At 75.8% G+C, this 51,190-nt stretch carries 51 protein-coding genes, 1 tRNA gene and 2 pseudogenes (1 of these 54 only partly in view); 11 read left to right on the top strand and 43 right to left on the bottom strand.

The features are described 5' to 3' along the window. Positions 1-244: 244 nt before the first annotated feature. The 5 genes from rlmB to ACI8AR_RS11945 are packed head-to-tail and all read right to left on the bottom strand — an operon-like array spanning position 245 to position 4,307. On the bottom strand, positions 245-1,219 hold the full coding sequence (rlmB, locus tag ACI8AR_RS11965) for a 23S rRNA (guanosine(2251)-2'-O)-methyltransferase RlmB (protein WP_457051226.1): 975 nt from the start codon (positions 1,217-1,219) through the stop codon (positions 245-247). Continuing rightward, entirely contained in the window at positions 1,201-2,604 is a 1,404-nt protein-coding gene (gene cysS, locus ACI8AR_RS11960) for a cysteine--tRNA ligase (protein ID WP_457051225.1), read from the bottom strand. The genes rlmB and cysS overlap by 19 nt, the downstream gene beginning before the upstream one ends. Before the next feature lie 25 nt (positions 2,605-2,629). Beyond that, entirely contained in the window at positions 2,630-3,133 is a 504-nt protein-coding gene (gene ispF / locus ACI8AR_RS11955; RefSeq protein WP_457051224.1) for a 2-C-methyl-D-erythritol 2,4-cyclodiphosphate synthase, read from the bottom strand. Beyond that, the gene (ispD, locus tag ACI8AR_RS11950; protein WP_457051223.1) at positions 3,130-3,792 is read right to left on the bottom strand and encodes a 2-C-methyl-D-erythritol 4-phosphate cytidylyltransferase; all 663 of its coding nucleotides are present in this window, start codon (positions 3,790-3,792) and stop codon (positions 3,130-3,132) included. The genes ispF and ispD overlap by 4 nt, the downstream gene beginning before the upstream one ends. 32 nt (positions 3,793-3,824) lie before the next feature. Further along, a complete protein-coding gene (locus ACI8AR_RS11945; RefSeq protein WP_073418385.1) occupies positions 3,825-4,307 on the bottom strand; it encodes a CarD family transcriptional regulator in 483 nt (160 codons plus the stop codon). A gap of 121 nt (positions 4,308-4,428) precedes the next feature. On the opposite strand from ACI8AR_RS11945, the pseudogene ACI8AR_RS11940 reads away from it, so the two are divergent. Then, positions 4,429-5,163, top strand: a pseudogene (locus tag ACI8AR_RS11940) (UbiA family prenyltransferase); the annotation flags it as partial. A gap of 225 nt (positions 5,164-5,388) precedes the next feature. On the opposite strand, the gene ACI8AR_RS11935 reads toward ACI8AR_RS11940, so the two are convergent. The 3 genes and pseudogenes from ACI8AR_RS11935 to ACI8AR_RS11925 all read right to left on the bottom strand — a co-directional run. Next, positions 5,389-6,357, bottom strand: coding sequence for a hypothetical protein (locus tag ACI8AR_RS11935; RefSeq protein WP_457051230.1), 969 nt, complete (start codon positions 6,355-6,357; stop codon positions 5,389-5,391). Beyond that, positions 6,354-6,974: an RNA polymerase sigma factor gene (locus tag ACI8AR_RS11930; RefSeq protein WP_457051222.1), complete on the bottom strand. Its 621-nt coding sequence runs from the start codon at positions 6,972-6,974 to the stop codon at positions 6,354-6,356. The genes ACI8AR_RS11935 and ACI8AR_RS11930 overlap by 4 nt, the downstream gene beginning before the upstream one ends. Before the next feature lie 389 nt (positions 6,975-7,363). Further along, positions 7,364-7,471: pseudogene (locus tag ACI8AR_RS11925) on the bottom strand (cryptochrome/photolyase family protein); the annotation flags it as partial. Positions 7,472-8,031: 560 nt separating this feature from the next. Between ACI8AR_RS11925 and ACI8AR_RS11920 the strand changes: the two are divergent. From ACI8AR_RS11920 to disA, 3 genes are all read left to right on the top strand, one after another. Further along, positions 8,032-8,712 (top strand): hypothetical protein, encoded by a 681-nt coding sequence (locus ACI8AR_RS11920; protein ID WP_457051221.1) that lies wholly within the window; start codon positions 8,032-8,034, stop codon positions 8,710-8,712. A 76-nt stretch (positions 8,713-8,788) separates the two neighbouring features. Next, positions 8,789-10,159, top strand: coding sequence for a DNA repair protein RadA (radA, locus tag ACI8AR_RS11915; RefSeq protein ID WP_456936749.1), 1,371 nt, complete (start codon positions 8,789-8,791; stop codon positions 10,157-10,159). Between the two features lie 87 nt (positions 10,160-10,246). Then, entirely contained in the window at positions 10,247-11,335 is a 1,089-nt protein-coding gene (gene disA / locus ACI8AR_RS11910) for a DNA integrity scanning diadenylate cyclase DisA (protein ID WP_387987151.1), read from the top strand. A 22-nt stretch (positions 11,336-11,357) separates the two neighbouring features. On the opposite strand, the gene ACI8AR_RS11905 is transcribed toward disA, so the two are convergent. Beyond that, positions 11,358-12,053, bottom strand: a complete 696-nt coding sequence (locus ACI8AR_RS11905; RefSeq protein ID WP_457051220.1) for a MucR family transcriptional regulator — start codon at positions 12,051-12,053, stop codon at positions 11,358-11,360. Positions 12,054-12,131: 78 nt separating this feature from the next. On the opposite strand from ACI8AR_RS11905, the gene ACI8AR_RS11900 reads away from it, so the two are divergent. Continuing rightward, complete coding sequence (locus ACI8AR_RS11900) at positions 12,132-13,007, top strand: A/G-specific adenine glycosylase (RefSeq protein WP_457051219.1); 876 nt, start codon at positions 12,132-12,134, stop codon at positions 13,005-13,007. A gap of 7 nt (positions 13,008-13,014) precedes the next feature. Here the strand turns inward: ACI8AR_RS11900 and ACI8AR_RS11895 are convergent, their stop codons facing one another. The 10 genes from ACI8AR_RS11895 to ACI8AR_RS11850 all read right to left on the bottom strand — a co-directional run bounded on the left by ACI8AR_RS11895 (position 13,015) and on the right by ACI8AR_RS11850 (position 23,848). Next, complete coding sequence (locus ACI8AR_RS11895) at positions 13,015-13,158, bottom strand: hypothetical protein (RefSeq protein WP_457051218.1); 144 nt, start codon at positions 13,156-13,158, stop codon at positions 13,015-13,017. 142 nt (positions 13,159-13,300) lie between these two features. Then, positions 13,301-15,841 (bottom strand): ATP-dependent Clp protease ATP-binding subunit, encoded by a 2,541-nt coding sequence (locus tag ACI8AR_RS11890; protein WP_457051217.1) that lies wholly within the window; start codon positions 15,839-15,841, stop codon positions 13,301-13,303. Between the two features lie 349 nt (positions 15,842-16,190). Next, entirely contained in the window at positions 16,191-16,544 is a 354-nt protein-coding gene (locus ACI8AR_RS11885; RefSeq protein ID WP_456930062.1) for a histone-like nucleoid-structuring protein Lsr2, read from the bottom strand. A 159-nt stretch (positions 16,545-16,703) separates the two neighbouring features. Continuing rightward, positions 16,704-18,206 carry a lysine--tRNA ligase gene (gene lysS, locus ACI8AR_RS11880; protein ID WP_457051216.1) on the bottom strand — a complete coding sequence of 501 codons (1,503 nt, stop codon included), beginning with the start codon at positions 18,204-18,206 and terminating at the stop codon, positions 16,704-16,706. A gap of 46 nt (positions 18,207-18,252) precedes the next feature. Continuing rightward, entirely contained in the window at positions 18,253-19,047 is a 795-nt protein-coding gene (locus tag ACI8AR_RS11875) for a type III pantothenate kinase (RefSeq protein WP_456936743.1), read from the bottom strand. A gap of 5 nt (positions 19,048-19,052) precedes the next feature. Continuing rightward, complete coding sequence (gene nadC / locus ACI8AR_RS11870; protein ID WP_457051215.1) at positions 19,053-19,961, bottom strand: carboxylating nicotinate-nucleotide diphosphorylase; 909 nt, start codon at positions 19,959-19,961, stop codon at positions 19,053-19,055. Next, complete coding sequence (locus ACI8AR_RS11865; RefSeq protein WP_457051214.1) at positions 19,955-21,634, bottom strand: L-aspartate oxidase; 1,680 nt, start codon at positions 21,632-21,634, stop codon at positions 19,955-19,957. Before ACI8AR_RS11865 ends, nadC begins: the two co-directional genes overlap by 7 nt. Next, positions 21,631-22,044, bottom strand: a complete 414-nt coding sequence (gene panD / locus ACI8AR_RS11860; protein WP_457051213.1) for an aspartate 1-decarboxylase — start codon at positions 22,042-22,044, stop codon at positions 21,631-21,633. Before panD ends, ACI8AR_RS11865 begins: the two co-directional genes overlap by 4 nt. A gap of 8 nt (positions 22,045-22,052) precedes the next feature. Further along, entirely contained in the window at positions 22,053-22,907 is an 855-nt protein-coding gene (gene panC, locus ACI8AR_RS11855; protein ID WP_457051212.1) for a pantoate--beta-alanine ligase, read from the bottom strand. After that, positions 22,904-23,848, bottom strand: coding sequence for a Rossmann-like and DUF2520 domain-containing protein (locus ACI8AR_RS11850; protein ID WP_457051211.1), 945 nt, complete (start codon positions 23,846-23,848; stop codon positions 22,904-22,906). The genes panC and ACI8AR_RS11850 overlap by 4 nt, the downstream gene beginning before the upstream one ends. A gap of 307 nt (positions 23,849-24,155) precedes the next feature. On the opposite strand from ACI8AR_RS11850, the gene ACI8AR_RS11845 reads away from it, so the two are divergent. After that, positions 24,156-24,902 carry an SDR family oxidoreductase gene (locus tag ACI8AR_RS11845; RefSeq protein ID WP_457051210.1) on the top strand — a complete coding sequence of 249 codons (747 nt, stop codon included), beginning with the start codon at positions 24,156-24,158 and terminating at the stop codon, positions 24,900-24,902. Positions 24,903-24,922: 20 nt separating this feature from the next. Here ACI8AR_RS11845 and ACI8AR_RS11840 read toward each other — a convergent pair whose 3' ends face one another. The 4 genes from ACI8AR_RS11840 to ACI8AR_RS11825 form a co-directional block, all read right to left on the bottom strand. Continuing rightward, positions 24,923-25,918 carry a DUF6779 domain-containing protein gene (locus tag ACI8AR_RS11840; RefSeq protein ID WP_457051209.1) on the bottom strand — a complete coding sequence of 332 codons (996 nt, stop codon included), beginning with the start codon at positions 25,916-25,918 and terminating at the stop codon, positions 24,923-24,925. Positions 25,919-26,001: 83 nt separating this feature from the next. Beyond that, positions 26,002-27,012 carry a glycine betaine ABC transporter substrate-binding protein gene (locus ACI8AR_RS11835; RefSeq protein ID WP_457051208.1) on the bottom strand — a complete coding sequence of 337 codons (1,011 nt, stop codon included), beginning with the start codon at positions 27,010-27,012 and terminating at the stop codon, positions 26,002-26,004. Between the two features lie 161 nt (positions 27,013-27,173). After that, positions 27,174-27,914 carry an ABC transporter permease gene (locus ACI8AR_RS11830; protein ID WP_457051207.1) on the bottom strand — a complete coding sequence of 247 codons (741 nt, stop codon included), beginning with the start codon at positions 27,912-27,914 and terminating at the stop codon, positions 27,174-27,176. After that, the gene (locus ACI8AR_RS11825) at positions 27,911-28,642 is read right to left on the bottom strand and encodes an ABC transporter permease (protein WP_457051206.1); all 732 of its coding nucleotides are present in this window, start codon (positions 28,640-28,642) and stop codon (positions 27,911-27,913) included. Before ACI8AR_RS11825 ends, ACI8AR_RS11830 begins: the two co-directional genes overlap by 4 nt. 3 nt (positions 28,643-28,645) lie before the next feature. On the opposite strand from ACI8AR_RS11825, the gene ACI8AR_RS11820 reads away from it, so the two are divergent. Next, on the top strand, positions 28,646-29,830 hold the full coding sequence (locus ACI8AR_RS11820) for an ABC transporter ATP-binding protein (RefSeq protein ID WP_457051205.1): 1,185 nt from the start codon (positions 28,646-28,648) through the stop codon (positions 29,828-29,830). A 4-nt stretch (positions 29,831-29,834) separates the two neighbouring features. Here ACI8AR_RS11820 and ACI8AR_RS11815 read toward each other — a convergent pair whose 3' ends face one another. The 10 genes from ACI8AR_RS11815 to dacB form a co-directional block, all read right to left on the bottom strand. After that, on the bottom strand, positions 29,835-30,362 hold the full coding sequence (locus tag ACI8AR_RS11815) for a DUF3180 domain-containing protein (RefSeq protein ID WP_457051204.1): 528 nt from the start codon (positions 30,360-30,362) through the stop codon (positions 29,835-29,837). Positions 30,363-30,367: 5 nt separating this feature from the next. Then, positions 30,368-30,871 carry a 2-amino-4-hydroxy-6-hydroxymethyldihydropteridine diphosphokinase gene (folK, locus tag ACI8AR_RS11810; protein ID WP_457051203.1) on the bottom strand — a complete coding sequence of 168 codons (504 nt, stop codon included), beginning with the start codon at positions 30,869-30,871 and terminating at the stop codon, positions 30,368-30,370. Further along, on the bottom strand, positions 30,868-31,248 hold the full coding sequence (gene folB / locus ACI8AR_RS11805; RefSeq protein WP_457051202.1) for a dihydroneopterin aldolase: 381 nt from the start codon (positions 31,246-31,248) through the stop codon (positions 30,868-30,870). Before folB ends, folK begins: the two co-directional genes overlap by 4 nt. Next, on the bottom strand, positions 31,241-32,104 hold the full coding sequence (folP, locus tag ACI8AR_RS11800) for a dihydropteroate synthase (protein WP_457051201.1): 864 nt from the start codon (positions 32,102-32,104) through the stop codon (positions 31,241-31,243). Before folP ends, folB begins: the two co-directional genes overlap by 8 nt. After that, entirely contained in the window at positions 32,101-32,718 is a 618-nt protein-coding gene (gene folE / locus ACI8AR_RS11795; protein WP_456930044.1) for a GTP cyclohydrolase I FolE, read from the bottom strand. The genes folP and folE overlap by 4 nt, the downstream gene beginning before the upstream one ends. Then, positions 32,715-34,751, bottom strand: a complete 2,037-nt coding sequence (gene ftsH / locus ACI8AR_RS11790) for an ATP-dependent zinc metalloprotease FtsH (RefSeq protein ID WP_457051200.1) — start codon at positions 34,749-34,751, stop codon at positions 32,715-32,717. Before ftsH ends, folE begins: the two co-directional genes overlap by 4 nt. 322 nt (positions 34,752-35,073) lie before the next feature. Next, entirely contained in the window at positions 35,074-35,661 is a 588-nt protein-coding gene (gene hpt, locus ACI8AR_RS11785) for a hypoxanthine phosphoribosyltransferase (RefSeq protein WP_456936727.1), read from the bottom strand. Then, positions 35,658-36,668 (bottom strand): tRNA lysidine(34) synthetase TilS, encoded by a 1,011-nt coding sequence (gene tilS / locus ACI8AR_RS11780; RefSeq protein ID WP_457051199.1) that lies wholly within the window; start codon positions 36,666-36,668, stop codon positions 35,658-35,660. The genes hpt and tilS overlap by 4 nt, the downstream gene beginning before the upstream one ends. Before the next feature lie 13 nt (positions 36,669-36,681). After that, on the bottom strand, positions 36,682-37,767 hold the full coding sequence (locus ACI8AR_RS11775; protein WP_457051198.1) for a zinc-dependent metalloprotease: 1,086 nt from the start codon (positions 37,765-37,767) through the stop codon (positions 36,682-36,684). A 39-nt stretch (positions 37,768-37,806) separates the two neighbouring features. Next, positions 37,807-39,228, bottom strand: a complete 1,422-nt coding sequence (dacB, locus tag ACI8AR_RS11770) for a D-alanyl-D-alanine carboxypeptidase/D-alanyl-D-alanine endopeptidase (RefSeq protein WP_457051197.1) — start codon at positions 39,226-39,228, stop codon at positions 37,807-37,809. Positions 39,229-39,296: 68 nt separating this feature from the next. Here dacB and ACI8AR_RS11765 point away from each other — a divergent pair, with 68 nt between their 5' ends. After that, a complete protein-coding gene (locus ACI8AR_RS11765; protein ID WP_387987239.1) occupies positions 39,297-39,788 on the top strand; it encodes an inorganic diphosphatase in 492 nt (163 codons plus the stop codon). Between the two features lie 93 nt (positions 39,789-39,881). On the opposite strand, the gene ACI8AR_RS11760 is transcribed toward ACI8AR_RS11765, so the two are convergent. The 8 genes from ACI8AR_RS11760 to tmk all read right to left on the bottom strand — a co-directional run bounded on the left by ACI8AR_RS11760 (position 39,882) and on the right by tmk (position 46,872). Further along, entirely contained in the window at positions 39,882-40,628 is a 747-nt protein-coding gene (locus ACI8AR_RS11760; protein ID WP_457051196.1) for an SAM-dependent methyltransferase, read from the bottom strand. Positions 40,629-40,655: 27 nt separating this feature from the next. Then, positions 40,656-41,303 carry a flagellar brake protein gene (locus ACI8AR_RS11755; RefSeq protein WP_457051195.1) on the bottom strand — a complete coding sequence of 216 codons (648 nt, stop codon included), beginning with the start codon at positions 41,301-41,303 and terminating at the stop codon, positions 40,656-40,658. A 182-nt stretch (positions 41,304-41,485) separates the two neighbouring features. Then, a complete protein-coding gene (locus ACI8AR_RS11750) occupies positions 41,486-43,873 on the bottom strand; it encodes an ATP-binding cassette domain-containing protein (RefSeq protein ID WP_457051194.1) in 2,388 nt (795 codons plus the stop codon). A gap of 133 nt (positions 43,874-44,006) precedes the next feature. Continuing rightward, positions 44,007-44,414 (bottom strand): VOC family protein, encoded by a 408-nt coding sequence (locus tag ACI8AR_RS11745; protein ID WP_457051193.1) that lies wholly within the window; start codon positions 44,412-44,414, stop codon positions 44,007-44,009. A 5-nt stretch (positions 44,415-44,419) separates the two neighbouring features. After that, on the bottom strand, positions 44,420-44,866 hold the full coding sequence (locus ACI8AR_RS11740; RefSeq protein ID WP_457051192.1) for a helix-turn-helix transcriptional regulator: 447 nt from the start codon (positions 44,864-44,866) through the stop codon (positions 44,420-44,422). 83 nt (positions 44,867-44,949) lie between these two features. Further along, positions 44,950-45,022 (bottom strand) — tRNA-Thr (locus ACI8AR_RS11735). Between the two features lie 57 nt (positions 45,023-45,079). After that, the gene (locus ACI8AR_RS11730; protein ID WP_457051191.1) at positions 45,080-46,252 is read right to left on the bottom strand and encodes a DNA polymerase III subunit delta'; all 1,173 of its coding nucleotides are present in this window, start codon (positions 46,250-46,252) and stop codon (positions 45,080-45,082) included. Beyond that, positions 46,249-46,872, bottom strand: coding sequence for a dTMP kinase (gene tmk, locus ACI8AR_RS11725; RefSeq protein WP_457051229.1), 624 nt, complete (start codon positions 46,870-46,872; stop codon positions 46,249-46,251). The genes ACI8AR_RS11730 and tmk overlap by 4 nt, the downstream gene beginning before the upstream one ends. A gap of 124 nt (positions 46,873-46,996) precedes the next feature. On the opposite strand from tmk, the gene ACI8AR_RS11720 reads away from it, so the two are divergent. Genes ACI8AR_RS11720 through ACI8AR_RS11710 form a run of 3 tightly spaced genes read left to right on the top strand, consistent with a single transcriptional unit; the run spans position 46,997 to position 48,584 of the window. Continuing rightward, positions 46,997-47,788, top strand: coding sequence for a trans-aconitate 2-methyltransferase (locus ACI8AR_RS11720; RefSeq protein WP_457051190.1), 792 nt, complete (start codon positions 46,997-46,999; stop codon positions 47,786-47,788). 53 nt (positions 47,789-47,841) lie between these two features. After that, a complete protein-coding gene (locus tag ACI8AR_RS11715; protein ID WP_457051189.1) occupies positions 47,842-48,273 on the top strand; it encodes a hypothetical protein in 432 nt (143 codons plus the stop codon). After that, positions 48,270-48,584, top strand: a complete 315-nt coding sequence (locus ACI8AR_RS11710) for a winged helix-turn-helix domain-containing protein (protein ID WP_456930029.1) — start codon at positions 48,270-48,272, stop codon at positions 48,582-48,584. Before ACI8AR_RS11715 ends, ACI8AR_RS11710 begins: the two co-directional genes overlap by 4 nt. Here ACI8AR_RS11710 and ACI8AR_RS11705 read toward each other — a convergent pair. Then, complete coding sequence (locus ACI8AR_RS11705) at positions 48,571-49,338, bottom strand: class I SAM-dependent methyltransferase (protein ID WP_457051188.1); 768 nt, start codon at positions 49,336-49,338, stop codon at positions 48,571-48,573. The two genes, ACI8AR_RS11710 and ACI8AR_RS11705, sit on opposite strands and share 14 nt — an antisense overlap. A gap of 2 nt (positions 49,339-49,340) precedes the next feature. Beyond that, on the bottom strand, positions 49,341-51,190 hold the 3' portion of the coding sequence (topA, locus tag ACI8AR_RS11700; protein ID WP_457051187.1) for a type I DNA topoisomerase. It continues 1,051 nt past the right edge of the window; 1,850 of the gene's 2,901 nt are visible here — the last part of the coding sequence; its start codon lies beyond the right edge, outside the window; its stop codon occupies positions 49,341-49,343.

Below are 51,190 nucleotides of genomic sequence, written 5' to 3'. Positions count from 1 at the left end.
CTCACGGCGTCAGGGGGGACGGCACCTGGCCGCGTGGCTGCGACCGACGAGCGGGGCCCGGAGGGTCCCCGAGGAGGGACGCGTCCGCCGGGGCTCACGGCGTCAGGGGGGACGGCACCTGGCCGCGTGGCTGCGACCGACGAGCGGGGCCCGGAGGGTCCCCGAGGAGGGACGCGTCCGCCGGGGCTCACGGCGTCAGGGGGGACGGCACCTGGCCGCGGTGCGGTCCGGTAGGACCGCCGTGTCATAGCCGGGCCTGGGCGGCGGCGTAGAGGGCGATGGAGGCCGCGACGCTCACGTTGAGCGACTCGGTGTCGCGGGCGATCGGGATGCGGACGACGACGTCGCAGCGCTCGCGCACCAGCCGGGACAGCCCCGCGCCCTCCGCGCCGACGACCAGCGCCACCGGGTCGGCGAGGCCGTCGTAGTCGGCGATGTCCACGTCGCCGTCGCCGGCCAGGCCGACCGTCTGCAGCCCGGCGTCCTGGTAGGAGGCGAGCGCGCGGGCCAGGTTGACCGCGCGGGCCACCGGCAGCCGGGCGGCGGCGCCGGCGCTGGTGCGCCACGCCGAGGCCGTCATCCCGACGGCGCGCCGCTGCGGCACGACGACGCCGTGGGCGTCGAAGGCGGCCGCCGAGCGGACCACCGCGCCGAGGTTTCGCGGATCGGTGACGCCGTCCATGGCCACGACCAGCGGCGGGCGGCCCGAGTCACGGGCGACGTCGAGCAGGTCGTCGGGGTGCGCGTACTCGTAGGGCGGGACCTGCAGTCCGATGCCCTGGTGCAGCGCGTTGTTCGACATCCGGTCGAACTCGGCCCTGCCCACCTCGAGCAGCGGCAGGCCGCGGTCGGCGGCCAGCTGCACCGCCTCGGTCACCCGCTCGTCGGAGCGGGCGGTGTCCCCGGTGACGACGTACAGCGCCGTGGCCGGGATCTGCGCGCGCAGCGCCTCGACGACGGGGTTGCGGCCGAGCAGCAGCTCCGGCGCCTCCTCGGCGCGCTGCCGGCTGCGGTCGCGCTCGGCGCGGCGGCGGGCGTCGGCCTGCGCCCGGCGCTGCGCCGGGTGACCGGTGCGCTTCTCGGCCGGCGGGGTCGCCCCGCGGCCGGCCAGCGCGCGGCGGTTCTTGCCGCCCGTGCCGGCGGTGGCGCCCTTCTTGCCCGCGCCGCTCGTGCGGCCGCGGCGCTGGCTGTTTCCGGCCATCAGCGGGTCAGCTCCCATCGGGGTCCCTGCGGGGTGTCCTCGACCTGCACGCCGAGGGCGGTGAGCTGGTCGCGCAGCGCGTCGGCCGCCGCGTAGTCCCTGCGCGCGCGGGCGGCCTGCCGCTGCTCCAGCGCCAGCCGGACCAGGCCGTCGGTGACCTCGGCCAGCCGGTCGCCGGTGCCCCCGCCGGCGGCCCAGTGCGGGTCGAGCGGGTCCAGCCCCAGCACCCCCAGCATGCCCCGGACGGCGCCGAGCGCGTCGGCCAGCGCGGCGTCGTCGCCCTCGGCCAGGGCGGTGTTGCCGGTGCGGACGACCTCGTGGACGACCGCGATCGCGGCCGGGGTGCCGAGGTCGTCGTCCATGGCCTCGCGGAACGCCGGCGGCAGGCTCGTCGGGGTGTCCCGGCCGACCCGCTCGGCGGCGCGGTGCACGAACGACTCGACCCGCCGGTAGGCGGCGCCCGCCTCGGCCAGCGCGGCGTCGGTGAACTCGACGGTGGACCGGTAGTGCGGCGCCACCAGGTAGTAGCGCAGCTCGACCGGCCGCACCCGGCGGACGACCTCGTCGACCAGCGCGGTGTTGCCCAGCGACTTGCTCATCTTCTCGCCGCCGAGGGTGACCCAGCCGTTGTGCATCCAGTACCGGGTGAACGGCAGGCCGGCGGCCATCGACTGGGCGCGCTCGTTCTCGTGGTGCGGGAAGCGCAGGTCCAGCCCGCCGCCGTGGATGTCGAACTCCGCGCCGAGGTAGCGCCCCGCCATCGCCGAGCACTCCAGGTGCCAGCCGGGCCGCCCGGCGCCCCAGGGGGTCGGCCAGCTCGCGGTCTCCGGCTCGCCGGGCTTGTGCGCCTTCCACAGCGCGAAGTCGCGGGGGTCGCGCTTGCGCTCGTCGGTGTCGGTGTCGGCCGCGGGCTGCAGGTCGCCCAGCGCCTGCCGGGTCAGCTCGCCGTAACGGGGGAAGCTGCGGACGTCGAAGTAGGCGTCGCCGTCGACGGTGTAGGCGTGCCCGCGCTCCACCAGCCGCTCGACCAGCGCCACCATGTCGGGAACGTGCCCGGTCGCGCGCGGCTCGTAGGTGGGCGGCAGGACGCCGAGGGCGTCGTAGGCGCGGGTGCAGGCCAGCTCGTTGGTGTACGCCCAGGCCCACCACGGGACGCCGTGCTCGGCGGCCTTGGCGAGGATCTTGTCGTCGATGTCGGTGACGTTGCGGACGTAGGTGACCTCGAGCCCGCTCCCGGTCAGCCAGCGGCGCAGCACGTCGAAGGCGACGGCGGCGCGCACGTGCCCGACGTGCGGCGGCCCCTGGACGGTGAGCCCGCAGACGTACACCGAGGCCTCGCCGGGACGCAGGGGCGTGAAGTCCCGGACCGCGCGCGCGGCCGTGTCGTACAGGCGGAGGCTCACTGCGCGAAGTCTACGGAGCGCGGCGTCAGCCCAGCGCGGAGTCCACGGACCCCGTCCGGACGACCATCGCCGTCGCCAGGGCGGCCCGGCCCTCGCCGCGGCCCACCAGCCCCAGCCCGTCGGTGGTGGTGGCGGTGACGCTCACCGGGGCGCCCAGCGCCGCGGACAGCGCCGCCTCGGCCTCGGCGCGGCGCGGGCCGAGCTTCGGCGTGGGCGCCACGAGCTGCACGGCGGCGTTGCCGACCCGCCAGCCGGCGGCGGCCAGGGTCTCCCGCACGTGCTCGAGGACGGCGACGCCGCGGGCGCCGGCCCAGCGCGGGTCGTCGGTGCCGAGCAGCCCGCCGATGTCGCCGAGGCCGGCCGCGGACAGCACCGCGTCGGTCAGGGCGTGCGCGACGACGTCCCCGTCGGAGTGCCCCGCGCAGCCGTCGGCGCCCGGCCACGGCAGCCCGGCCAGCCAGCACTCCCGGCCGGCCTCCACGGGGTGCACGTCGACGCCGAGGCCGACGCGGGGCAGGTCGTCGCTCACCGGGCGGCCTGCAGCGCGGCCAGGTGCAGGTCGTGCGGCACGGTCACCTTCGCGGCGCGCTCGTCGCCGGCCACCGTGCTGACCGGGACGCCGATCGCGCGGACGACGGCCGCGTCGTCGGTCAGCTCCTCGCCGGCCGGCAGGCCGTCGTAGGCCTCGACGAGCACGCGGCGGGAGAAGCCCTGCGGGGTCTGCACGCGGCGGAGCGTGGCGCGGTCGGGGGTCGCGGTGACGGTGCCGGCGGCGTCGACCACCACGGTGGTGTCCACGACCGGCAGCACCGGCACGACGGCGGGCGCGCCGGCGGCCAGCGCGTCGAGCACGCGGGCCACCACGCCCGGCGGGGTCAGCGGACGGGCGGCGTCGTGCACGAGGACGGCGTCGGCGCGGGGGCCGGCGGCCGCCAGCGCGGCGCGGACCGAGGCGGTGCGGGTGGCGCCGCCGTCGACCAGCGCGACGCTGCCCGGCAGGACGGCGGCGAAGGCGTCACGCTCGGCCGCGGGCACCGCGACCACGACCTCGTCGACGCCGCCGGCCAGCAGCGTGTCGACCGCCCAGCAGATCAGCGGGCGGCCGGCCAGCTCGACGAGCGCCTTGGGCCTGCCGGCCCCCAGACGCGAACCACTCCCGGCCGCTGCGACGATGCCGACAGCGGACACGGGAGCGGTCCGGGAGAGCGAGGGTGCGGGGGTCAGCTGGCGAGGACCTCGTCGAGCAGCACCTCGGCCTTGTCCTCGTTGGTCCCCTCGGCGAGCGCGAGCTCGCTGACCAGGATCTGGCGGGCCTTGGACAGCATCCGCTTCTCACCGGCGGAGAGGCCACGGTCCTTGTCACGGCGCCACAGGTCGCGGACGACCTCGGCCACCTTGTTGACGTCGCCGGAGGCCAGCTTCTCGAGGTTGGCCTTGTAGCGGCGCGACCAGTTGGTCGGCTCCTCGGTGTGCGGGGCCCGCAGGACCTCGAACACACGGTTGAGCCCGTCCTGACCGACGACGTCACGGACGCCGACGATCTCTGCGTTGTCGGCCGGCACGCGCACGGTCAGGTCGCCCTGGGCGACCTTCAGCACGAGGTAGGCCTTCTCTTCACCCTTGATGACCCGCGTCTCGATCGCCTCGATCAGAGCGGCACCGTGGTGCGGGTAGACGACGGTCTCGCCGACAGTGAAGCCCATGTGTGTGTGACCCCTTTCGCTGTACCCAGGTTAGCACGGCACACTGACGGCCGGAACGGTCCGCCGATGGATATCCGCAGGTCAGAGGCCTGATGAAGTACCCGGGAGGGGTTGACAGCGCGTGGTCGGTGTGCCTGCACGGGCCTCGCGGGGCGCCTCCGTCCGCGCGCTCGTCCTGGCCACGCACGCGCCGCCGGCGGTCGCGGTCACCGTCGTGGCGACCCTCCTCGCGGTCACCGCGCAGGTGTCGCCGGGGCGCGTGGTGCTCGTGGGACTGGCCGTCCTCGCAGGTCAGGCGTCCATCGGGTGGAGCAACGACTGGCTCGACGCCGACCGCGACCGCGCCGTCGCGCGGGCCGACAAGCCGGTCGTGCAGGGCGCCGTGGCCCCCGCGACGCTGCGCGCGGCGGCCCTCGGCGCGGCCGCCGCGGCCGTCGTCCTGTCCCTGGCGCTGGGCTGGGTGCCCGGGCTGCTGCTGCTGGTGCTGGTGGCCAGCGGTTGGGCCTACAACGCGGGTCTGAAGCGCACGGTGGCCTCCGGGCTCCCCTACGTCACCGGTTTCGGCGCCCTGCCCGCCGGGGTGGTGGCCGCGGCGCCGGGCGTGCCCGTCGCGCCGTGGTGGCTGCCGGCCGCCGGCGCGGCGCTGGGTGCGGCGGCCCACCTGGCCAACGTGGCCCCCGACATCGCCGACGACCTGGCGACCGGGGTGCGCGGGCTGCCGCACCGGCTGGGTCCCCGCGTGTCGGCGGTACTGGGAGCGCTGCTGCTCGGGACGGCGTCGCTCGTGCTCGTGCTCGGCCCGGCCGGCCCGCCCGCGTGGTGGGGCTGGGCGGGGCTGGTGCTGGCGGTGCCCGCCGTCGCCGTCGCCGCCCTGGCCGGGACGGCGCCCTTCCGCCGGCTGGCCTTCCCGGCGGTCCTGCTGCTGACGGTGCTCGACGTGGTGCTGCTGCTGGCGGGGGGGGGGGGGGGGGGGGGGGGGGGGGGGGGGGCGGGGGGGGGGTGGGGGGGGGGGGGGGGGGGGGGGGGGGGGGGGGGGGGGGGGGGCGGCCCCCCCCCCCCGCCCCCCCCCCCCCGCCGTCGGTCACTTCCGGCCGTTGCCGTTGCCGTTGCCGTGGCCGTCGCCACCCCCGTTGCCGCCCCCGTTGCCGTTGCCGTTGCCGCCCCCGTTGCCGTGGCCGTTGCCGCCGGTCGAGGTGGTGGCGACGGGCTCCTCGGGCGCGGGCGCCGGGGCCACGACCTCCTGCTCGTCGGTCGCCGGCTCCTCGATGACGGGCTCGGTGACCGGCTCGGTCACGGTGCCCTGGCGGGCGGCCTCGCGGGCGGCCTGACGGGCCGTGTTGCGCTCGTGCGCCCAGTGGCTGACCTGCGGCCCGACCTGGGCGCCGGACGTCCGGCTGGCCGCCACGATCCCGTGCACGAGACCGCCGAAGGGCGCCCCGTCGAGGACGGCCAGCAGGTCCTCCTCGGGCGTCGTGGGCGCGGTGGCGGGCTCCTCCGCGACCTCCTGGTCGGTGGTCCCGTCGGTGGCGTCGCCCTCGGTGGACCCGTCGGTCGTGTCCGTGTCGTCGGTCGTGTCGCCGGTGGTCCCGTCACCCTCCGTCGGCACGTCGTCGCCGGTGGGGGTGTCGTCGGCGACCGCGTCGTCGCCGGCCTCCACGAGGGCGGGGGTGGTGTCCTCGGGCTGGACGACGGCGGCGGTGGTGCCGGCGGTCAGGGCGACCGCGACCGCGCCACCGGCGACGGCGGCCTTGGCGACCGCGGAGAGCGCGGCGAACTTGGCGGCGAGGGAGGTGATGAACACGTGGGGTCTCTTCCGTGAGGCCCGGGCGGGGTGCCCGGTCGTCCGCGTGGACGGGTCCGACTGGTCGGTGAGCAGACCGGTCGCCAGCAGCTCGGCCAGGGCCGCGTTCGGGCGGCCCGGCGCGGTGGCGGAGGACCGGACCGCGTCGGTGAACGCGGTCAGGTACTGCGCGCCCCCGGGCACGGGGCGGCCGGCGAGGCAGGCCTCGAGGGCCCGCTCGGCGGTCCGGGCGTCGGCTGGCGTGGTCATCTCGCCCCCGTCATCGCCGGACGGACCCGCAGGGGTGCGCGGCCCGTCGTCGTCTCCCTCGTCCGGGTGGTCCCGGCGGGCTCCAGCTCCCCGCGCAGCCGGCGCAGCCCGCGCCGCTGCAGCGCCTTGACCGAGGCCACCGAGCGGCCCGTCACCGCGGCGACCTGCTCGACGGTGAGGTCGGCCAGGACCCGCAGCAGCAGGACCGAGCGCTGGTCCTCCGGGAGGCCGGCGCACAGCCGGTGCACCGCCTCGGCGCCCAGCCGGGTCAGGACGTCGTCCTCCACGTCCCCGCCGGCGACCTCGGGCAGCAGGTCCGCGCCCCCGTCGGCCAGCAGCGGGCGGCGGCTGCGCCGGCGCAGGTCGTCGACCAGCCGCCGGTGCGCGATGGTGAACACCCACGACCGCAGCCCCGCCTCGTCGCCGGTGAAGCCCGACAGCCCGCGGAAGACCGCGAGGAACGTCTCGCTGGCCAGGTCGTCGGGGTCCGGGGCGCCGTGCAGCCGCAGGTAGCCGGTGACCACCGGGGACAGGTCCCGGTAGAGCACCTCGAAGGCCCACGCGGCGCCCGTCCGGGCCGCCGCGAGGACGTCGTCGAACGCGGTACCGACCGCCACACCGCACCTCCCGTGCCGTCCCCCGTGCCGGGGGAGGCATCGGCAGGCGGGGCGCGGAACTGGACCGTCCGTCCCCCGATCAGGGGGCGGCGGCGCCCCGGGCGGCCTCCTGCTCGACGACGGCCGGCAGGTCCCCGAGCCGGTCCAGGCCCTGCAGCGGACGGCGCATCCGCTGGTTGCCGGCCAGCCGCTCGCGGTTGCGCTCGAGGAAGGCCCAGGAGCCGGCGGTGTAGGGGCAGGCGTCGTCGCCGAGGCGCCGCCGCGGCCCGTCCTCGCCGACGAAGGAGACCTCCCCGTCGGCCTCCCGGCGGTCGGGGTCGGCGCGCCTGCTCGTCGATCTCGTCCTCGGTGGGCACCACGCTCCGGGGCCGGGGAGCGGCCGTCCCGCGGGGCGGGTTCCGGTTCTCGTGGTCGCGGTTCCACTGCCCGCCCAGCGGCTCCGCGCCGTCCATGACGACGTCGAGGCGGCGGCGGGCGTCGCGGTGGAAGTCCTCCACCAGCAGCCGGCGGCGGCCGCGGCCTAGGCCACCGGGCGAACTCGGCCTGGCTGCTGACGAAGCCGCGCGCGGCGAGCACCTGCGGGCCGGGGCGGCGCAGCACGTGGTCGCGGCTGCTCCAGGCGGTGGGCGCAGACGCCCAGCGGCTCGTCGTACCGGTCCAGGGCCTCGGCGTAGGTGGTGACCCGGTGGAAGTCGGCCTGGTCCCCCGCTCGGCAGCCCGGTGGCGCAGCGCGGAGAGCACCAGGTGGGCCTCCTGCCGGTGGAACCGCCGGCGGGCGAACACCGCCCTCGACTCGACCAGGAGCACCGGCTGGGCGGGCGCGTCGAGGACGTGCGGGCCGAGCTGGTCGGCGAAGGTCCACCGACGCGTACCGGGCGACCGTTCGGGGAAGTCAGCGAGGGCAGGGTCGCTCGGCTCGCCGCCGGCACCGGGTCCTGGGCGCCCCATCGGCCTCACCTCCCGGCGGACACGGTGGGCGGACCGTTAGGCTCGGCGCGACTCGGGCCATCGAGACACACGGTGGCCGGCTGCTGTTTCCCCGTGGAGGTCGACCGCTGTGAACCGCGCGCTGCGCGCCGCCGTGATGGGTGCCCTCGTCCTCAGCCCGGTCGCGCTCGGCGCCTGCAGCGCCGGCCAGGTCTCCCAGACAGGCACCCAGGACCGCGACAAGGTCGGCCCCCAGGCGCAGGTGGAGGACATCCTGCTGCGCCAGGTCCTGCTCGCCCCGCCGGAGAACGGCCGGTACGAGGAGGGCGACGACGCCGAGCTGATCCTCACGATCGTCAACGCCTCCGACGCCGACGACACCCTCACCGGCATCGAGGGCGAGGGCTTCGACGGCGTGCTGGTCTCGGCGACCGGGCCCACCCCCTCGCCGTCGTCGCCCGCCGGCAGCTCCCCCACGGCCACCCCGACGCCGGGCAGCACCGGTGCCACCCCGGGTGCGTCGGCCGGCGGCACGGCGAGCACCCGGCTGTCGCTCGACATCCCGGCCGACACCGCCCTCTACATCGGGCGCGAGGACGGCGCGACGGTCACGCTGCAGGACCTCGGCGAGGAGCTGACGGCCGGGCAGACGGTGACGCTCACCCTGACCTTCGAGCAGGCCGGCGAGATCACCACGCAGGCGCTGGTCGCCGGTCCGGACGAGGAGATCGAGCGGGGCGAGAGCTTCGACTTCGAGGAGGGCCTCGAGGAGGAGAACCCGGAGAGCGAGGAGGACACCCAGGCCGAGTGACGGCCCGGGGTGACCTGCCTCCGGTGACCCGCCCGGCCTCCCCGGGAGTGTCGGCACCCCCACCTACCGTGGCGGCGTGCCCTCCGGAGTGAAGTCCGCCCGTCCCGCCCACCGCTGCACCGAGTGCGGCTTCTCGTCGGCGAAGTGGATGGGCAAGTGCCCGGAGTGCCAGGCCTGGGGCACGCTGCAGGAGGTCGGGCCCGCCGCGCCGGCGCTCCGCTCGGTCGCCGCCGGCCCGGTCACCGCGCCCGCGCGGCCGATCGCCCAGGTCCAGCTCGACGGCGCGCGGGCGGTGCCCACCGGCATCCCCGAGTTCGACCGCGTCCTCGGCGGCGGCCTGGTGCCCGGCGCGGTGGTCCTCGTCGCCGGCGAGCCCGGCGTCGGCAAGTCCACGCTGCTGCTCGAGGTCGCCCACCGGGTCGCGGAGTCCAACGGGCCCACGCTGGTGGTCTCGGGCGAGGAGTCCGCCGCGCAGGTGCGGCTGCGCGCCGAGCGGATCGGCGCCCTGCACGACCGGCTCTACCTGGCCGCCGAGACCGAGCTGTCGGCCGTGCTCGCCCACGTCGAGCAGGTGGCGCCCTCGCTGCTGGTGCTCGACAGCGTGCAGACCGTCCGCTCCTCCGCGGTCGAGGGGACCGACGGCGGCGCCACCCAGGTCCGCTCGGTGGCCACCGCGCTCACCGCCGTCGCCAAGTCCCGCGGGATGACGACGATCCTCGTCGGGCACGTCACCAAGGACGGCGCGATCGCCGGGCCGCGGGCGCTGGAGCACCTGGTCGACGTCGTCGTGTCCTTCGACGGCGAGCGGCACTCCACCCTGCGCCTGGTGCGCGCCACCAAGAACCGGTTCGGCCCGGCCGACGAGATCGGCTGCTTCGAGATCGGCGACGGCGGGGTGGTCGGCGTCCCCGACCCCTCCCACCTGTTCGTCTCGCGCCGCACCGCCTCGGTGCCCGGCAGTTGCGTCACGGTGACCATGGAGGGCAGCCGGCCCCTGTTGGCCGAGGTGCAGGCCCTCGTCGCCACCAACACCGGCGGCGGCTCGCCGCGGCGGGCGGTCAGCGGGCTGGACTCGCAGCGGGTCGCGATGGTCAACGCCGTCGTCGAGCGGCGCGGCGGCGTCCGGCTGGCCGACGCCGACGTGTTCGCCGCCTCCGTCGGCGGCGTGAAGATCGCCGAGCCCGCGGCCGACCTCGCGCTCGCGCTGGCGATCGCCTCGGCGTCGCGGGACACCCCGCTGCCCGAGGGGATGATCGCGCTGGGCGAGGTGGGCCTGTCCGGGGAGATCCGGCGGGTCGGCGGCACCGGCCGGCGGCTGGCCGAGGCCGCCCGCCAGGGCTACCGGCTCGCGCTGGTCCCGCCGGACGCCGGCCAGGCCCCCAAGGGCATCCGGCTCATGGAGGTGCCCGACCTGGGAGCGGCGCTCGCCGGGCTCTTCCCCGGGTGAGCCTGCTCACCACACCCCGGTCCCGACCGGCAGGTCGGCGTGCCACGTAGACTCGGTGGCCGTACCACGACGACGTCAGGAGCGCCCGTGCCCCCCGCTGTGGACTCCGAGGTCGCCCTGCGCGAACTGCTCGGCCGCATCGCCCCGGGGACCGCGTTGCGCGACGGCCTGGAGCGCATCCTGGCCGGCCGCACCGGCGCCCTGATCGTGCTCGGCTACGACCGGGTCGTGGAGTCCATCTGCACCGGCGGGTTCGCCCTGGACGTCGCGCTGTCGGCCACCCGGCTGCGCGAGCTGGCCAAGATGGACGGCGCGGTGATCCTGTCCTCCGACGGGCTGCGCATCGTCCGGGCCGGCGTGCACCTGATGCCCGACCCGACCGTGCCCACCGAGGAGTCGGGCACCCGGCACCGGACCGCCGAGCGGGTGGCCGTGCAGACCGGGTTCCCCGTGATCTCGGTCAGCCAGTCGATGCACATCATCAGCGTCTACGTGGCCGGCCGGCGCTACACGCTCGAGCACCCGACGACGATCCTCGCCCGCGCCAACCAGGCCCTCGCGGCGCTGGAGCGGTACAAGCTGCGCCTCGACGAGGTCGCCAGCACCCTCTCGGCGCTGGAGATCGAGGACCTGGTGACGGTCCGCGACGCGATGAGCGTGAGCCAGCGGCTGGAGATGGTCCGGCGGATCGCCGACGAGATCGAGGGCTTCGTCGTCGAACTCGGCACCGACGGGCGGCTGCTGGCCCTGCAGCTCGACGAGATGCTCGCCGGCGTCGAGGAGGACCGCGCGCTGCTGGTGCGCGACTACCTGCCCGCCGCGGGCACCCGCCGGCCGCGGACCATCGAGGACGTGCTCGCCGAGCTGCGGGCGCTGTCGGCCACCGAGCTGCTGGACCTGTCCGCCGTCTCGCGCTGCTACGGGCTGCCCACCTCGGCCGACGCGCTGGACTCCCCCGTGAGCCCGCGCGGCTACCGGCTGCTGGCCCGGGTGCCGCGGCTGCCCGCGGCGATCATCGACCGGCTGGTCGACCACTTCGGCGGCCTGCAGAAGCTGCTGGCGGCCACCATCGAGGACCTGCTCGCCGTCGAGGGCGTCGGCGAGGCCCGCGCCCGCGGCATCCGCGAGGGCCTGTCCCGGCTGGCCGAGACCTCGATACTCGACCGCTACAGCTGACGGCTCCCGCCCTCGGCCGCGCTCAGGTCACCTGCAGGACGGCGTCCGGGCTGGTCTTGGTGTCCAGCCGGGCGCGCAGCACGTACTGCCCCGGGGCCACCGCCACGCGCTCGGCGGTGCAGGTCGGCTCGCTGGTCAGGCCGCTCCACACCAGCGGGAACACCACCTGCTCGCCGGGCTGCAGCGTGCGGGTGTCGCTGCTGGTCTCGGGCTGGCAGTCGTTGCTGCCCCACAGCCGGGCGCCGGCCGCGTCGAGCAGCACCATCTCCTGCACCTGCTTGTCCAGCACGCGGGTGCACGGCACCGCGGCGGTGTTGGTGACGACGAGCTCGAGCGTCGGCGAGGACCCGGAGGCGACCGTGCCGGGCGTGCGCACCTCCAGCGCGACGACGTCGTCGCCGCACGGGGCGCCGGCCTCCTGCACCGGGGCGGCCGGCGCCGCGGGCGGCGCGGGCGTCGGGGTGGGCGGTGGGGTGGGGGTCTGCACGCTGGCCAGTGACGGGAGGACCCGGTCGAGGGCGGGCGGTTCCTCAGCGGCCGGCGCCGTCGACGCCGCCTCCGAGGTGCCGGCGGCCGTGGTCGAGCCCTCCGGGCCGCCGCCCAGCAGCGCCACCCCCAGCCAGCTCCCGCCGCCGAGGACGGCGACGAGCAGGAGGAGCACGAGCAGCCGCCGTCGCCAGTAGACGGCGGCCGGCAGGGGCCCGACCGGGTGCAGCACGAAGGCGACCGTAGTCGGCGGCTCCCGGCCGCCCCGGCAGGGCACGCCGCCGGTCCGGGCCGGGCACACTGGACCCCCGTGAGCAGCACCGCCGGGCTCGGGGACGCCCTCGTCGACTGGTACGCCACGGCGGCCCGCGACCTGCCGTGGCGCCGGCCCGGCGTGGGCCCGTGGGCGGTGCTGGTCAGCGAGGTGATGCTGCAGCAGACGCCGGTGGCGCGGGTCGAGCCGGTGTGGCAGGCCTGGATGGAGCGCTGGCCCACGCCGGCCGCGCTGGCCGCCGCGTCGCCGGCCGAGGTGATCCGCGCCTGGGGCAAGCTCGGCTACCCGCGGCGGGCGCTGCGGCTGCGGGAGACCGCCGTCGCCCTCACCGAGCGGCACGGGGGCGCCGTTCCGGCCGACGTGGCGGCCCTGGAGGCGCTGCCGGGCATCGGGACGTACACGGCCCGGGCGGTGGCCTGCTTCGGCCACGGGACGCCGCAGCCGGTCGTGGACACCAACGTGCGGCGGGTGGTGGCCCGGCTGGTGCACGGCCGCGCCGAGGCCGGCACCGCGCGCGCCTCCGACCTGACCGACGTCGCGGCGCTGGCGCCGGCGGACCGGGAGCGGGCGTGCCGGTTCTCGGTGGCGGCCATGGAGCTCGGCGCGCTCGTCTGCGTGGCCCGCACCCCGCGGTGCGGCGCCTGCCCGGTGCGCGACCGGTGCGCCTGGCGGCTGGCCGGCTGCCCGGCCGCCGAGGGGCCGCCGCGGCGGGTGCAACGGTTCGCGGGGACCGACCGACAGGTCCGCGGCCGGCTGCTCGACGTCCTGCGCGCCGCCGACGGCCCGGTGCCCGCCCCGGCCCTCGACGCCGCCTGGGACGACGCGGCGCAGCGGTCTCGCTGCCTGGACTCCCTGCTGGCCGACGGACTGGTCGAGCAGACCGACGACGGCCGGTTCGCCCTCCCCGCCTGAGCCCCGCTCAGCGGCGCCGCGGCGGCGTGAGGTCGCGGAAGGTCAGCAGCCACCCCGCCAGCGCCGTCAGTGTGGCCAGGACGAGCAGGAGGCCGCGGACGGCGCCCGGCAGGCCCGCGCCGGCCACCACGACCGGCGTGGCGCCGACCATGGCGAACGCGATCAGCAGCCCGCCGTGGACCGGCGTCCGCCTCGGGTGGTCCCCGCGGGCCGTCGCCCCGCCCCCCTCCCCGCGGACGCGACAGGGGCCGCCTCCCTCGCGGGAGACGGCCCCTGTCGGTGGAGCTACCTGCTCACTCCTTGCGAAGCGACGGGCCCTGGGTGCCGTCCTCGTCGTCGCCGACGGTCAGCGCCACCGGCGGCGTGTCGGGCAGGTCGATCGGCTTGGTCTCGCCGCGGAAGGTGAACTTCGCGTCGGTGCCCTCGCCCTCGACGTCCACCACGACGATCTGACCGGCGGTCAGATCCCCGTAGAGGATCTTCTCCGACAGCGCGTCCTCGATCTCGCGCTGGATGGTCCGGCGCAGCGGCCGGGCGCCCAGCACGGGGTCGAACCCGCGGGCCGCCAGGAGCTTCTTGGCCTCCTGGGTGACCTCGAGCGACATGTCCTTGTTGCTCAGCTGGCTCTCCACGCGGGCGAGCATCAGGTCGACGATCTGGATGATCTCGGCCTCGGTCAGCTGGTGGAACACGACGATGTCGTCGATGCGGTTGAGGAACTCAGGCCGGAAGTGCTGCTTGAGCTCGTCGTGGACCTTCGTCTTCATGCGCTCGTAGTTCGACTGGTCGTCGTTCCCGGCCTGGAAGCCGAGGCCGACCGCCTTGGAGATGTCCCGCGTCCCGAGGTTGGTCGTGAGGATCAGGATCGTGTTCTTGAAGTCCACGATCCGGCCCTGACCGTCGGTGAGGCGGCCGTCCTCCAGCACCTGCAGCAGCGTGTTGAAGACGTCGGCGTGGGCCTTCTCGATCTCGTCGAAGAGGACCACCGAGAACGGCTTGCGCCGCACCTTCTCGGTCAGCTGGCCGCCCTCGTCGTAGCCGACGTAGCCGGGAGGGGCACCGACGAGCCGCGACACGGTGAACCGGTCGTGGAACTCGCCCATGTCGATCTGGATGAGCGCGTCGTCCTCGCCGAACAGGAAGTTCGCGAGCGCCTTGGCGAGCTCGGTCTTACCGACACCCGAGGGGCCGGCGAAGATGAACGAGCCACCGGGGCGACGCGGGTCCTTGAGGCCCGCGCGGGTGCGCCGGATCGCCTGGCTGACGCTCTTGATGGCCTCTTCCTGGCCGATGATCCGCTTGTGGAGCTCGTCCTCCATGCGGAGCAGACGGGTCGTCTCCTCCTCGGTGAGCTTGAAGACGGGGATGCCGGTCCAGTTGGCCAGCACCTCGGCGATCTGCTCGTCGTCGACCTCGGCGACGACGTCCATGTCGCCGGCCTTCCACGCCTTCTCCCGCTCGGCCTTCTCGGCCAGGAGGGTCTTCTCCTTGTCGCGCAGCGACGCGGCCTTCTCGAAGTCCTGCGCGTCGATCGCGGACTCCTTCTCGCGGCGGATGCCGGCGATCCGGTCGTCGAACTCGCGCAGGTCCGGCGGGGCGGTCATCCGCTTGATCCGCATCCGGGCGCCGGCCTCGTCGATCAGGTCGATCGCCTTGTCCGGCAGGAAGCGGTCGGAGATGTACCGGTCGGCCAGCGTGGCGGCGGCGACGAGGGCGCCGTCGGTGATGCTGATCCGGTGGTGCGCCTCGTAGCGGTCGCGCAGGCCCTTGAGGATCTCGATCGTGTGGGTGAGCGTCGGCTCGCCCACCTGGATCGGCTGGAAGCGGCGCTCGAGCGCGGCGTCCTTCTCCAGGTGCTTGCGGTACTCGTCGAGCGTGGTGGCGCCGATGGTCTGCAGCTCACCGCGGGCCAGCATCGGCTTGAGGATGCTGGCGGCGTCGATCGCGCCCTCGGCGGCACCGGCACCGACGAGGGTGTGGATCTCGTCGATGAACAGGATGATGTCGCCGCGGGTGCGGATCTCCTTGAGCACCTTCTTGAGGCGCTCCTCGAAGTCACCGCGGTAGCGCGACCCGGCGACCAGGGCGCCGAGGTCGAGGGTGTAGAGCTGCTTGTCCTTCAGTGTCTCGGGGACCTCGCCCTTGACGATCGCCTGGGCCAGGCCCTCGACGACGGCGGTCTTGCCGACGCCGGGCTCGCCGATGAGGACGGGGTTGTTCTTGGTCCGCCGCGAGAGGACCTGCATGACCCGCTCGATCTCCTTGGCCCGCCCGATGACCGGGTCGAGCTTGGAGTCGCGCGCGGCCTGGGTCAGGTTGCGGCCGAACTGGTCGAGCACCAGCGACGTCGACGGCGTGCCCTCGGAGGGGCCGCCGGCCGAGGCCGGCTCCTTGCCCTGGTAGCCGGAGAGCAGCTGGATGACCTGCTGGCGGACGCGGTTGAGGTCGGCGCCCAGCTTCACGAGGACCTGGGCGGCCACGCCCTCGCCCTCGCGGATCAGGCCGAGCAGGATGTGCTCGGTGCCGATGTAGTTGTGGCCGAGCTGCAGCGCCTCGCGCAGGGACAGCTCGAGCACCTTCTTCGCCCGCGGGGTGAAGGGGATGTGCCCGGACGGGGCCTGCTGGCCCTGGCCGATGATCTCCTCGACCTGCTGGCGGACACCCTCGAGCGAGATGCCGAGCGACTCGAGGGCCTTGGCAGCGACGCCCTCACCCTCGTGGATCAGGCCCAGGAGGATGTGCTCGGTGCCGATGTAGTTGTGGTTGAGCATCCTGGCCTCTTCCTGCGCCAGGACGACCACCCGTCGGGCTCGGTCGGTGAACCGTTCGAACATCTGCTGCTTCTCCTCTGACCGGCTGGTCCGGCACGTCCCTCCCCACGAGCGGGGAGGAGCACCCGACGTCCGTCGGCGCGCTGGGGCACCGGTCATTCCACTGTAGTCACGGACCACGCCGTCCCGTCGGTCGCGACCGGCGGTGCGGTGGGTGGCTTGCCCGGTCCAACCGATGGTGACGGGGCGGTGTTCCGGGAGCGTTACGCCGACAGCGGACGGCGTGTCCCCCGAGGACGCCGGTGGCCCGGTCCCCCTGAGGGACCGGGCCACCGGTGACGTGCTGGGACGACCCCCTCGCAGGGGCCCACCCCGAGCGGAGCGAGGGGTGGGGGGCGAGGGGGTCCTCCGTCTAGTGGGCGGCCTCGTAGGCCTCGACGACGCTGGCCGGGATGCGGCCGCGGTCGCTGACGTTGTGGCCGTTCTTCCGGGCCCAGTCGCGGATCGCGCCGGCCTGCTCGCGGTCCATCCGGCCGCCGCCACCGGTGGCCCGGGACCGGCCGCCGCCGGAGGCCCGGCCGCCGCCGCGGCCGACCTTGCGGGCCGCCTGCACGTACCGGGAGAAGGCGTTGCGCAGTTCCTCGGCGTTCTTCTCGGACAGGTCGATCTCGTAGTTCGTGCCGTCGAGCGAGAAACTCACCGTCTCGTCGGCGGGGAGGTCCTCGTCGAGGTCGTCACTCAGGATCACCTGGACCTTGCGCGCCATTCCGCTTTCCTCGCTCCCTCTCGGCCCCCGTGGCCGGACAATCCACGTCGCCGAATTCGGCGACGTGGACATTCCACCACAGAAGGGAGCTGCCGGACCAATCCCGCGCGGCGGGTCGCCCTTTCGGGGAGGAAATGTCCGGCAGCGGTACGGCGTGTTTCAGGAAATCGGCCGGACCAGTGGGAAGAGGATGGTCTCGCGGATGCCGAGTCCGGTGAGCGTCATCATGAGCCGGTCGATGCCCATGCCGACGCCGCCGCTGGGCGGCATCCCGTACTCGAGGGCCTCGAGGAAGTCCTCGTCGAGCACCATGGCCTCGGGGTCGCCGGCCGCGGCCAGCAGTGCCTGCTGGGTGAACCGCTCGCGCTGCACCACCGGGTCGACCAGCTCGGAGTAGCCGGTGCCGCGCTCGATGCCGGCGATGTAGAGGTCCCACTTCTCCGCCAGGCCCGGCGTCGTGCGGTGCGCGCGGGTCAGCGGCGAGGTGTCGACCGGGTAGTCGACGACGAACGTGGGCGCCTGCAGGGAGTCCTGCACCAGCGCCTCGAACAGCTCCTCGACCACCTTGCCGGGCAGCCACGCCGGGTCGACGCCGACGTCGTGCCGGCCGGCCAGCTCCCGCAGCCGCTCGACCGGCGTCTCCGGGGTGACCTCCTCGCCGACGGCGTCGGAGACCAGGGTGTAGAGCGGTACCTGCGGCCACTCCCCCGACAGGTCGATCTCGGTGCCGTCGTGGTGGCGCGCGACGTGGTCGCCGAACAGCGAGGCGCAGCACTCCTGGACCAGCTCGCGCGTGGTGCGCGCCACGTCCTGGTAGTCGGCGTAGGCCTCGTAGAACTCGAGCATCGCGAACTCCGGCGAGTGCGAGCTGTCGGCGCCCTCGTTGCGGAAGTTGCGGTTGATCTCGAAGACCTTCTCCAGGCCGCCTACGATGCACCGCTTGAGGAACAGCTCGGGCGCGATGCGCAGGTAGAGGTCGAGGTCGAAGGCGTTCATGTGCGTGCGGAACGGCCGGGCCGCGGCGCCGCCGTGCACGGTCTGCAGCATCGGCGTCTCGACCTCGAGGAAGCCGCGGCCGGTGAGCCCGGACCGCAGCGCGGCCATCACCTGCGCGCGCTGCCGGACGGTGCGGCGCGCGTCGTCCCGGACGATGAGGTCCACGTAGCGGCGGCGGACCCGCAGCTCCTCGCTCATCGGCTTGTGCGCCACCGGCAGCGGACGCAGCGCCTTGGCCGCCATGCGCCAGGAGTCGGCGAACACCGACAGCTCGCCGCGCCGCGACGTCCCGATCTCGCCCTCGACGAAGACGTGGTCGCCGAGGTCGACGTCGGCCTTCCAGGCGTCGAGCGCGTCGGCGCCCACCCGGTCGCGGGAGAGCATGACCTGCAGCTCGGCGTCGCCCTCGCGCAGCGTCGCGAAGCACAGCTTGCCGGTGTTGCGGCTGAAGATGACCCGGCCGGTGACGCCGACCCGCTCGCCGGTCATGGTGTCGGGCTCGAGGTCGGGGTGCTTGGCCCGGACGTCGGCCAGCGAGGTCGTGCGCTCCACCGTGACCGGGTACGGGTCGACGCCGGACTCGCGCAGCCGGTCGAGCTTGGCGCGGCGGACCCGGAGCTGTTCGGGGAGCTCGTCGTCCGGCAGGCCCGGGGGTTCGTCGGTCACGTCGTCCGAGCCTACGGCCGTGCGCCGCGCCACCTCCGGCGACGTCCTAGCGGCGGCCGCCGGCCTGGGAGCGCTCGAAGGCCAGCCGCAGGCCGTGCACGGTGAGGTCGGGCTCGCGCTCGCCGATGGTGCGGCAGCTGTCGGCCACCAGCGGCGCCAGGCCCCCGGTGGCGACGACGACCGGAGGGTCGCCGAACTGCGCGACCAGCTCGCCGGCGATCCGGCCGACCAGCCCGTCGACCAGGCCGGCGAAGCCCAGCACCAGCCCGGACTGCAGCGCGGCGACGGTGTTCTTGCCGATCGCCTGCGCCGGCACGGTGAGCTCCACCGACCGCAGCTGCGCCGCGCGGGTGGCCAGCGCCTCCAGGCTGACCTCGACGCCCGGGGCCAGCGCGCCGCCGAGGAACTGCCCGTCGGGGCCGACGGCGTCGACGTTGGTGGAGGTGCCGAAGTCGACCACCACGACCGGGCGGCCGCTGCCGTCGGGCGCCCGGCCGAACAGCTCGTGCGCGGCCAGCGCGGTGACCACTCGGTCGGCACCGACCTCGCGCGGGTTGTCCACGTGCAGCGGGACGCCGGTGCGCACGCCGGGGCCGATGAGCACGACCGGCACCTCGAGGGAGTCCAGCAGCTGCCGCAGCGCGGGCAGCAGCGCCGGCACGGTCGAGCACGCGGCGACGCCGGTGACCTCGGTGTCGCGCAGCAGCCCGCGCCACAGCATCCGGATCTCGTCGGAGGTGGCCCGCGCGTGCGTCGTCACGCGCCAGCACCCGACCCGCCGGGCGCCGTCGAAGGTGGCCAGCACGGTCTGGCTGTTGCCGACGTCGACGGTGAGCAGCACGGGGGTCAGCTCCGCAGGTCGAGCGCGAGGTCGAGGATCGGCGAGGAGTGCGTGAGCGCGCCGACCGACAGGAAGTCCACCCCGGTGGCGGCGACCTCGCGGGCGACGGCGAGGGTGAGCCCGCCGGTGGCCTCGAGCTCCGCGCGGCCGCCGACCAGCGCCACCACCTCGCGCAGCTGCGCGGGCGGCATGTTGTCCAGCAGCAGGAAGTCCGCGCCGGCCTCGACCGCCTCGGCCGCCTGCGCGGGGGTGTCCGCCTCCACCTGCACCGGCACCCGCGGCGCCCGCTCCCGCACCGCCGCGACGGCGGCCGCGACCGAGCCCGCGGCGGCGACGTGGTTGTCCTTGACCATCGCGACGTCGTAGAGGCCCATCCGCTTGTTCGACCCGCCGCCGCAGCGCACCGCGTACTTCTCCAGCGGACGCAGGCCCGGGGTGGTCTTGCGGGTGTCGAGGACGACGGCGCCGGTGCCCTCGACGGCGTCCACCCAGGCGCGGGTGGCGGTGGCGATGCCGCTGGCCCGGCTGGCGATGTTCAGCGCGCTCCGCTCGGCGGCCAGCAGCGCGCGGACCGGCCCGCGGACGGTCAGCAGCACGTCGCCGCGGGTCACCCGGTCGCCGTCGGCCGCACCGGCCGTGAGCGTGGCGCCGGGTGCGAGGCGGGCGAACACGCGGGCGGCGACGGGCAGGCCGGCGACGACGCCGTCGGCGCGGGCGACGAGGTCGGCGGTGCCGTACTGCGCCGGGGGAACGGTGGCGGCGCTGGTGACGTCGAGGGCGACGGCCAGGTCCGGCGCGCTCGGCAGGACGGCCCCGCCGGCGAGGTCCTCGGCCAGCGTGCGCTCGACCAGGTCGTCGACCCAGGCCTCGGCCAGCCCGGTGCCCGCCAGCGACCGCGGGTCGGCGGTCACCACGGCTGCACCACGGGGGTCCCCACCGGCCGGCGGGTCAGGCGCAGCCGGCCGTCGTCGTCGAGGCGGACGTCGAGGTGCACCCGCCAGTCCTCCTCGGTGGCGGGGTGGTCCTCGCGCCAGTGGCAGCCGCGGGTCTCCTCGCGGGCGCCGGCGGCGGCGGTGAGGGCGCTCGCGACGGTGAGCAGGTCGGTGGCCTCCCAGCTCGCCACGCCGGGGGTGGCGCCGGGGCCGGCCGCCAGCCCGGCGGCCAGCGCGGCGAGCACGCCGCTGGCCTCGGCCAGCCCGGCGCCCGAGCGCAGCGCGGCGACCCGTCCGGACATCGTCTCGGTGACCGTGCGCCGCCCGGCCGGGTCCAGCAGGCCCGAGGTCCCGGCGACGGCCGCGCGGGCCGGCTCGGCCGGGGGCAGCGAGCGGGCCAGTTCCGCGCCGATGCGGGCGGCGAACACCAGCCCCTCCAGCAGCGAGTTCGACGCCAGCCGGTTGGCGCCGTGCACGCCGGTGCAGGCGGCCTCGCCGCAGGCGTAGAGCCCGGGGACGGTGGTCCGGCCGGCGAGGTCGGTGACCAGTCCGCCGGAGGCGTAGTGGGCGGCGGGGGTGACCGGCACCAGGTCGGTGACCGGGTCGACGCCGATCGCGCGGCAGCTGGCCACGATGGTCGGGAACCGCTCGGCGAGGCCGGGGACGTGCCGGGCGTCGAGCCACACGTGGTCGACGCCGTCGCGCAGCTGCACGCGGGTGATGGCCTTGGCGACGACGTCGCGCGGCGCGAGCTCGGCCTGCGGGTGGACGCCGAGCATGAACCGCTCCCCCGCCCCGTCGCGGAGCACCGCGCCCTCGCCGCGCAGCGCCTCGCTGACCAGCGGCTGCTGCCCGCGGGCGCCCGGTCCGCGGTACAGCGACGTCGGGTGGAACTGCACGAACTCCAGGTCGGTGGCGACCGCGCCGGCGCGCAGGCCCAGGGCCACGCCGTCGCCGGTGGACACCGGGGGGTTCGTCGTCGCGGCGTAGACCTGGCCCATCCCGCCGGTGGCGAGGACGACGGCCCGCGCGCGGACCGCGCCCACGCCGTCCTCGGTGCCCTCGCCGAGGACGTGCAGGGTGACGCCCGCGGCCCGGCCGCCGGCGTCGGTGAGCAGGTCGAGCACCATCGCGTGCTCGACGAGGGTGATGCCGGGGTCGGCGTGCACGGCCTCGCACAGGGCGCGCATGACCTCGGCGCCGGTCGCGTCGCCGCCGGCGTGCACGATCCGGTCGGCGGTGTGCCCGCCCTCGCGGGTGAGCAGCAGGCGGCCCGACTCGTCGCGGTCGAAGCCGGCGCCCCAGCCGATGAGCTGGTGCAGCCGCGCCGGGCCCTCGGTCACCAGGGTGCGGACGGCGTCGGGCTCGCACAGCCCGACGCCGGCGACCTCGGTGTCGCGGGCGTGGGCCTCGGGGCTGTCGGCCGGGTCGAGCACCGCGGCGATGCCGCCCTGCGCCCAGCGGGTCGACCCGTCGTCGACGCGGACCTTGGTGACGACGGCGACCGACAGCCCGGCGGCCCGGGCGTGCAGCGCGACGCACAGGCCCGCGACGCCGGAGCCGACGACGCAGACGTCGGCCGACAGCTCCCAGCCCGGCGCGGGGGCGGCCAGCCGGGTGGGCAGGCCGCTGACGGTCGGGGCCGCCAGGGTCACCGGACGGGGACGCCGAGGTCGCTGCGCTGCTGGTCGGGCGCGCCCGGCACCGGGGCCGAGGGGTCCCCGCCCAGCTCGACGACGCGGTTGCCGCCGTCGACGTGCACGACCTTCGGGATGTGGCTCTTGGCCTCGGTCTCGTCCATGAGGCCGTAGCTGATGAGGATCACCAGGTCGCCGGGGTGCACGAGGTGCGCGGCGGCGCCGTTGATGCCGATGACGCCGCTGCCCCGCTCGCCGGGGATGACGTAGGTCTCCAGGCGGGCGCCGTTGGTGACGTCCACGATCGCCACCTGCTCGCCCGGGATGAGGTCGGCGGCGTCGAGCAGGTCCTCGTCGACCGTCACCGAGCCGACGTAGTGCAGGTCGGCCTGCGTCACCGTCGCCCGGTGGATCTTGGACTTGAGCATCGTGCGCATCATCGGGGCTCTCCCAGGGTGACGGGGACGTTGTCGAGGAGTCGGGTGGCGCCGGCGCGGGCGGCCAGCAGGAGGCGGGCGGGGCCGGCCGCGGGTGCGGGGCCGAGGTCGGGGTCGGTGAGCTCGAGGTAGTCGGGCACCAGCTCGGGCGCGCCGGCCAGCACCTCGCGGGCGGCGGCGAGGACGGCCGCGGCGCCGCGCGGGCCGGCGTCCGCCCCGGCACGCAGCGCCCTGTTCAACGTCGCGGCCCGGGCGCGCTCTTCCGGCGCCAGGTAGCGGTTGCGGCTGGACAGCGCCATGCCGTCGTCCTCGCGGACGGTCGGCACGCCGACCACCTCCAGCGGCAGCGCCAGCTCGCGGACCATCGCCCGGACCAGCGTCAGCTGCTGGTAGTCCTTCTCGCCGAAGAACGCGAGGTCGGGCCGGGTGAGGCCGAACAGCTTGGCGACGACGGTCAGCACGCCGGCGAAGTGGCCGGGCCGGACCGCGCCCTCGAGGACCGACCCGAGGGGGCCGGGGTCGACGGTGACGCCGAGCGAGCCGGGCGGGTAGACCTCGTCGACCGGCGGGTGGAACACGACGTCGGCGCCCTCGTCGGTGAGCGCGGCGAGGTCGGCGTCCCAGGTGCGCGGGTAGCGGTCGAGGTCCTCGCCGGGGCCGAACTGGGTCGGGTTGACGAACACCGACACGACGACGCTGCCGGCCCGCTCGCGGGCGGCGCGGACGAGCGTGCGGTGCCCCTCGTGCAGGGCCCCCATGGTCGGGACCAACGCCACCGGGCCGGGCAGTCGGGCGATCAGCTCGCGGAGCTCGGCGACCGTCTCCGCGACGGCCGGACGCGTGCTCGTCGTCATCGGGACCCGGCCGGGTCCGCGGCCTCGTACAGCAGGTCCAGCAGCGGCGCGCCCTCGTGCCGCTTGAGCCGGCCGGCGGACAGCGCGCGCTCGGTGGTCCGCTGCGCCATCGCGACGTAGGCGGCCACCGACTCGGGTGCCCGGTCGGTGAGCGTCGCGAGGTGGTCGGCCACCGTGCCGACGTCGCCGCGGCTGACCGGGCCGGTGAGCCCGCGGTCGCCGCGGCGCAGGCCGTTGTCCAGCGCGGCGGTGAGCAGCGGGGTGAGCACCCGGCCCGGGGCGTCGACGCCGGCCTGGCGCAGCAGGTCGGCGGCCTCGGCGACGAGGGTGACGAGGTGGTTGGCGCCGGTGACCAGCGCCGCGTGGTAGAGCCGCCGGTCGTCCTCGGCGACGAAGAACGGCTCGCCGCCCATCTCCAGCACCAGGGTCTCGGCGACCGGCCGGTGCTCGGGGCGGCTGGTGACGCCGAACGGGGCGCCGGCGAGCCGGTCGGCGTCCTCGGGGGCACCGGTGAAGGTCATGGCGGGGTGCAGGGCGAGCGGGAGGACGCCGGCCCGCTCCGCGGGGGCGAGGGCGGCCAGGCCGTGCGCGCCGGAGGTGTGGAAGGCCAGCTGGCCGGCGCGCCACGTGCCGGTCTCGGCGAGGCCCGCGACCAGGCCGGGCAGCGTGTCGTCGGGGACGGCGAGCACCACGAGGTCGGCAGCGGCGACCACCTCGTCGGCGGGCAGCAGCGGGGTGCCGGGCAGCAACCGGGCGGCGCGCTCGGCGGAGGCGGTGGAGACGCCGGAGGCGGCGACCACGTCGTGGCCGGCGGCGGCGAGCGCGGCCCCGAGGACGGCGCCGACGCGGCCGGCGCCGATGACACCGACGCGGAGCCGGGCGGGGGCGCTGTCGGCGGGCTCGAGCCCGGCAGCGCGGGGGGTCCTGCGGGCAGCAGGCATCGGGTCACCTCTCGTTCCAGTCCCTGGCGGGTACCGGACTCGGTGGGCGGACCGTCGTCGTTGGCGGCCCGGGTGGTGCGGGTGCGGTGCGGTGGTGCCGGCGGGCCGTCCGCTGCGACCGGGTGTGTCACGCGGGGGACGCGCCGAAGGCGAGTGTGAGTCGGCCCCGGGGCCCCTGCAACGGAACGGCGGTGTGGGGTGGCTCACGCTCCGCTCGCCGGGGTGGGCGGGGCGCCCGGACGGGGCGGTCCTACGGTTGCGGCGGCACCGGCGCCGACGCGGTCGCCGGCGGACACGAGGGAGTGACGTGGGCACGTTCGAGGGACGCACCGCACTGGTCACCGGCGGCAGCCGCGGCATCGGGCTGGCCATCGCCCGCAGCCTGGTCGACCGGGGGGCGCGCGTGGTGCTCACCGCCCGCAAGCCCGAGGCGCTGGAGGAGGCCGTCGCGTCGCTCGGCGGTCCCGACGTCGCCGTCGGCGTGGCGGGCAACGCCGGGGACGCCGCGCACCGGGCCGAGGCGGTGCGCACCGCGGTCGAGCGGTTCGGCCGCCTCGACCACCTGGTCGGCAACGTCGGGATCAACCCGGTGTACGGCCCGATGGTCGACCTGGACCTCGACGCGTTCCGCAAGATCCTCGACACCAACGTCGTCGGCACGCTCGGCCTGGTGCAGGAGGCCTGGCGGGCGTGGATGTCCGAGCACGGCGGCTCGGTCCTCGTCGTCGCCTCGGTGGCCGGGCTCAAGGCATCGCCGATGATCGGCGGCTACGGCGTCAGCAAGGCGGGGCTGGTCAACCTGGTCACCCAGCTGGCCGTGGAGCTCGGCCCGAAGGTGACGGTCAACGCGGTCGCCCCGGCGGTGGTGAAGACCCGGTTCGCCGGCGCGCTGTACGAGGGGCGCGAGGAGGAGGCCGCCCGCGCCTACCCGGCCGGCCGGCTCGGCGAGCCCGAGGACGTCGGCGAGGCCGCGGCCTACCTGCTCGGCGCCGGCTGGGTCACCGGCCAGACGCTCGTGCTCGACGGCGGCGCGCTCTCCCGCGGCCCGGCGTAGCCGACGCCACTGCCGCGGCCTCAGGCGTCGCGGTAGCGGCGGCGCCGGCCGCCGGGGGTGACCCCGCTCTCGGCGAGGATCTGCGCGAGCCGCGCCGCGCCGGCCTCGTCGTCCGGCGGCACCGGTGCCCCGTGACCGCCGTGCCGCGCGGCGGAGGAGTGCACGGAGGGGCGCTCGAGGGTCAGCTGCTCCTGCGGCGCCGGGGGCAGCAGGCCGGCGGGCAGGTCGGTGTGGCGCCGGCGCGGGACCGGCGGCGGCGTCACCACGCGCGCGACCGGCTCGGGCTCGGGCTCCGGCGCGGGGAGCGGCACGGCGGCCGTGGTCGGCACCCCGGTGCCGGGGCCCTCGGACGGCGCGGGCCAGCCGCCCAGCTCCCGCGGGACGGCGGCGTGCCAGGCCGCGGTCGCCGGCTCCAGCGGCTCGCGGCCGGTCCGCACCGACTGGGTGCGCATGACCACCCGCTCGATGTGCATCTCGCCGGAGTGGTGCAGCTCGCCCGTGTGGGGCAGCTCGCCCGCGGACCGCTCGGTCAGCTCGGCGCGCAGCCGGCCGACGTCGGCGCGCAGGCCGGCCAGCTCGGCCAGGTCGGTCCGCAGGGCGCCGATCGCGGCGACCTCGGCGTGCAGCGCGCCGAGGCCCGAGAGGTCCCCGCGCAGCCCGGCCAGCTCGGCCCGCAGCCCGTCGAGCTCGCGGCGCATCGACGCCTCGGACTCGCCGCGGACCCGCGCCTCCAGCTGCCGCTCCGACTCGCGGTGGGCGGCCGCGTCGCGGTCGCGCTCGGACTCGTGGGCCCGGCGCAGCTGCGCCTCGAGGGCGGCGACGTCGGGACCGCCGGTGGCCGGCTCCGGCCGGCGCCCGGCCACGAAGGCGGCGCCGAGGCAGGCCCAGGCGACGGCGACCACGGCCACCCGCAGGACCTGTGGGTCGTCGCTGAGGAAGACGACGGCGGTCGCGGCGGTGGCGAGCACGCACCCGAGCACCTGCCCGGCGACGCGCAGCCGTCCTCCCGTCCGCATGACCTCAGGGTAACGCTGAGCGAGCCCCCGACTGCGGCACGGAATCGTCCCGTGTGCCGCGGCCGGGGGCCCGCCCGGAGTCGCTAGTCCTGCGCGAGGGCGCCGTCGGAGCTGAAGACCAGGCCCATCGAGACCTCGCCCTGCTGGATGGCGGCCTTGGTCGCCGGGCCGCCGGCGTCGAACTCGCGGAACTCGGCGAACTGCAGGCCGTAGGTCTCCTCGAGGCCCGGCTGGCAGAACGGCCGGGTCGGGCACTCGGCCGGCCCGCCCAGGACGAGCGACCCGTCGCCGCAGGCGTCGGCGAGCTCCGACAGCGTGCTCACGCCCAGCCCTTCTGCGAACTCCTGCGTCACGGCGAAGGCGTTCTGGTCGGCGGCCTCCGACGGCGTGCCGAAGGTCAGCCCGACCTGGTCGGCCAGCGGCTGCAGCGCGTCGCGGGTGGCCTGGGCGTCGCCGCTGGCGATCGGCGTCGGGTTGGGGCCGTTGACCTGGGCGTTGAGCGCCTCGGTGACGGTGGCCAGGTACTCGGGGAAGACCTGCAGGTCGGTGCCCGAGATCAGCGCCGGCAGGTAGAGGTCGCGGTTGCCCACCTCGCGCACGGTGGCGTCGAAGCCCGCGGCCCGCAGGACCCCGGCGTAGACGTTGGCCAGGATCGTCGACTCGGTGAAGTTGCCGGCGCCCACGATCACCGGCCCGCTGCCCTGCTCGAGGCCCTCGGTCACGCCGCTGTCCTCGACCCACTGCGCCGCGACGTCCTCGGCGCTCTGCCGCTCGAGGTCGACGGCGGCGTTCATGTCGATGAGCTGGTCGGTGGTCAGCGCCGCCGAGACCGCGTCGAGGGCCGGCACCAGCGCGGGGTTGGCCGCGGCGGTGGCCGAGGTCACCGCCGGCACGATGTTGTCGGCGTTCTGCAGCTCCTGGTCGTCCTCGAGGACGACCAGCTGGTCGCCGGCCACCGGGGCGCAGGCGTCGCCGCTGGCGGCCGAGCCGCTCGCGGTCGAGCCGCCGGTGCCCGAGGAGCCCGACTCGCCGCAGGCGGCGGTCAGGAGCAGACCGGTGAGCAGGAGAGGAGCCAGGGCGCGCTGCTTGCGCATGGTGTCCCGCCTTCTGTGTCCCGTGCGGCGTGCGGCCGCGACGCGTGTCTGGCGGGGGTCCCCCGCGCGGCCCATGCAACCCGCGGGCCCCGCACACCGACACCGCCCCCGCTGATGTGTTGCGCTCTCGTTACCTGCCCGCGATCAGCCGGAGACGCAGCTCACAGCGGCACTCCGCTGGCGGTGGGTTCCGGCACGGCGCCGTCCCGTGACGGCGTCGTGCGGGCGTGCAGGAACGGCAGCCGGCGCGGGCCCGGGGTGATCGCCCAGGACAGCACCGCGAGGACGAGCTCGGTGAGCAGCGCCAGGCCCGCCACGAGGATCGCGCCGGCGATCATCACGCCGTAGTCCTGCTGGCCGAACCCGAGGTTGATCAGCCGGCCCAGCCCTCCCCCGCCGACCAGCGCGGCCAGCCCCGCCGTCGCCACCACCTGGACCGCCGCGGTGCGGATGCCGGTGGTCACCAGCGGCAGGGCCAGCGGCAGCTCGACCCGGCCGAGCACCTGCGCCCGGCTCATCCCCATCCCGCGGGCCGCCTCCTTCACCTCGGGGTCGACGCCGCGGAAGCCGACGAAGGTGTTCGTGAGGATCGGCGGGACGGCGAACACCGCCAGCGCGATCGTCGTCGCGCGGTTGCCGAAGCCGATGGGGCTGACGGCGAAGAGGGTGAGCAGCGCGAGGGTCGGGACCGCCCGGCTGACGTTGGACAGGACGACGACCAGGCCCGCACCGCGGCGTGCCGTCCCCAGGGCGACGCCGACCGGCAGCGCCACGACCATCGCCGCGAGCACCGCGACGGCGGAGATGCCCAGGTGCTCCAGCGTCAGGTCGACGATGCCGTTGGGGCGGGTCCAGTTGAACGGGTCGTTGAGGTAGACCAGCGCCCGCGAGAAGTCGTTCACGTCCGCACCGCCCGCGTCCACGGGGTGAGCGCCCGCTCGGCGCCGGCCAGCAGGACGTCGGCCAGCAGCGCGAGCAGCACGCACCCGACCGCGCCGGTGACGATCTCGGCGCGGTAGAAGTTCGCCGCGAACCCGCCGGTGATCAGCTGCCCGAGCCCGCCGTGGCCGACCAGGACGCCGACCGTCGTCAGCGCCACCGTGGACACCGTGGCGATCCGCAGCCCCGCCATGAACGCCGGCAGGGCCAGCGGCAGGTCCACCCGCCAGAACGTCTGCGCGGGCGACAGCCCCATCCCCCGGGCCGCCTCGCGGACGTCGGCCGGGACGCCCTGCAGGCCGGCGAGGAAGTTCCGCACCAGGATGACCAGCGAGTAGGCGACCAGGCCGATGAGCACGGTGTTCGACGACAGCCCGGTGAAGGGAACCAGCAGGGCGAACATCGCCAGCGACGGGATCGTGTAGACGACCGTGGACAGGCCCAGCACCGGTGCCGACAGGAACCGGCTGCGCCGGGCGAGCACCGCCAGCGGCAGCGCGATGGCCGCGCCGATCACCACCGCCAGCACGGTCAGCCGGACGTGCTCGCCGGTGTAGGACAGGATGGAGTCCCAGTTCTCCGTCACGTAGGACGGGTCGAACCACGGGTTCGGCGCCTCGTCCACCGCGAGCAGCCCCGGCACCGGGTCGCTCACCGCGTCCAGCAGAGGGCGCGCACCCAGGGAGGTCACCCCGTGGACGCTACTGCCGATGGCGGCCGGGAGAGCAGCGCAGAGGAGATCCGGCTCGAGGGGGTCAGCAAGACCTACCCAGACGGCACGGTCGGCGTGGAGCGGCTGGACCTCACCTTCGCCGCGGGCGAGCTGTCGGTCCTGGTCGGCCCGTCCGGCTGCGGCAAGACCACGACGATGAAGATGATCAACCGGGTCATCGAGCCGACGACGGGGCGGATCCTGCTCGGCGGCGAGGACGTCACCCGCGTCGACGCCGACCGGCTGCGCCGCCGGATCGGCTACGTCATCCAGAACGTGGGCCTCTTCCCGCACCAGACCGTGCGGGACAACGTCGCCACCGTGCCGCGGCTGCTGGGCTGGGACAAGCGGCGCACCCGGGCCCGCGTCGACGAACTGCTGACCACCGTGGGCCTCGACCCCGCCGTCCACGGCGGGCGGTACCCGGCCCAGCTCTCCGGCGGCCAGCGGCAGCGGGCCGGCGTGGCCCGGGCGCTGGCGGCCGACCCCGCCGTCCTGCTGATGGACGAGCCGTTCTCCGCGGTGGACCCGGTGGTCCGCGAGCGGCTGCAGGCGGAGTTCCTCCGGCTGCAGGAGACGGTGCGCAAGACGATCGTGTTCGTCACCCACGACATCGAGGAGGCCGTCCGCCTCGGCGACCGGATCGCGGTCATGAGCACCCGCGGCCACGTCGAGCAGTTCGCGCCGCCCGCGGAGCTGCTCGGCCGGCCGGCCAGCGCCTTCGTCGCCGACTTCGTGGGCGCCGACCGCGGCCTCAAGCGGCTGGCGGTCACCGGCATCGGCCCCGACGACCTGGAGCGGCCGCCGGTCGTGCACGTGGCCGACGGGCTGGCCGACGCCCGCGCGTCGCTGGAGACCGGCGGCGCCCGCTGGGCCGTCGTCCTCGACGACGACGGCCGGCTGCACGGCTGGCTGTCGGCCGAGCGGGCCACGGGCGCCGGCACGGTCGGGTCGGCGGCGCACCGGATGGAGGCCTGGGTGCCCGTCGACGCGTCGCTCAAGACCGCCTTCGCGACGATGCTCCAGCACGAGGCCGGCTGGGTCGCGGTGCTCGACGGCGACGTCTTCCTCGGGGTGCTCACCCCCGAGTCGCTGCACGCGGCGCTGCGCCGCTCGGTGGAGGGGACGGCTCCGGAGACCGCCGGCCCGGTGCCCGCCCGGGGGTGAGCGGCTAGGCCCGGACGCCGTCCCCCTGCCGCGGGTCGTCGCGCTCCTCCGGCGGGATGCGGCAGACCGACTCCAGCCACAGCGCGGCGACGGTCAGCGCGACGGCGCACAGGACGCCGACGAGCGCGGTGACGGTGTCGTTCCCGGCCGCCTGCAGCCGGGACACCGCGGGGGCCACGTGCAGCAGCACCCCGGCCCAGATGCCGACGAACGCGGCGCCGACGAAGGCGCTGGCCTGCGCGAGCACCGCCAGCCGCGCCACCAGCAGCGGCTCGACGCGGCGCACCAGCGGCGCGCCGCGGTCAGCCGGCGGAGCCGCCTCTCCCCCGCGGGCGCTGCGCCGGGCGGCGCGCTCGGCCGCCAGCCGGGCGCGCAGCGTGCGGGCGCCCAGCGCCTCGACGACGGCGAGCAGCGCCAGCGGCACCGGCAGCCACCAGCGCAGCGGCGGCAGGCTGCCGTAGGTCACGCGGACCAGCAGCCAGGCGGCCAGCGCCAGCCCGACGGCGACGACGACCAGGTCGCGGCGGTTCACCGGCCTCAATGCAGGTGCTCCCAGCGCACGACCGCGGCCACGTCCTCCGGCGGGAGCGCGGCGACCAGGTCGGCCACCCTCCCGTGCCCGGGCAGCACCGCGGTCGGGTCCAGCGACAGCCACGGGACCAGCACGAACGCCCGCTCGTGCGCCCGCGGGTGCGGCAGCGTGAGCGCCGGGTCGTCGGAGAGGACCGGGGTGCCGTCGTCGGCGGTCACCGTGACGACGTCGACGTCGAGGGTGCGCGCGCCCCACCGCACCTCGCGGGTGCGCCCGGCGGCCTGTTCCAGCTCCTGCGCGCGGGCCAGCCAGCCGGCGGCGTCGCGGTCGCCGCGGACGAACACCACGGCGTTCAGGTAGGACGGCTGCTCGACCGGCCCCCACGGCGGCGTCTCGTACAGCGTCGAGCGGGCGACCAGGCCGTCGGCCCGGAGCGCCTCGATGGCGGTGCGCAGCGCCTTCGCGCGGTCGCCGAGGTTGGCGCCGAGCGAGAGCACGGCCCGGCTCATGGCGCACGCTCGCGGCGGATGGTGACGGTCACGTCGTCGAAGGGGACGCCGAGGTCGGCCTGCGGCTTGTGCACGGTGATCTCGGCGGCCTCGACCAGCGGGTCGGCGAGGCAGACGTCGGCCAGCCGCTGGCAGAGGGTCTCGAGCAGGTCCACCGGCTCCCCGGTGAGGACGGCGTGCAGCCGCTGGGCGAGCTCGGCGTAGTTGACCGTCTTCATCAGGTCGTCACCGGCCGCCGCCGGCGCGGTGTCCAGCTCCAGGACGGCGTCGACGGAGAAGGTCTGCCCGTTCTCGCGCTCGAAGCCGTAGACGCCGTGGTGGGCGTGCGCGGTCAGGCCGCGGACGGCGATCCGGTCGGGGACGCGGCGGTCAGTCACGGCGGGCCTCCTCGCGGGCGCGCTGGACGGCGGCCACGGTGCGCACGGCGTCGGCCGAGCCCGCGGCGTCGTGCACCCGCACGCCCCAGGCGCCGGCCTCCGCGGCCAGGACGGTGGTGGCCAGGGTGGCGGCGTCCCGGCCCGGCGCCGGGCGCAGCGCGCCGTCGGGGCCGGCGAGCAGGCGGCCGAGGAAGGACTTGCGGGAGGCGCCGACCAGCACGGGCAGGCCGAGGGACACGACCGCGGGCAGCGCGGCCAGCAGCGCCCAGTTGTGCGCCGCCTGCTTGGCGAAGCCCAGGCCGGGGTCGAGCACGAGCTGGGCGGCGTCCACGCCCGCCGCCAGCGCGGCGTCGACACGGCCGGACAGCTCCGCGCAGACCTCGGCGACGACGTCGCCGTAGGTGGCCTGCGTGTACATCTCCCGGCTGTGGCCGCGCCAGTGCATGAGCACCCACGGGACGCCGGCGTCGGCGACGAGTGCGGCCATGCCGTCGTCGGCCAGCCCGCCGCTGATGTCGTTGACCAGCACCGCCCCGGCCTCCAGCGCCGCCTCGGCCACCTCGGTGCGGGTGGTGTCGACGCTGACCCGCACGCCGGCGTCGGTGAGCTCGCGGACCACCGGGACGACGCGGCGGCGTTCCTCGGCGGCGTCCACGCGGTCGGCGCCCGGGCGGGTGGACTCACCGCCGACGTCGACGTAGTCGGCGCCCGCCGCGGCCATCGCCAGGCCGTGCGCGACCGCGGACGCCGTGTCGGCGAAGCAACCCCCGTCGGAGAAGGAGTCGGGCGTGACGTTGAGGACGCCCATCACCACGCACCGGCCCGGGTGCAGGAGCTCGGCGCGGCGGCCGGTCACCGGCCCAGGACGAGGCTCATCGCCTCGGCACGGGTGGCCGCGTTCTCCCGGAACATGCCGCGGACGGCCGAGGTGACCGTCGTCGACCCGGGCTTGCGGATGCCGCGCATCCCCATGCACAGGTGCTCGGCCTCGACGACGACGATCACGCCGCGCGGCTTGAGGTGCTCGGCCAGCGCGTCGGCGATCTGCCGGGTCATCCGCTCCTGCACCTGCGGGCGGCGGGCGTAGACGTCGACCAGGCGGGCCAGCTTGGACAGCCCGGTTACCCGGCCGTCGTCACCGGGGATGTACCCGACGTGCGCGGCGCCGTGGAAGGGCACCAGGTGGTGTTCGCAGGTCGAGTACATCGGGATGTCCCGGACCAGGACCATCTCGTCGTGGTCCTCGTCGAAGACGGTGGCGAGGACCTCGCCGGGGTCCTGCCAGAGGCCGGCGAAGGTCTCGGCGTAGGCCCGGGCGACCCGGGCGGGGGTGTCCCGCAACCCGGGCCGGTCCGGGTCCTCGCCCACCGCGAGCAGCAGCTCGCGGACGGCGGCCTCCGCCCGCGCCGAGTCGACCCGCGAGAAGTCCGGACGGACCTCGTCCTCGGCCTCTTCCGGGATCTCGCTCATCTCTGGACGGGGGCCCCGACGTCACCGACCGGGTTGTTGCCGCCCTTGACCAGCCCGTTGCCCGCCGCGGTGGCCCCGTGCCCGTTGGCCCCGTTGGCCTGGGCCGCCCGCTCGGCGGGGGTCAGCACCGGCGGCTGGTCCGACGGCGTGCGCTTGCCGAAGCCGTTGTAGGGAGCCAGCGACGGGCGCTTGGTGACCGGCGCGCAGATGCGGGCCATGTCGTCCTTGGAGAGGGTCTCCTTCTCCATCAGCTCGAGGACGAGCTGGTCGAGCACCGCCCGGTACTCCACGAGGATCTCCCACGCCTCGTCGTGGGCGGCCTCGATGAGGGCGCGGACCTCGGCGTCGATGTCGGCGGCGACGGCCTCGGAGTAGTCCGGCCGCGAGCCCATGTCCCGGCCGAGGAACGGCTCGGAGTCGGTGCTGCCGTACTTCACCGCGCCGAGCTTGGCGCTCATGCCGTACTGGGTGACCATCGCGCGGGCCATCGAGGTGGCCTTCTCGATGTCGTTGCCGGCACCGGTGGTCGGCTCGTGGAAGACCAGCTCCTCGGCCGCGCGCCCGCCGAGGGCGTAGGCCAGGGTGTCGATCATCTCCGAGCGGGTCTGGGTGTACTTGTCCTCGGTCGGCAGCACGAGCGTGTGCCCGAGCGAGCGGCCGCGCGGCAGGATCGTCACCTTGTGCACGGGGTCCAGGTTGGGCAGCGCGTGCGCCACCAGGGCGTGCCCGCCCTCGTGGTAGGCGGTGACCTTCTTCTCCTTCTCGCTCATCGCCCGCGTCTTGCGCTCGGGGCCGGCGATGACGCGGTCGATCGCCTCCTCGACGGTGGCGTCGGTGACGACCGAGTTGCCCTGGCGGGCGGTGAGCAGCGCGGCCTCGTTGAGCACGTTGGCCAGGTCCGCGCCGGTGAAGCCGGGGGTGCGGCGGGCGACGGTCTCGAGGTCGACGTCGGGCGCGAGCGGCTTGCCCTTGGCGTGCACCTCGAGGATCCGCTTGCGGCCCTCGAGGTCGGGTCGGTCGACGGCGATCTGCCGGTCGAAGCGGCCCGGGCGCAGCAGCGCGGGGTCGAGGATGTCCGGCCGGTTGGTGGCGGCGATCATGATGACGCCGCCCTTGACGTCGAAGCCGTCCATCTCGACGAGCATCTGGTTGAGCGTCTGCTCGCGCTCGTCGTGGCCGCCGCCCATGCCGGCGCCGCGGTGCCGGCCGACGGCGTCGATCTCGTCGACGAAGATGATCGCCGGCGCGTTCTGCTTGGCCTGCTCGAACAGGTCGCGGACCCGGCTGGCGCCGACGCCGACGAACATCTCGACGAAGTCCGACCCGGAGATCGAGAAGAACGGCACGCCGGCCTCACCGGCCACCGCGCGGGCCAGCAGCGTCTTGCCGGTGCCGGGCGGGCCGAACAGCAGCACGCCCTTGGGGATCTTGGCGCCGACGGCCTGGAACTTGACCGGGTTGGCGAGGAAGTCCTTGATCTCCTGCAGTTCCTCGATGGCCTCGTCGGCGCCGGCGACGTCGGCGAACGTCGTCTTCGGCATGTCCTTGCTGACCGTCTTGGCCTTGGACTTGCCGAAGGCCATGACGCCGCGGCCGCCGCCCTGCATCGAGTTGAACAGCCAGAACAGCAGCAGCAGGAGGATGAGGAAGGGCAGGAAGCTGATCAGGACGCTGACGAAGACGTTGTCCTGCGTGACGTTCGTGGTGAAGTCGACGCCGTCACCGGTGCTCTGGCCGTTCGCGTCGATCCCCGAGACCAGGGCGAAGACGTCGTCGGAGGCCCCGATCGGGTAGGACGCGCTGATCTGGTCGCTGCCCTCGTAGGGGTCGCGCAGGTCGAGGTCGAGGGTCTGTTCCTTGTCGTTGATCGTGACCGACTCGACGTTGCCGTCCTCGATCTGCTGCAGCGCGACCGAGGTGTTGACCTGCTCGTAGCTGGAGCCGCCGCCGAGGAAGGTGGACAGCCCGAGGGCCACCAGGACGACGAGGACGACCCAGAACCACACGGAGCGGAAGATCTTCTTGCGTTCCATACACCGATGCCGGGCGGCCGGGGGGCTCCGGCCTGGCCCGTCGACCCTCCTGATCGCGTCCGGTGACGCTCCGCGCGACCCGGGCGGGCACCCTGGCGCTCGGTCCAGCGTCGTTGCGGTCGACGGTACACCGGAGAGGCTGCGCGTCCCCTGTGTGCGAGCTGCCCGGGTGCTGTGCCCTCCCCCGTCCTGGGGACCCCGCCCGACAGGGCGGTGTCGTGCCCGAGTGGGGCCCGGAGGGCTCCGCGACGGGCGCGACGGTCAGGCTCAGCGCGGGCCGGGGACGGCGCCTGGCCGCGGTGTCGGCCGGTAGGCCGACCGGTTACGACGCGTAGACCTCGGGCTTGAGCGTCCCGATGTAGGGCAGGTCGCGGTAGCGCTCGGCGTAGTCGAGGCCGTAGCCGACGACGAACTCGTTGGGGATGTCGAACCCGACGTAGCGCACCGGCACCTCGACCTTGATCGCGTCGGGCTTGCGCAGCAGCGCGCACACCTCCAGCGAGGCGGGCCGGCGGCTGCCGAGGTTCTTGAGCAGCCAGGACAGGGTCAGCCCGGAGTCGATGATGTCCTCGAGGACGAGCACGTCCTTGCCGGAGATGTCCCGGTCGAGGTCCTTGAGGATGCGCACGACCCCCGAGGAGCTGGTGGAGCTGCCGTAGGAGGAGACGGCCATGAACTCCATCTGGGTGGGCAGCCGCAGCGCCCGGGCGAAGTCGCTCATGAACAGCACCGCGCCCTTGAGGACGCCGACGAGCAGGACCTCCCGGCCCTCGTAGTCCCGCGCGATCTGGTCGGCCAGCTCGGTGATCTTGTCCTGGATCTGCTGCTCGGACAGCAGCACGTGGTCGATGTCGGGGCCGTAGCCGTGGTCGGGCCCCAGCACGACAGGGGTCGACGCGGTCTCGCTCACGGACGCTGCTCCTCGGGGTCGGGGGCGGTTCCGGCCCTCCCGCCCCGGGAGCCGGCGGGCCGCAGCACCAGCCTGCCAGACGCCCGGAGCACCTCCGCACCGCCCGGGAGGGCCACCGGCCCCTGCCCGCGCCACCCGGTCAGCAGCGCGTCGACGGCGGCGAGGTGCACCGCCTGCAGGTCGCCGACCCCCGCCCCGCGCAGCCAACCGCGCAGCACCCGGCGGCGCAGCGCGGCCGGCAGCGGCGCCAGGTCCGCGACCGGCAGGCCGTCCGGGCCGGCGAGCCGGGCGAGGTGGCCGCCGGCCAGCGCGTCGAGCGCGTCGAGGTCCTCGCGCAGCTGCTCCGCCGTCCGGGCGAGGGCGGGGGCGACGCCGCCGCCGAGCACGTCCTCCAGCAGCGGCAGCACCTCGGCGCGCAGCCGCGCGCGGCGGTAGGCCGGGTCGGTGTTCCACGGGTCGTCCCACACCGGCAGGCCCAGGGCCGCGCAGGCGGCCCGGGTGGTGGCCCGGCGGACGCCGAGCAGGGGCCGCCAGAACGGCGGGCGCTCGGCCACCATCCCGGCCACCGACCGCGGGCCCGAGCCGCGGCCCAGCCCGAGCAGCACGGTCTCGGCCTGGTCGTCGAGGGTGTGGCCGAGGGCGATCCGCGCGCCGTGCTCCCGCGCGCACCCGGTCAGGGCCGCGTACCGGGCGGCGCGGGCCGCGCCCTCGGGGCCGCCCCCGGTGCCCACCTCGACCGGGACGACCAGCACGGGGTCCAGCCCCGTCCCGCGCAGCAGGTCGGCGGTGTCGCGCGCGCGCTGCGCCGAGCCCGGCTGCAGGCCGTGGTCGACGGTCACCGCGCCCGCGGGCACCCCGGCGCGCGGGGCCTCGAAGGCGACCGCGGCGGCCAGCGCGAGGGAGTCCGCTCCCCCGCTGACGGCGACCAGCACGGGCTGCCCGGACGCCCGCAGGCCCGGCCGGACGGCGCTGCGGACCCGCGCGACGGGGACCGGCGGGCCGCTCACCGCGCCCCGGGGGTCAGGCGGTCACGGCCGGGCGGCCGTGCACCCGCTCGACCCACCGGGCGGGGTCGGTGAGCTCCTCGACCAGCGGCAGGGTCTCCGGGCCGGTCCACACCCGGTTGAAGCCCTCCATGCCGACGAGGTCCACGACGCCGCCGACGAAGGTCCGCCCGTCGGCGTACTGCTTCATCTTCTGCTCCAGGCCCAGCAGCCGGCGCAGCACGCGGTCGAGCGGGCCGCGGCCCTTGCGGCGCTGCGCGAAGCGCTTGCGCAGCGTCCGGACCGAGGGCACGACGTCGGGGCCGACACCGTCCATGACGAACTCGGCGTGCCCCTCGACCAGGCTCATCACCGCGGTGACCCGGTCGAGGACGGCGCGCTGCTCGGGGTCGCGCACCAGCGCCATCAGCCCCTGGGAGCCCTCGTCGCCGTCCCCGCCGCGGACGGCGTCGGCGATCCCGCGGACCAGGTCGGACATCCGGTCGCGCAGCGCGTCGGGGCTGAGGTCGGTGGCCTCGATGAACTCGGCGATCTGCGCCTCGAGGTGGTCGCGCAGCCACGGGAAGGCGGTGAACTGCAGCTGGTGGGTGACCTCGTGCAGGCACACCCACATGCGGAAGTCGGTCGGGTCGACGCCCAGCTTGCGCTCGGCGTCGACGACGTTCGGCGCCACCAGCAGCAGCCGCCCGCCGGTGCCGAACACCTCGTACTGGCCGAGGACGCGGGAGGAGAGGAAGGCCAGCAGCCCGCCGGCCTGGACGCCGGTGGCCCGGGAGCCGATCGCGGTGGCCAGCGGCCCGGGCCGGCTCTCCGAGCGCTCGGTGAGCGCGGTGACCAGCGGGTCCAGCAGCGCGGCCATGCCGGTGGTGTTGGCGTCGATCCAGCCGGGCCGGTCGACGACGGCGACCTCCGGCACGGGGCCGCCCGCGACCGGGTGCAGCCCGGTCAGGCCCTCGACGTGGGCGACGGCGGCCGCGGCGGCCTCGTGCAGCTCGCGGACGACGGCGGCGGCCTCCTCCCGCGTGGTGGCGGGCCCGGGCCCGGCCAGGCGGCGGGCGGTGCGCCCGGCGAGCTCCCAGTCGACCAGTGCACTGCTCGTCATCGCCTCACCGTACGCGCGGAGGCCGGGCGTCGGCCCCGTTCAGCGGCACCCGCAGGCGGCGAGCGCCGCGGCCACGGCGTCCAGCGCCGCCTCCTCGGGTCCGCCGCCGCCGGTGGTGCCGTTGGCCACGAGCGCGTAGGCCAGCAGCCGGCCGTCGGCGGTGACCACGGTGCCGGCGAGGGCGTGCACGCCGAGCAGCGTGCCGGTCTTACCGCGCACCGCGCCGGGGGCGGTGGCCGGGTCGGCGTCGCCGCGGTCGGCGAGCGTGCCGTCGTAGCCGGCCACGGCCAGGCCGGAGACGACCGCCGAGGCGCCGGGCAGGGAGCCGTCGGCGGCGCCGGTGACCACGTCGGCGAGCAGGTCGGGGGTGACCAGGTCCAGCCGGGACAGCCCGCTGCCGTCGTACAGCTCGACGTCGGTGGTGTCGAGGCCGGCGTCGGCCAGCGCACCGGTGACCGCCTCCGCCGAGCCCTCGAACGTGGGCGGCAGGCCGCGGGCCCGGGCGACGTGGCGGGCCAGCGAGTCGGCCAGCAGGTTGTCCGACTGCGACAGCGCCTGCTCGACCAGCCGCGCGACCGGCGCCGAGCGGACGGTGCCCAGCGTCGTCGCGCCGTCGGGGGCCTCCCCGAGCTCGACGGCCGCGTCCGGGACGCCGAGCGCCTCGGCCAGGGCCCGCCCGGCGTCGGCGCCGGGCTGGCCGCTGCGGGCGTTCTCCCCCGGGACCACCCGCGCGCCGTCCACCGCGGCCGCGGTGACAGGGGCGGCGTAGCTCGAGGGCGCGTCCTCCGGCCCCCAGCCCTCCGCGGTCAGCGGCCCCTCGAACAGCGAGGTGTCGACGACGACCCGGCCCACCGTCGCGCCCGGCGGCAGCGCGGCCCGCACCTGGGCCGCGAGGTCGGCGATGGTGGCCGCGCCCGGGTAGGTGAGCGAGGGGCTGGTCGTGGACAGGGTCGGGTCACCGCCGCCGACGAGGACGACCTCGTCCGGGGCCGCCCCGGCGACGACCGTCGTCTCGAGCGTGTCGTCGGGGTCCAGGGCGGTCAGCGCCGCGACGGCGGTGAGCAGCTTGGCCGTCGAGGCCGGGGTCACCGGGTCACCGGCGCCCTGGTCGACCAGCGTCTCCCCCGTGGCGACGTCGACCACCTCGGCGTTCACCCCGCGGGCCAGCGCCGGGACGGCCAGCAGCGGGCCCAGCTCGGCGGCGAGGACGTCGGGGTCGGGGGTGGGCGCGTCGGAGGCGAGCGCGGCGAGCACGGGCGCGGGGTCGCCGACGTCGGGCAGCACCGCGGCGGGCCCGGCGGCGGCGCCCGTGGCGTCGTCGTCCCGGGTGAGGAACAGGACCCCGCCGACGACCAGCGCGGCCACCAGCAGCACGGCCAGGGCGCTGATCAGCAGGCGCCGGCGCAGCCGCCGGTAGCTCGGCGTGACCGTCGTCGGACCGTTCGGCGCGATGCTGCCCACCCCCCGTACGAGACCCCGGGGCGGACCTGCGCCGGTGGGCCTGATACCGGTGGGCCACACTACGTGCCGTGCAGTTCGACGTGACGATCGAGATCCCCAAGGGCCAGCGCAACAAGTACGAGCTGGACCACGCCACCGGACGCATCCGGCTCGACCGGATGCTGTTCACCTCCACGCGGTACCCGGCCGACTACGGGTACATCGAGAACACCCTGGGTCAGGACGGCGACCCGCTCGACGCCCTCGTGCTGCTCGAGGAGCCGACCTTCCCCGGGTGCCTCATCACCTGCCGGGCCATCGGCATGTTCCGGATGACCGACGAGAAGGGCGGGGACGACAAGGTCCTCACCGTCCCGGCCACGGACCCGCGCATGGCCCACCTGCAGGACATCACCGACGTCTCGGAGTTCGACCGGCTGGAGATCCAGCACTTCTTCGAGACCTACAAGGACCTCGAGCCGGGCAAGTCGGTCGAGGGCGCCGAGTGGGTCGGCCGGGCCGAGGCCCAGGCCGAGATCGACGCCTCCATCAAGCGGGCCCAGGAGGCCGGCGGCCACTGACCGCCGCCCCCGGGCGATCCACCGGCCCTCCGAGCGCACGACGGACGACGCACGGCGGTGCACCTCTCCGCGGGGTGCACCGCCGTCGTCGTGTCAGCGCCGGGTGTCGTGCAGGACGAGGGTCAGGAACCCCAGCTCGCCGCGGTAGCCCTCCAGCCACTGCCGCCGGTGCGTGCGGGCGGCCTCCAGGGCGGCGGCGCGGTCCTCCCCCGTCGCCTCGGTCAGCGCCCACTCGGTGACCGCGCCGGTCCAGCACCACTCGTACTCGTCCCACTCGGCGAGCGTGGACAGGTGGCCGTAGCCGGGCTCGAAGCCGGCCCGGGTCACCTCGGCCAGCAGCCCGGGCAGGTCCGGCAGCTCACCGGGCTCGGCGCCGAGCCCGGCCAGCGCCGCCTCGCCGCGCCCCGCCTCCCAGAAGCCGTCGCCGAACAGCACCCGGCCGCCGGGGCGCAGGTGGCCGCGCACCGCGTCGAGGGTCCCGGCCGGTCCGCCGAAGGCGTGCGTGGCGCCGATGCAGACGACGACGTCGAACCGCCCGCCGCGCCAGGCCGCCGCGTCGGCCTGCACGAACTCGACCCGGCCGACCAGGCCGCCGAGCGCGGCGCGGTCCCGGGCGGCGTCGAGGGCGGGCGCGGAGGTGTCCACGCCGACGCCGACGACGCCGGGGTGGGCGGCCACCAGCGGCAGCAGCCAGGCGCCGGAGCCGCAGCCGAGGTCGAGCACCCGGCCGTCCTCGGGCGGGGCCAGCCGCGCGACCAGCCGGGCGAGGGCGTCGTCGGAGACGGGGGCCGCGACCGGGTGCCAGCGGTGGGCGACGGCGCTGAGGAGGGCTCTGTCCACGCCGGCAGTCTGGCGCAGCCCGCCGGGTCAGATGAGGCCGCGGGAGCGCAGCTCGCGCAGCTCGGCGAACACCCGCCGGCGGATGAGGTCCTCGTCGCGCTCGGCGAGGCCGATGAACCGCAGGGACAGCTCGGGGCGCTTGTCCTCGCGGGTGTGGCGCCGGACGACCTCCGCCTTCACGGCGACGGCCCGGCCGTCGACGTCGAGGCGCACGTGCACCACGCCGCCGGGCTCCAGGGCCCCGGTGCGGTCGGGCTCGCCGTCGAGCAGGCAGTGCGTGCCGCCCTCGCTCAGGTCCCGCGTGGTCCCCGAGCGCTTCTGGCCGCCGGCGGTGACCTCGACGGGCACGGACAGCGGGGCGCGCACGGCGGCCCGGCGCTGCCCGCGCGAGGCCGGACCGGTGAGCCGGAGCCGCCACGTCGGCGCGTCGCCGCCGCGCGCCTCCAGCAGCTCGGCGGGCACCGACCGCAGCTCCTCGGGGCCCCGCCAGACCAGCTCCAGGGTCTCCCCCGGCTCCAGCCGTACCCGGCGCTGCGAGGCGTCCTGTGCCACGCTGACGACGAGTTCGCCGCCCGTCGCCTCCTCGACGAAGCTGGTCAGCACGTCGTCGCGGCTGACCGCCTTCACGTCGAGCACGGTCCTGTCCTCGGGGTAGTCCACTCCCGGGGTGGCCATGGCCGATCTCCCTCTCTGCGTACCCGTCACCAGTTGCGGACGGCATCGTTCCGCGCGATTCGCCGGAGAGGCCCACCCCGCCCGGCCGTGTCGCCCGGAGGGGGGTCCTGCCGGAGTCCTCGTCCCCCCATCGGCAGGGGTGGCGGGGATCTCCAGTCGGGCGGGGAACGGAGCGTCGGCCCTCAGCCGCCGACGTAGTCCGCGAGGTGCTCGCCGGTGAGGGTGGAGCGGGCGGCGACCAGGTCGGCGGGCGTGCCCTCGAAGACGACCCGGCCGCCGTCGTGGCCGGCCCCGGGACCGAGGTCGACGATCCAGTCGGCGTGCGCCATGACCGCCTGGTGGTGCTCGATGACGACCACCGACCGGCCGGAGTCGACGAGCCGGTCGAGCAGGGCGAGCAGGTTCTCGACGTCGGCGAGGTGCAGGCCGGTGGTCGGCTCGTCGAGCACGTAGACCGCGCCCTCGTCGGCCATCTGGGCGGCCAGCTTCAGCCGCTGCCGCTCGCCGCCGGACAGCGTGGTGAGGGGCTGGCCGAGGGTGAGGTAGCCGAGCCCGACGTCGGCGAGCCGGTCGAGCACCCTCGCCGCGGCGGGCGTGCGGGCCTCGCCGGAGCCGAAGAACTCCCGGGCCTCGGCGACCGGCATCGCGAGCACCTCGCTGATGTCCCTGCCGCCGAGGTGGTACTCGAGCACCGAGGCGTCGAACCGCCGGCCCTCGCACTGCTCGCAGGGGGTGGCGACGCCGGCCATCATCCCGAGGTCGGTGTAGACGACCCCGGCGCCGTTGCAGGTGGGGCAGGCGCCCTCGGAGTTGGCGCTGAACAGCGCGGGCTTGACCCCGTTGGCCTTGGCGAACGCCTTGCGGATCGGGTCCAGCAGGCCGGTGTAGGTGGCCGGGTTGCTCCGCCGCGAGCCACGGATCGCGGTCTGGTCGACGGTCACGACGCCCTCCCGGCCCGCCACCGAGCCGTGGACCAGCGAGCTCTTGCCCGACCCGGCGACCCCGGTGACGACGACGAGCACGCCGAGCGGGATGTCGACGTCGACGCCCTGCAGGTTGTGCGTGCGGGCGCCGCGGACCTCCAGCGCGCCGGTCGGCGTGCGCACCGAGGTCTTGAGCGCGGCCCGGTCGTCCAGGTGCCGCCCGGTCAGTGTGCCGCTGGCCCGCAGCCCCTCGACGGTGCCCTCGAACACCACCTCGCCGCCGGCGGTGCCGGCCCCGGGGCCGAGGTCGACGACGTGGTCGGCGATCGCGATCGCCTCCGGCTTGTGCTCGACGACGAGCACGGTGTTGCCCTTGTCCCGCAGCTGCAGCAGGAGGTCGTTCATCCGCTGGATGTCGTGGGGGTGCAGGCCGACGGTGGGCTCGTCGAAGACGTAGGTGACGTCGGTGAGGGCGGAGCCGAGGTGGCGGATCATCTTGGTGCGCTGGGCCTCGCCGCCGGACAGCGTGCCCGAGGGGCGGTCGAGGGACAGGTAGCCCAGCCCGATCTCGACGAAGGAGTCCAGCGTCGCGCGCAGCGCCGAGAGCAGCGGGGCCACGGAGGGCTCGTCGAGGTCGCGGACCCACTCGGCGAGGTCGCTGATCTGCATCGCGCAGAGGTCGGCGATGCTGGCGCCGCGGATCCTCGAGGACCGGGCGGCCTCGCTGAGCCGGGAGCCGCCGCACTCGGGGCAGGTGGTGAAGGTGATCGCCCGCTCGACGAAGGCGCGGACGTGCGGCTGCATCGCGTCGACGTCCTTGGACAGCATCGACTTCTGGATCTTGGGGATGACGCCCTCGTAGGTGAGGTTGATCCCCTCGACCTTGATCTTCGTCGGCTCGCTGTAGAGGAGCGTGTCCAGCTCCCGCTTCGTGAACTGCGCGATCGGCTTGTCCATGGGCAGCCCGGCGCCGGTGAAGATGCGGCCGTACCAGCCGTCCATGCTGTAGCCGGGAACGGTCAGCGCGCCCTCGTTGAGCGACTTGCGCTCGTCGTAGAGGGCGGACAGGTCGATGTCGTTGACCCGGCCCATCCCCTCGCAGCGGGGGCACATGCCGCCGGTGATGCTGAACTCCCGGCGCTCCTTGACCTCGCGCCCGCCCCGCTCGAGCGTGACCGCGCCGGCGCCGCTGATCGAGGCGACGTTGAAGGAGAACGCCTGGGGCCCGCCGACGTGCGGCTGCCCGAGCCGGCTGAACAGGATGCGCAGCATCGCGTTGGCGTCGGTCGCGGTGCCGACCGTGGAGCGCGGGTTGGCGCCCATCCGCTCCTGGTCGACGATGATCGCCGTCGTCAGGCCGTCGAGGACGTCGACGTCGGGGCGGGCCAGCGTGGGCATGAAGCCCTGCACGAAGGCGCTGTAGGTCTCGTTGATCAGCCGCTGGGACTCCGCGGCGATCGTGCCGAACACCAGGGAGCTCTTGCCCGAGCCGGAGACGCCGGTGAAGACCGTCAGGCGGCGCTTGGGCAGCTCGACGCTGACGTCCTTGAGGTTGTTCTCGCGCGCGCCGTGCACGCGGATGAGGTCGTGGGAGTCGGCCGCGTGCGATCCGGACGCCGGCCGGTCGGTGCTGGTGGCGGTGCTCATCGTCTCTCCATCCGGTGTGCGCCTGCGTCGTCGGCGCGTTCGCTGTCTACCTGGTGGGGGTGACGGTCGGCACGGGACGACGCCCGTCCGGCGGACACCGGGCGGGCGTCGTGCTCGCGGGACGGCGGGCGGCTCAGCCGGCCTCCTGCACGCGGATGAGGTTGCCCGCGGGGTCCCGGACGGCGAAGTCGCGGATGCCGTAGGGCTGCTCCGCCGGCTCCTGGACGACCTCGGCGTCGCCGGCCTGCAGCCGCTCGAAGGCGCCGTCGAGGTCCTCGGTGGCCAGGACGATCGAGGCGTAGGTGCCCTTGGCCATCATCTCGGTGACGGTGCGGCGCTCGTCGTCGGTGATGCCGGGGTCGACGGCCGGCGGGTGCAGGACGATCGAGGTGGGCTGACCGGGCGGGCCCACGGTCAGCCAGCGCATCCCGCCGTACCCGACGTCGTTGCGGAGCTCGAAGCCGAGGGTGTCGCGGTAGAAGGCCAGCGAGGCCTCCGGGTCGTCGTGCGGGAGGAAGGTGTGGTGGATGGTGAGGTCCATGGCGGTCACGCTAGGGACGGCGCCCTCACCGGGGCTTCTCGATTCCTGACCGGTCGGGTGACCTGCTTGGCGACGCACGCCGGGATGCCGGCGGTGGACTCGGCCGCGAGGCGCCGGTAGGTGCTCGGCGGCATGCCGACCAGCTCGGTGAAGCGGGTGCTGAACGTGCCCAGCGACGAGCAGCCGACGGCGAAGCAGACCTCGGTGACGCTCAGATCCCCTCGGCGCAGCAGCGCCATCGCCCGCTCGATGCGCCGGGTCATCAGGTACGAGTACGGCGACTCCCCGTAGGCGCGGCGGAACTCGCGGCTGAGGTGCCCGGCCGACACGTGCACGCCCCGGGCGAGCGCCTCGACGTCGAGCGGCTGGGCGTACTCGCGGTCGATCCGGTCGCGGACGCGACGCAGCCGCGCGAGGTCGCGCAGGCGCTGCTCGTCGGGTCCGCCGGCCACGGGCGGATCGTGCCAGAGCGGACCCACGATCCCCAGGGACGACGCAGCGGCCCTCCCCGGGGAGGGGAGGGCCGCTGCAGGTGAGCCGCCTGTCGGAATCGAACCGACGACCTTCTCATTACGAGTGAGATGCTCTACCGACTGAGCTAAGGCGGCGGGCGTGCGGCGTCCAGAGTACGACACCGGTCGGCCGCGCCCGCGCAGGCCCGGCGGTCAGGTGGCGGGCAGGCGCAGCGCCACGGTGAGCGCCTCGACGGCGACCTGCGGCTTCACGTTCTGCTCCAGCGCGGCGCGGCAGGCCAGGACGGCGTCGATCCGGCGCAGCGCACCCTCGGCGCCGATCCGCCGGGCGAGCTCCTCGGCGTCGGACCGTCGGTCGGGGTGCGACAGCACCGGCGAGTGCTCCCCCGCGGCGGCGAGCACCAGCGCGTCGCGGTAGAGCGCGGCGAGGTCGACCAGCGCGCGGTCCAGCGAGTCGCGGCCGAGCCGGGTGGCGCGGCTCTTCTGCCGCTTCTCGAGGTCCTTGAGCACCCCGGCACCGCCCCGGGCGGCGGCCACCCCCGGTCCCCGCGCGCCGACGCCGAGGCTGGCCTTGACCGCCTCGGTCTCCGCGTCGTCGAGGGCGGCGGTGGTCCGGTCGGACTCCTCCTTGGCGGCGCTGACCAGGTCGTCGGCGGCGGTGAGGCAGGCGGCCAGGGAGACCAGCGACAGCGGGATGTCGAGCACGGCCTTGCGGGCGAGCCGCGCGTCCTCGTCGCGGGCCAGGTGCCGGGCGCGCCCGACGTGCCCGCCGGCCGCGGCCGCCGCCCAGGCCGCCAGCGCCGGGTCGATCCCGTCGCGGCGTACCAGCACGTCGGCGACGGCGTCGACCGGCGGCGTCCGCAGGCTCACCACGCGGCAGCGCGAGCGGATCGTGACCGGCACGTCCTCGGGGTGCAGGCTCGGCGCGCAGAGCAGGAAGACCGTCCGCGGGGGCGGCTCCTCGATCATCTTGAGCACGGCGTTGGAGGCCTGCTCGGTCATGCGGTCGGCGTCCTCGACGACGACGACCTGCCAGCGGCCCTGCGACGGCGCCCGCCCGGCCAGCCGGACCAGCTCGCGGGCCTCGACGACCCCGATCGACAGGCCCTCGGGGGCGACGGTCTGCACGTCGGCGTGGGTGCCGGCGAGCACCGTCCGGCAGGCGTGGCAGGTGCCGTCGCCGCCGTCGGGGCACTGCAGCGCCGCGGCGAAGGCGCGCGCGGCCACCGAGCGGCCCGAGCCGGGCGGCCCGGTGAACAGCCAGGCGTGGGTCATCGCCGTGGGCTGAGCCACGGCGGCCTCGAGCTCGGCGACCACCGCCGGCTGGCCGATGACCTCCGCCCAGACGCCGTCGGCCGTGCTCACGCCACCCTCCCCGGCATGAGGGCGGCGACCCGCTCGCGGACGGCCGTGGCGAGCTCGTCGGCGGGGCGCTGCGCGTCGAGCACCAGGTAGCGCCCGGGCTCGGCGGCGGCGAGGGCGAGGAAGGTGGCGCGGACCCGCTCGTGGAACTCCACCGACTCCGACTCCAGCCGGTCGGCGGCGGCGCGGCCGCGGGCGCGGGCCAGGCCCGCCTCGGGGGGCAGGTCCAGCAGCACCGTGAGGTCGGGCACCAGCCCGCCGGTGGCCCACGCCGACAGCCGCCGGACCTCGTCGAGGGCGAGCGCCCGGCCGGCGCCCTGGTAGGCCAGCGAGCTGTCCACGTAACGGTCCGTGACCACCACCTCGCCGGCGTCGAGCGCCGGGCGGACCACCGTGTCGACGTGGTGCGCGCGGTCGGCGGCGTAGAGCAGCGCCTCGGCCCGCGGGGACAGCCCGGCGCTGGCCGGGTCGAGCAGCAGCGCGCGGATCCGGGCGCCGGGCGGCGTGCCGCCGGGCTCGTGGGTCACCCGGGCCGGCACCTCGACCAGTCCCAGCCAGTCGAACAGCCGCCGGACCTGGGTGGACTTCCCGGCGCCCTCCCCACCCTCGAAGGCGACGAACAGGCCGCGGCCGGGCAGGCGACCAGAGGCGTCGATCGGGGGCTCCCGGGGAGTCGTGGCGGGTGGGCGTCGGCCGGTCCACGGTACCGGCCGGGGACGACGCTCCCGGGGTCCTACGGTCGGGTGGGTGACCGCCGCCTGGGACCCCGCCGTCTACCTCCGCCACGCCGGGGAGCGGGCGCGGCCGTTCGCCGACCTCGTGGCCCGGGTGGACGCGCCCGGGCCGCGCGAGGTCGTCGACCTGGGCTGCGGCACCGGGGAGCTGACCGCCTCGCTCGCGCGGCGCTGGCCCGGCGCGCGGGTGACCGGCGTCGACTCCTCGCCGGAGATGCTCGCCGCCGCGGCCGCGCACGCCGTCCCCGGGCGGGTGCGGTTCGTGCCGGGCGACGTCCGCGACTGGCGGCCGGACGGCCCGGTCGACGTCGTGGTCACCAACGCCGTCCTGCACTGGGTGCCCGGGCACGCGGACCTGCTCGCGCGGTGGGCCGGCGATCTGGCGCCGGGCGGGTGGCTGGCACTGCAGGTGCCCGGCAACCACCGCGCGCCGACCCACCGGCTGCTCGCCGACCTGTGCACCGCGCCGCGGTGGGCGCCCCGCCTGGCCGCGGCCGCTCCGCCGCCGGACCCGGTGCTGGACCCGGCGGGCTACCTCGACGTCCTCACGGCGGTGGGCCTGTCCGCCGACGTCTGGGAGACCACCTACGTGCACGTGCTGCGCGGCGCCGACCCGGTGCTCAGCTGGGTGCGCGGCACGGTGCTGCGGCCGGTGCTGGCCCTGCTCGACGACGCCGGCGCCGCCGCGTTCACCGCCGGGTACGCCGCGGCGCTGCGGGCGGCCTACCCGGTACGGCCGGACGGGACGACGGTGCTGCCCTTCCGCCGGGTGTTCGCGGTCGGGTCCCGGCCGGCAACCACTTGATCAGATGGAAAGTAGTTGCCACTCTGTCGCGCACCCCGACCGAGGAGGCCGCCGTGCCCGCTCCCACGCCCGAGTCCGCCACCGCCCTGCTGGCCGAGGCCGACGCGGCCGCCGCCCGGGTGCGGCGGGAGGCCAGCCCCGCGGCGTCGGCGTTCCTGCTCACCCTCGGCTGCGCGAGCGCCGGGTTCTTCCTCGCCCTGCCGGTGGCCGACTCCGAGCGCGGGATCGCCGCGGCGGCGGTGGTCTACGCGCTGGCCGTGCTGGGCGCGGCGGCGGCGCTGCTGGCCGGCCGGGGTTCGGTGCGCGCCGGCTTCTCCACCCGGTTCGGCCTGGCGATGGGCGTCTGGGGCGCGGTGCTCGGCCTCGGGCTCGCGGTGGGCCTCACCGTGCCGGGACTGGCCGCCGACTGGGCGTGGTGGGCGCCGCTGGCGGTCGCCGCCGCGGCGCCGTGCCTGGTCGGCGCCTGGCGGGAGCGGCCGCGGTGACCGGGCACCCGCGGCACGCCCTCGACGAGGTGATCCACGCGCCGGTGCGGTTCTCGGTGGTGGCCACGCTGGCCGCCGCGGAGGAGGCGGAGTTCGGCTTCGTCCGCGACGGCGTGCAGGTCAGCGACTCGGTGCTGTCGAAGACGGTGGCCGTGCTGGAGCGGGCCGGCTACGTCGAGGTGCGCAAGGGCTACGTCGGCAAGCGGCCGCGGACCTGGCTGCGGCTGTCCGCGCGCGGCCGCGCGGCCTTCGACGCGCACGTCGCGGCGCTGCGCGCGATCGCCGAGGGCCGGGCGCTCAGCGCGGGGTGAGCCGGTGGGCGTCGGTGCGGTAGGGCAGTTCGAGGACGTCGCGCCCGGCCGTGTCCGGGTGGGTGGCCAGCAGGTCGCGGAGGCCGCCGAGGAAGGCGGCGCGGGCGTCTGAGGCCATCGTGGCCACGTAGCTGCGGGTGCCGATGCCGCCGACGACCTGCTCGGGCGTCACCCGCTGGACGACCCGCGACCGCGCGGTGGCGACGTCGGCGGGCAGCGCCGCGGCGAAGGCGGCCACGACGCCCTGGTCGGCCTCGTGACCGCGGGCCTCGCCGGCCAGCGCGGCGCCGAGCGCGGCGACCCAGGGGACGGTCTCGTCGCGGGTGTTCCACACGAACCCGACGACGCCGCCGGGCCGCAGCACCCGGCGCAGCTCACCCGCGGCCGGCGCCGGGTCGAACCAGTGCGCGGCCTGGCCCGCGACGACGGCGTCCACGGAGGCGTCGGGCAGCGGGATCGCCTCCGCGCCGCCGACCTGCGCCGGGACCCCGGGGTGCCGGACCCGCAGCTGGGCGAGCATCTCCGCCGACGGGTCCACGGCGAGCACCTCGTGCCCGGCGGCGACCAGGGCGTCGGTGAGCAGGCCGGTGCCCGCGCCCAGGTCGAGCACCCGCCGCGGCCGGTCGCCGAGCAGGAACGCCACCGCGTCGGCCGGGTAGCCCGGGCGCAGCGCGGCGTAGTCGGCGGCGACCGACCCGAACGACGTCCGCCGCTGCTGCCAGTCGGCGGGGTCGAGGGAGCCGGTCGCCGTCACGCTCAGCTCGCGGGGACGGCGTCGGACGCGGCCGCCTTCTTCGCGGTCGTCTTCTCGGCCGCCGTCGTCTTGGCGGCCTTCTTCGCCGTGGCCTTGGTGGCCGTCGTCTTCTTGGCCGTCGTCTTCTTGGCCGCCGTCGTCTTGGTCGCCTTCTTGGCGGCCTTCTTCTTGGTGGCGGCAGGCCGGCTGCGGCGGTCGGCGAGCAGCTCGGCGGCGCGGTCGAGGGAGATGGTCTCGACGTCGTCGCCCTTGCGCAGGCTGGCGTTGGTCTCGCCGTCGGTGACGTAGGGACCGAACCGGCCCTCGCGGACGGTGATCTGGCCCTGGGTGACCGGGTCGGGACCCAGCTCCTTGAGCGGCGCGGCCGCGGCCCGCCGCCCCCGCTGCTTGGGCTGGGCGAACACGGCCAGCGCCTCGTCGAGGGTGACGGTGAACAGCCGCTGCTCGTTCTCCAGCGACCGCGAGTCGCTGCCCTTCTTGAGGTAGGGCCCGTACCGGCCGTTGAGCGCCTGGATCTCCTCGCCGTCGGGGGCGGTGCCCACGGTGCGCGGCAGGGTGAGCAGCTGCAGCGCCTGCTCGAGGGTCACCGTCTCCGGGGACATGGACGCGAACAGGCTCGCCGTCCGCGGGCTGTCCTTGCTGCCGTCGGGGACCACGGTGGTGACGTAGGGGCCGTAGCGGCCGGCCTTGACGACCACCGGGTGGCCGGACTCGGGGTCGGTGCCCAGCTGCCGGTCGCTGGAGGGCGCGGCGAGCAGCTCGGCGACCTTCTCGCTGGTCAGCTCGTCGGGCGGCAGGTCCTCGGGGAGGCTGACCCGCGGGCCCTCCTCGCCGCCGGCCTGCAGGTAGGGGCCGTAGCGGCCGACGCGGACCACGACCGGCTCGCCGGCCGGACCGGTCGCGCGCAGCGGGATGGAGTTGACGCCGCGGGCGTCGATCTCCTCCAGTTGCTGGCCGATGACCTGCTTGAGCCCACCGGAGGCCGCGATGCCGCCGGCGTGCCGGCCCTCGCCGCCGAAGTAGAACTCGGTCAGCCAGTCGACCCGGCCGAGCTCGCCGGCGGCGATCTCGTCGAGCTCGTTCTCCAGCGACGCGGTGAAGTCGTAGTCGACCAGCGCGGCGAAGTGCTGCTCGAGCAGGTTGACCACCGCGAAGGCGGTGAAGGAGGGCACCAGCGCGGCGCCCTTCTTCCACACGTACCCGCGGTCCTGGATGGTCTGCATGATCGACGCGTAGGTCGAGGGGCGGCCGATGCCCAGCTCCTCGAGCCGGGCGACCAGGCTGGGCTCGGTGTAGCGCGACGGCGGGGTCGTGGTGTGGCCCTTGGGCTCCAGCGACCGCGTGTCGAGCTGCTGACCGCGCTCGACCCGGGGCAGCCGCCGCTCGGCGTCGTCGCTGCCGTGCTCGTCGTCGCCGTTGCCGGCGCCCTCGTCGCGGGACTCGACGTAGGCGCGCAGGAAGCCGGGGAAGGTGATGGTGCGGCCGCTGGCGGTGAACTCGACCCGCTCGTCGGTGGTGCTGCGGCCGGCCAGCCGGATGCTCACCGTCTGCCCCACGGCGTCGGCCATCTGCGAGGCGACGGTGCGCTGCCAGATCAGCTCGTAGAGGCGGAACTCGTCGCGGGCGAGCTGCCCGGCGAGCTGGCCGGGGGTGCGGAAGGAGTCGCCGGCGGGGCGGATCGCCTCGTGCGCCTCCTGCGCGCCCTTGGCCTTCTTGCTGTAGCGGCGGGCCTCGGCGGGGACGTAGGCGTCGCCGTAGAGCTCGCGGGCCTGGGTGCGGGCGGCGTTGATCGCCTCGTTGGAGAGGTTGGTCGAGTCGGTCCGCATGTAGGTGATGTGGCCGTTCTCGTACA

Source organism: Geodermatophilus sp. SYSU D01036 (assembly GCF_054050435.1).
This window is presented reverse-complemented; position numbering and strand designations above follow the sequence as displayed.

Excerpts from the sequence above, each read along its gene's own strand:
- ACI8AR_RS11840 (WP_457051209.1), bottom strand. The coding sequence starts at position 25,918 with ATGCGGACGGGAGGACGGCTGCGCGTCGCCGGGCAGGTGCTCGGGTGC.
- folE (WP_456930044.1), bottom strand. The coding sequence starts at position 32,718 with ATGAGCGAGATCCCGGAAGAGGCCGAGGACGAGGTCCGTCCGGACTTC.
- ACI8AR_RS11755 (WP_457051195.1), bottom strand. The coding sequence starts at position 41,303 with ATGGCCACCCCGGGAGTGGACTACCCCGAGGACAGGACCGTGCTCGAC.
- rlmB (WP_457051226.1), bottom strand. The coding sequence starts at position 1,219 with ATGGGAGCTGACCCGCTGATGGCCGGAAACAGCCAGCGCCGCGGCCGC.
- panD (WP_457051213.1), bottom strand. The coding sequence starts at position 22,044 with ATGCTCAAGTCCAAGATCCACCGGGCGACGGTGACGCAGGCCGACCTG.
- panC (WP_457051212.1), bottom strand. The coding sequence starts at position 22,907 with ATGACGACGAGCACGCGTCCGGCCGTCGCGGAGACGGTCGCCGAGCTC.
- ACI8AR_RS11885 (WP_456930062.1), bottom strand. The coding sequence starts at position 16,544 with ATGGCGCGCAAGGTCCAGGTGATCCTGAGTGACGACCTCGACGAGGAC.
- ACI8AR_RS11890 (WP_457051217.1), bottom strand. The coding sequence starts at position 15,841 with ATGTTCGAACGGTTCACCGACCGAGCCCGACGGGTGGTCGTCCTGGCG.
- ACI8AR_RS11850 (WP_457051211.1), bottom strand. The coding sequence starts at position 23,848 with ATGCCTGCTGCCCGCAGGACCCCCCGCGCTGCCGGGCTCGAGCCCGCC.
- ftsH (WP_457051200.1), bottom strand. The coding sequence starts at position 34,751 with ATGGAACGCAAGAAGATCTTCCGCTCCGTGTGGTTCTGGGTCGTCCTC.
- ACI8AR_RS11935 (WP_457051230.1), bottom strand. The coding sequence starts at position 6,357 with ATGACCACGCCAGCCGACGCCCGGACCGCCGAGCGGGCCCTCGAGGCC.
- ACI8AR_RS11750 (WP_457051194.1), bottom strand. The coding sequence starts at position 43,873 with ATGAGCACCGCCACCAGCACCGACCGGCCGGCGTCCGGATCGCACGCG.
- ACI8AR_RS11835 (WP_457051208.1), bottom strand. The coding sequence starts at position 27,012 with ATGCGCAAGCAGCGCGCCCTGGCTCCTCTCCTGCTCACCGGTCTGCTC.
- folK (WP_457051203.1), bottom strand. The coding sequence starts at position 30,871 with ATGAGCCGGGCCGTGCTCTCGCTCGGCGCCAACCTCGGCGACCGCGCG.
- ACI8AR_RS11945 (WP_073418385.1), bottom strand. The coding sequence starts at position 4,307 with ATGGGCTTCACTGTCGGCGAGACCGTCGTCTACCCGCACCACGGTGCC.
- ACI8AR_RS11895 (WP_457051218.1), bottom strand. The coding sequence starts at position 13,158 with ATGGTCGGCGCCACGCCGGTCGTGGTGGCCGGCGCGGGCCTGCCGGGC.
- ACI8AR_RS11745 (WP_457051193.1), bottom strand. The coding sequence starts at position 44,414 with ATGGACCTCACCATCCACCACACCTTCCTCCCGCACGACGACCCGGAG.
- ACI8AR_RS11775 (WP_457051198.1), bottom strand. The coding sequence starts at position 37,767 with ATGACGAGCAGTGCACTGGTCGACTGGGAGCTCGCCGGGCGCACCGCC.